Origin of the sequence: Desulfopila sp. IMCC35006 (genome assembly GCF_005116645.1) — a bacterium.
In the GTDB taxonomy this organism is placed as follows: Bacteria; Desulfobacterota; Desulfobulbia; order Desulfobulbales; family Desulfocapsaceae; genus Desulforhopalus_A.
In genome coordinates this window covers 230,687-283,163 of the sequence record NZ_SWCM01000007.1, presented here as the reverse complement: position 1 = coordinate 283,163, position 52,477 = coordinate 230,687, and the positions used below count along the sequence as shown (strand labels likewise).

Here is a 52,477-nt window from a genome sequence, read left to right as displayed (position 1 = left end):
AGAGCTTTTGTTTGGGGAGTGTTTGGAATTGGAGGAATTGCTGGGCAAGAGGAAAACCAATTGCTATCACATTTTAATAAAAGTCTGCATATCAAACGTTCTTTTAAATAGACCAGATAGCTATATTAAATATTGACAGCGATCAGTAGGCCATATTTCTGTTATTTATTGTAACGTATATTGCTCATACTTAGGTGTACGCTGATTGCCGAACATAACAGCCTGTCAATGACATCGATATCCGACTGCGATTATAGCATATGTGATTGTGGCAATGTTCGCCAATTGACGTACTTATTAATATATAGAAACCTCAAATCCCTCACCCTGCCGACAACTCAACTGAAAATGACTCAAAAAACCTTCTGGGTAAACCCCTATCAAACTTTCCACAAAACAATTGTTGCCTCTGTCGACGGCAATGATATCACTCTTCAATCAACCATATTTTTTGCTTTTTCTGGTGGCCAGGAAAGCGATCATGGCACCATTGGTGGAAAACAGGTTATCTCTGCTCGAAAAGAAGGCTTGGAAATTGTTTACACCCTTGCTGAGAACCATGGGTTAACAGTTGGGAAAACTGTAGATATAGAAATTGACTGGACCAGAAGATACCGACTGATGCGACTGCACTTTGCGGCGGAATTGATTCTCGAACTTTTTTATAAATCCCTTGATGGGGTTGACAAAGTTGGTGCCCACATCGCCGAAACAAAAGCTCGAATAGATTTTTCATGGCCTGAGAGCATCGCACCGATGCTCCCAGAATTCACCTTGAGGGCGAATCAAATAATTGAAGCCGATTTGGAGATCAAATGTGCTTTTGACGATGTGGTGACTGAGCGCCGCTACTGGGAGATTGATGGATTCTCGCGAGTTCTCTGCGGAGGAACGCACGTCAAACGAACTGGGGAAGTAGGTCAGATCAGGTTGAAACGAAACAACATCGGTCGAGGCAAGGAGCGAGTTGAGATTTTTCTTGCTTCTTGAACGGAACAGGACTCATTGATTTTTCTGATTGCCCCTCAAACCCAGACTGTCGGAGTGGAAGGGTGTGAACTGTTCGTTTTTCGGGTCTGGGCAGCAATCGAAATCCAGCTTTCTCAACCTTCACTGGATTTGTGAATCCGGGGCAGATATTTACAGATGACTATTATGAAGACAAAAACAAAAATAATACTTTATTTATCACTTCTTGCCTTAGTGGACATGGTTATCCCGATACCTTTTACTGCTCTGATGTTACTCTATGTTGTTTTTGAAAAACCTGCATGGTTTAGAAATTTAGTTACTCAAATTTATAATTCTTGATATACGTCAAGAATAATTTAAATATTTGGTTATCATATCGAACATTTATATTTTCGAGAAATTGAGAGAGTAACGATTTAAGATACGTTGAAGGTTCGGTCTTTAATGATCATGTTTTAATGTTAGTTTTATCCGGCTCCCCCAGTGTCAGGGAAGTTGCCGCATGAACTAAAACCCATTATAAAAGAGGGCGCTTTAGGAGAAAACTTTAACTGCAACCAAATGAGAAAAGAGAATTAAAACTATGCAACCCCAGATCGCGGCGAAATTATTATATACGTTTCCATTGTACTAAGACAAAGACAGGGGTTAAAAAGCATTGTTGAATGCGGTGTTGCTCTCAGCGGTCCAGGTTGCCCACGCCCGGCTAGCGTAAACATTTTGTTAATACAACATTATCCCATAAAGGAATACACATGATTTTGGATATACTTGAAAATGCACACCGTTACCTGGGCATCAACGATGGGTTTCCCAAGGCGTTTGAGTTTCTCTTGCGCCCTGAACTCAAGGAAATGGCGGTGGGAAGATATGAAATAGATGGTGAACGCGTCTTTGCAATGGTGTCTAAGGACATTGGTCTTAAAAAAGAGGATGCGCAGCTTGAAACGCATGAGAGATACATTGATATACAATTGATTTTGGCCGGTACCGATGACATAGGATGGAAGCCCAGGTCATTATGCAAACACCCCTCCGGGGAGTACGATCATGAATCTGACCTGCAGTTCTTCACGGACCAACCGAATACCTGGCTCGCAATCGAAAGTGGAGAGTTTGCTGTCTTCTTTCCAGAAGACGCACATATGCCCCTGATCTCCTCAGGTCAGATCCACAAAGTCGTGGTAAAGATTGCGGCGGTATAAGTGAGACCGTATTATTCCAGCCTGGTACAGCCAATCACTTGCCGCCTGTTTTTATATGAGTCCATCACTCCCCTTCGATCTCCCATTTGAGGTTTCGCCAATCCGCGCATCCCGGCTGGACATCAGCACAAACCTCATATCCCCATATAGCAGAGGGTTAGCGGCAATCAGATAATTCTCTATTCTCATATTTTCAAAAAGATATTGGCCGAATGGTCGCTTTAAGATGCCAACACTTCTGCATCCGACGTCATCCCTTGCCTCTTCTTTTGACCACACACAATATGCCTGCCCGTGAACGAGTGTTCCAGGTGCACGTTTTGTCTTGTTCTTTTTGTCAATTTCTGCTTCTTTTTGTAACCTTTGTTTGCATTATTGGCAGCAGATTTTCTACTTGGAGGCTTGTTCAGTTTTTTGGCACTGCTTCGTTTGTGAGTTGTAACGCCTTTAAAAACGTTTTAACATCTTGTAGCATCTCACCTTTTCACAGGATGGACCATGAAACTCAAACTACCAAAGATCTTGACCCGTAAATTTCTGGTAATTTCGGTGGCTGCCCTGCTGCTGTATGCCCTTGCCGGCTTCGTCGCCCTGCCAGCGCTGGTCCGCTGGTATGTCCCCAGATACGCACACCAGGACCTGCATTGCCAGGCGGACCTGCAGAAAATCCGCATCAACCCCTTTCTTTTGACCGTTGAAATTAATGGATTCAGCCTGAAACAGGCCGACGGATCGCCGCTGGTTGCCTTTGCAAGGCTTTTTGTCGACCTGGAGACGAGCAGCCTTTTTCGTTGGGCTGTCGTGCTGCGGGAATTCGCTCTCGACAAGCCGGAGATCCATCTGGCCGTTGAGCCCGACGGCACGATCAATTTCGAAAAGCTGGCCCCCGCATCGTCGACTCCACCGGAACCAGCAAAACCTGACGCCAGACTCCTGCGATTCATCCTGCAGGGAGCAGCCATCAACGAGGGGCGGATTGTCGCAGTCGACAACCGCCAGAGCACACCGGCGCAACTCAGTCTGGAAAAACTCAATCTGCAGATCAAAGATCTCTCTTCGCTTAAAGAGCATAACGGCTCCTATGCCATTTCCGCTGCGACAGAAAATGGCGAGTCCCTGCAGTGGGAAGGCGGGGTAACGCTTACCCCCTTGCGCTCGGAGGGCAGTTTGCGCCTTACCGGCATCCGGACCGCCAGTCTATGGCAGTTTGTTAAGGACAATACCAACCTGGAACAACCGACGGGTCAGATTACCATCACCACCGGATATCACCTGGATGGTGCTTCCAGTCCCATGCAGATGACGCTCGATGGGCTTCGGATCTCCCTGTCGGAGCTGTCCCTGCAGCTGCTTCACGCGGAGAAGGCCTTCCTGCAGCTAAAAAAGGTCGATCTGGATGCGCCGCATTTCGACCTGACGACCAGAAAATTGCAGATAGGCAAGCTGCTGGTCGAAGAGGGGGCGGTCGATGTTCGCATCAACGAAACCGGAGGCCTTAACCTGCAACGGATTGTCCGTGCCGCGGAACCGGCAAAGCAGAACCGGCAAGCACTCTCTGCCCCTGCTGCGCCACCGGCACAATCGGTTGCCGGCGCTGCCGAGAAAACGTCCTCTCCGCCACCCCCCAAGGTTGTTGTGTCTTCTGCCCCTGCCCCGGCAGATCCTCCTTTCAGGATGAACGTTGACGCCATCGAGGTCAAAGACGTCTCCCTTGCCCTGGACGACAAGAGTCGCAAGACCCCGATAGAGGCAGGAATTGGGGGCATTAACCTCAGTCTCAAGGCGCAGGTGGAAGCGGGGGCACAGGGCAACAAGGTGAGCCTGCAGGAAATATCCAGTGAGCTGCAAGCGGTCGCTATCCGGTCTGCCCTGGCCCCGGAGCCGTTGTTTACCACAGAGAAGCTGACGGTTGAAGGTGGAGAATGCGATCTGGACGCTCGTGCGCTCAAGGTTGCCCGGATAGCTCTGCACACCGGTCGTCTTGATGCCGGACGGGATGCGGATGGGACACTGAACTGGCTGCGGGCCCTGGAGACAAAAGGGGCAGCCGAAAAATCTCCGGGGGCGGCAAAACCTGCAACCGACGCCGGCCCCGCCTGGAAATTTCTGGTCAAGTCCTTTGAGCTGGACGGCTTCAGTTCGCGGTTTTCCGACCTGACAACCGCTTCAGACAAACCGGTTCTCAGTCTGCAGGGATTCAAGGCCAAACTGGCTGATATTGACGGCAAGTCCCCCATGGCGTTCACATTGGGTTTTCAGATGGAACAGGGGGGAACCGCGACAGTAAACGGCACGGTGAATCCTGCCATCCCGTCGGTAGAGGCGGATATCAACATAGCCGGTCTGGTGCTCACGTCCCTGCAACCCTATATCGAGCCCTATGTCACCCTGACCATAGAGTCAGCAGCGGTTTCAACGCGCGGTAAAATGCGGTATGGCGTGCCCGGAGCCGCATCCAGCATCGCCTATGCAGGTGACTTCAGCCTGAATGATTTAAGCCTTACCAACCCCGGTGTTAAAACCCCCTATCTGAGCTGGGACGCCGTGCAGCTCCCCAAGGCGACGCTGACCCTGCAACCCAACGGGCTTGAGATAGAGGATATCAAGATTGTAAAACCGGTCGGGGAGTTGATTATCGGGGAAGACAAAACCCTGAACCTGGCCAAGATTTTGAAAAAACAGCAGGGTGGCACAGCTCCTCCGCCAGCAGCCAAACCGGAACAGAACAATGACCAGGCCCCCTTCCCGTATAAAATTTCCCGGGTGCAGGTGGAAAAAGGCAACATGATCTTTGCCGACCTGAGCCTGCGGCCTCAATTCAAGACCCGTATCCATGACCTCAAGGGAACAATAACCGGCCTCTCGTCGACCGAAAACACGCAGGCCAAAATCAAGATGGCCGGACGCGTGGACAGATACGGGATGGCCAAAATCAGCGGGGTGATTCGGCCCAACGATTTTGGACGTTCATCCGATATTGCGATGGTCTTTCAAAACGTGGAAATGAAAAACCTCTCGCCCTATTCCGGCAAGTTCGCTGGCCGCCTGATCAAGTCCGGCAAGGTCTCCGCCGATTTCAAGTATGTGATTCATGATTACAAAATGGTAGGAGACAATAAAATACTCATTGATAACCTGATGCTGGGAGAACAGGTGGACGACCCGGACGCAGCCAACCTGCCCCTGGATCTGGCCATTGCACTTTTACAGGATGCAGATGGGCGCATCAATATCGGCCTTCCCGTAACCGGAGATCTGAAAGATCCCCAATTCAGTATCGGGCCCCTTGTCTGGAAGGCTTTTACAAACCTGATCACCAAGGCGGTTACCGCCCCGTTCCGGGCACTCGGAAGTCTCTTCGGGGGGGAGGACATAAACTTCGATGCGGTGGTATTTGACCCGGGGAGCGCCGAGCTCCTGCCACCGGAAAAAGAGAAACTCCTGAAACTTGCCGATGCCCTGAAAAGTCGGCCCCAGCTCAAGCTGGTTATCCAGGGACGCTACAGCCCTGATGCTGACGGCAGGGAATTAAAGGATCTGAGTATTCGCAGGCTTGTCGCCGCCAGACAGGGAGAAAAACTTGGACCCGATGAAGATCCCGGATCGCTCGATTTCACCAACTCCAGGACGCAGAATATTCTGGAGGACCTGTACCGGGAGCGCTTCGGAAAGGCGTCGCTGGGGGAACTGGAGAAAGGCATCGCGACAGGCTCGGTGAAACCGCGTACCCCCGCGACGAATCAGCAGAAAAAAGGCAACCAGAAGGGGGTATTCACAAAGATGGTTGACAACCTCGGGCTGTATAAGATTGTCCCCGGCGGAAAGAGCTCCGAGCAGGCCGCCCTCTGGGCAGGGGAACTCTCTATCCGGCTTGCTGAGAGCGAAAAAATTACCGACCAGACCTTCCTCCAGCTTGCCGGAAAACGTACCCAGGCTATTGCCGGGGAACTTGAAGGCAAAGCGAAGATCTCGAAAGAGCGCATAGGCGTCAAAGATCCCGAACCGCTTGCCGACAATGGGGCCCCGTCTGCTAAACTCTCACTGGACGCCATATAAAACATTCAGGGGGGGTATATTCCCGCGTCCCGGGCTAAGCACATCAGCCATCTGAAAACAGAACTCTGCCCGAAATTCTATAAACCTTTTAGGAAACCGTGGCCTGGCCCCGGTTGCTGCTTTTAAATAACAATCTTATTCAAATTTGGAGATTACATCATGTTGAAACTTGGAGAAAAAGGAGCCATCCCGCAGATTCAGGAAAACAGCTATGCGATTGCCCCACATATCCCCTGTGGTTTTGTGACCCCGGAACTGCTCAGAAAGATTGCCGATGTTTCTGAAAAATATAACGCCAAATCCATCAAAATTACCGGTGCCACACGTATCGCTATTGTTGGTCTCAAAGAAGAAGATATTGATGCGGCATGGGAAGAACTGGGTTTGGCAAAAGGTGCAGCCGTGGGATTGTGCGTGCGGAGTATTCGAACCTGCCCGGGAACAACCTTTTGTAAACTCGGCAAACAGGATGCTGTTGGAATTGGCATGAAAATGGATGAAAAATATCATGCCCTGCAGCTCCCCGGAAAATTCAAGATGGCGGTCTCTGGCTGCAAACTGAGCTGTGCAGAATCATGGGTGAGAGATATTGGTTTGATTGGCGATAGAGACGGCTGGATTGTGACAATTGGCGGCAATGTCGGATCGCAACCCCGAATCGGCAAGGAATTAATCAAAGGCCTGGATGACGAAGCCGCTCTCAAAGCCGTTGAGGATGTTGTGAACTATTACAAAGACAATGCAAAGGGCGGAGAACGCCTTGGAAAAATGATTGAAAGAGTTGGGTTAGAGCCTTTTGCAATGGCCGTTAAAAAGGACCGTTAAAGTATTTTATGTTCTTTGTTTACCACAATTTACCATCGAAGCAGTCCGGATGAATCATCCCTAACCGACTGCTTTTTTTAACAAAAAGACTTTTCGAACATATCCTGTTTTTTTTTCAAGAAGGCGAACCTGACGAATCTGCAGTTGTCCGAAATTTCCGGACAACTGCAGATGACGGCACCAGGTCCTGCATCCCCCGCTTTTTCTCTGCACAACCATCTTGACGGAGGCCCTGCCCTTCGACGTCTTTTCTTTTGTCCACCTCAGCCAGTAATTCACACAACTGATTTTTGAGAATCAATATGGTTTGGCAAATGGTTCTATTGTTGCTTACCCCTGGCAGACACGACAAGGTATCACATTGTAGTGTCTGCGAAATATTGCGTTATCGCAAATGCAAAAAATGCGGAGGATTGCTTGACAAGAGCTTCGGCATTGTGAGAAACTTTCTTAAATTGTCATCGACAATCATCAATTTTAGATAAAAAAATAATTTCTATTTACTATGGAGGAAATGATGAAAAACAAGTTTTTTGCGATTGCGGTTGCCACATTTTTATTATTCAGCGTTGCCAGTGTGGCGGGAGCAAGTGTAAAAATAGGTGTTCTCGCCAAAGATGGCCCAGCAGCGGCGTTAAAAGCATGGGGAGCCACCGGCGAATACCTCACCGAGAAGATCGGCCAGCCGGTGGAAATCGTTCCCCTGGCATTTGACAAGGTTTTTCCCGCGGTGGAAGCAGGAGATGTGCAGTTTTTCTTGGTGAATTCCTCTATGTTTATCACCGCCAAGACCAAATATGGTGCGGTTCCCGTTGCCACCATGATCAATTCCCGTCAGGGAAAATCTCTCAACTCCTTTGGTGGTGTTGTCTTTACCTCGGCGTATAACGACAAGATCAATTCATTTGCTGATTTGAAGGGGAAAAAATTTGCGGCCGTTTCGAAATCGTCATTCGGCGGCTGGCAGATGGCCTACAAAGAGTTTGTCGATGCCGGGATCGATCCTTTCAAGGATTTTGCCTCCATGGAATTTCTTGATAAACATGACAACGTTGTCTTTGCCGTGCAGAACGAACAGGTCGATGCCGGCACCGTACGCACCGACACCCTGGAACGAATGGCTGCCGCCGGCGCTATTTCCATGGCCGATTTCAAGATCATCGGCAAAAAAGACATCGCCGATTTCCCCTTCGTCTGTTCGACGGCCTTGTATCCCGAGTGGCCTCTCAGCAAGCTTGCTGCAACCGATGACGCACTCGCCGCAAAAGTCGTAGCGGCGCTCAAAGAACTCAAACCCGAAGATAAAGCGGCAAAAGCAGCAAAGGTTGTCGGCTGGAGCGATCCACTCGATTATGCAGGTGTTGAAGCCCTGCAACAGTCACTTAAAGTCGGCGCCTCCGCCAACTGATTGACCTTCTGCGAGGCAGGTACATCAAAAAGAACACAACACGCCTCTTTTTGATGTACCTGCCATATGAATATGCATCAATAGCCTAACAACACCACTTACGGGGTATATCGTGTTACAATCCACACTGCGAAATAATTTTCGAGCACAAATCATCGTTCCAGTGGCCATTGCACTGCTGGTTATGATCGTCAGCGCCATCTTCTTTACGGTTTTTACCCAGAAAAACAGCAGTAAAGCACTCAATGAACAGGTAAAGAGTTCTTTTACTGCCATTGAAACATCGATTGGCGATGACCTTGGACAGTTATCTCAGCAGTTTGACACTGACCTGCAACGAATGCAGGAGGAAGTTTCACAAGTGCTCGCCGCGTCATCCTCCAAAGCGCTGGAGAAGACATCCCAGGCGGTGCAGGAAAATATGCGGGTCTTGCGCCGGCAAAATGGAGACAACATAGCCCAGCTTATGGCCATAACCGCGGTAAACTCCTTTATCGCCAAAGATTTTGCCTCGCTGAACAGCTACGTTCGCAGTGCACACCAGAATAAGGATATTGTTTTTCTCTTCTACCTGGACAAGGACAAAAACCCGCTTACCCGCTTTCTCAACCGAACAAACGAAAAGCTCAAATCCTACCTGCCGGAGGGAAGACCCGATGTTGCAAAAATTATCGAGGCCGGGGAGCACGATCCCGACGTTCTGGTGCTTTCCCGGGATATCACTTCCGACGGAGAAATTATCGGCACCGTCACCCTTGGGATGGACATGACCCAGGCCAGACTGCAATCGGAAATGCTGACTGATCAGTTCGATGCTCTGGTTGACAGCAACGGTGAGCTTATTACCTCCATTCTCGGCAAGGAGGCGAAGACCTTAAACGACAACCTGAAGACTGTTGTAACCGGTATTGAAAAAAATATTTTTGAAAATTCCGCCAGGACGGTAGGCGACATCACCACAACCAGCAACGCGGTAAGCAATCGTACACGCAACATGTTCATCGTCGGCGCCATCATCGGGTTTGCCATGGTTCTTGGAATTCTGCTTCTCAATGCCCGTTCCATCCTGAAACTCCTTGGCGGGGAACCGACAGCCATGGTCGCACTTGCCAAGCGTATTGCTGACGGGGATCTCACAACAAAAAGCACGGTGAAAAACATTCCCGGCAGTCTCCAGGCAACCCTGCAGGAGATGAGCGAAAAATTGCGGCACATGATCGGCAATGTTGTCGAAGAAGTCCGCACCCTCCAGGCAACCTCAACAGAACTTGCTCTGGCATCCGAGGATATGACCGGCGGGGCTGAACATTCCTCCTCCAGAGCGGAAACGGTGGCCGCCGCAACGGAAGAAATGAGCGTCAATATGCGATCGGTGACAATGGCGAGTGAGCAGGCCGCCCAGAATGTCAATGTAGTCGCTATTGCCATGGACGAGATGACCGCCGCTGTGCAGGAAATTGCCCGCAACACATCCAAGGCCAGCACCATGACCAAAAACGCCGTAGAGTCTGCCAAAAACTCCTCGGACAAGGTCAATCATCTCGGCCTTGCGGCAAAGGAGATCAGCAAGGTTACTGAGGTTATAACCGAGATTTCCGAACAGACCAACCTGCTCGCGCTTAACGCCACCATTGAAGCCGCTCGAGCGGGCGAAGCGGGCAAGGGATTTGCCGTGGTAGCCAACGAGATCAAAGAACTTGCTAAACAGACGGCACAGGCAACAGGGGAGATTAAGGCGAAAATTGAGTCCATCCAATCCTCTACCGATGAAACCGTTGTGGAAATTTCAGAAATCAGCGGGGTTATCAACAGTGTCAATGAGCTTGTCACCACCATTGCCGCAGCAAGTGAAGAACAATCGGTTACCGCCGGCGATATATCCAAAAACATCAACGAAGCGGCAAGCGGTATCAGTGAGGTCAACGATAATGTCGCCCAGGCCTCGACTGTTGCCAATGAAATTGCCAGAGATATAGCCGAAATCAGCAAGGTAGCTGGAGAGGCCAAGGAAGGTTGTCTTCGATTACAGGGAAATTCCCGGGAACTTAAAGATGTCGCGGCGAGCATCAGTCGGGAAACCGGTCGCTTTGACCTCGGCAAACTGGAAAAAAAGAAATCAGGTTCACGAACTCTCGCAACGTCCCAGCCTTTGCTCCGCTGGTCTGCGTCACTTTCCGTCGGCATTGACTCCATTGATGTTCAGCACAAAAAACTGGTTGACCTGATCAATGAGCTGTACCTGCACATGAAATCAGGGTCGGCTAAGGAGTCTGTAGGCAAAACTCTCGGCCACCTGATCGACTATACGGCAAGCCACTTTAAAAGTGAAGAAAAGCTCTTTGCCACATACGACTACCCGGAGCAGTCAGTGCATAAAGAGGGACACAGCAAGCTTGTCGCGCAAGTACTCCAGTTCCAGGAACAGTTTAAAAAAGGTGAGCAAGACGTCTCTCTCGAGTTGATGGAGTTCCTCAAGGACTGGCTTGTCAATCATATAAAAAAAACCGACATGCAGTATAGTTCCTTCCTGGTCAGTAAAGGAGTTGTGTAATATACGCCGGTAGAAAAAATGAAAAAACAACCGATTTCCTCTCTGCTCCCCCCAAGGAAGATTGATCAAATCTGAAAGGCCATTTCTTTAACACCCTGAGGACCGACTTGTTTTAAAGTATCGATGTACATATTGCAAAATATGTACATCACTTATTTCCATTACTCAATCCTGGCCTGCTGCACATATCAGTATTTTCGAAAGTGAAAGAGTTCCGTTTGCATTGACCCAGGGGGACGCACGTTTGCGGATAAAGCATAAGCCTCAATTGTTTTTGGAAACTGCTGGTAGTGCGGCGGCCGTCATCGGCCTTGTCCGGCTTCTTGAGTCTTTTTTTCGAAGAGGAATAGAGTGCAGATGGCGTTATGGAATCGGTTTCGCGGGTAGCAATACGAACCTTGTGGCTCTTGACGAAAATGAAATGGGTTATCCTGTTCATATTTGTGCCATCTGGAGTACAGAAGCTCATTTACTCCCCATCCTGAAAAATTGTTTTACTAGGTATAAAACGCCGGGGCACCGAAATGGTTACATCGCCGCTGCGAACAGGCATTTTTTCGAATTCTGCTGTTTCGATAAATGCAAAATCAATACCTTTAACCATTTTTTGCTTCGATTCTACAAACGCCATAGGTCGCAGTAACACGACAAAAGGAGAACATTATGTCTGTCGCATCCGTCACTGTACCCGATTCTGCAAAAACCCTTGTTTAAACCCCACGCAAATGCTACTTCTTGTATATGAGGTTGGTCAGAATATCGTTTTTGCCAACTCTCCCGGTATGTGATTTCCTGGCCCCCACAGCCAACAGTGTAGACACTTCTGATTCAGCCGTGTCATGGGGAGGTACACCATGCCCATTTCTCAACGCATAAGCGCTCTTTTTCCAGCCGGAAAATTCATCTGGGTCGGTATCGGCACAGCGGCTCTATACTGGATTCTCGAGTCTTTTCTGCATGTGCTCTTTTTTGGTGGCAGTCGGTTTGTTGATGAACTGATAACCCCAGATGTTCATGAAATATGGAAGCGCATTCTGGTCATCAGCCTGCTCATTGCTTTCGGCATTTTTGCACAGCAGTACTTTATCCTGCGCAAGCGCTCGGAAAATGCGCTGAAAGAAAGCGAAGAAAAATATCGAACGATATTTGAACAGGCCTTAAATCCCATCTTTCTTTTCGACGACGGGGGTCGATTTGTCGATAGCAATCGATCGGCCCTGCTTTTTCTCGAGTGCACCCGGGAAGAATCGCTGAAAAAAACATTAACGGATATAACCGCCGGAAAATCGACAAAAGAATACTTTGACACTCCGTTGCTCATTGATGAACGGCGTATAGTCGAGATTGAGTACCCGGTAAAGGGGAGCACCAAAACCATGCTTCTCAATCTGGTGCCGCTCAATGGCAAAACGAGAAACTTCATTTACGGTATCGGTCAAGACATCTCCGAGCGCAAGCAGATGGAGCGCACGCTGCAAGAAGCCCACGCAGAGCTGGATCAAATCTTCCAGACAGCCTCTGTCGGCATGCGGGTTATTGATAAAGATTATAATGTGGTGAAAATCAATAAAACCTTTGCCATGATGGCTGGTGTAACGGAAGCGGATGCAGTTGCCAGAAAGTGTTATGAAATCTTCAGTGGACCGATGTGCCAGACCGCCGGCTGCCCCATCAACCAGATTATGTCCGGCCAATCCCACTTTGAAACCTATGTGGATAAAAAGCGATCGGATGGGCAAATTATACCGAGCATTCTGACCGCAACGCCTTTTATCGGTCCGGACGGAGCAATCGTCGGGATCGTCGAGTCTTTTCGTGATATCACCCAGCTCAAAGATGCACACGAAATTATTCATTCGGAGCGGGACAAGCTGCAATGCATACTCTCGCACCTGCTGGAAGGAGTCAGTATCGTGGCCCCGGATTATACCATCGAGTATCAGAACGAAATACTCATCGAAGACCTCGGCGACTGCAGAGGCAAACCCTGTTACACCGTTTTCATGGGAAAAAATTCCCCCTGCAGCCCCTGCCTCATGCAAAAGGCTATTGATACGGGAAGAAGTCAGCATATTGAATACGAGACAAGCGACGGCCGCATTTTTGAACAGGCCTACACCCGAATATTCGACATTGACGGCAAGGACAAGGCCGTCGCTCTGCTAAGGGACATTACCGCCAAGAAAACCAGTCTGGCCTCCGCCATGCATGCCGATCGGCTGGTAGCTGTTGGCGAACTTGCCGCCGGTGTGGCCCATGAGATAAACAACCCCATCAACAGCATTATCAACTATGCCCAGATTGTAAGCAACAAAACTGACAAAGGGGATATCGTCCATGATGTCGCAGGACGGGTCATAAAAGAAGGTAACCGTATTGCCCGGATTGTTGAGAGTTTGCTGACCTTTTCCAGGCGGCGGCATGAGGGGAAGACGGTCACTTGTGTCAGTGATATCCTGTCCGAAACCCTGACATTGACAACCGCTCAGATGCGTCAAGATAACATTATCTTAACGGTAAAAATGACTGACAACCTGCCGAATGTCATGGTGCAGGCCCATGAGATCGAACAGGTTTTTGTCAATATTATCAGCAACGCACGCTATGCCTTGATGCAGAAATACCCGCACCGGCACAATGACAAATTGCTTGAAATCACTACCGCACTGGCCACCGTCAAGGATGGCTGTTATGTACGAATCTCATTTCTCGACCACGGAACAGGTATTCCCGCAGCTATTATTGACAAGGTCAAAAACCCGTTTTTTTCAACCAAAAAGGAAGGCAAGAGCACGGGACTCGGCCTGAGCATCAGTCATGGGATAGTCGATAACCATGGTGGGAATCTGACTATTCTTAGTCAGGAGGGCTTGTTTACCCGCATCGACGTCGATTTGCCCGTCTGGAATGAAAACCGGCACCCCGGGGTGTGATTTATGAAAGATAAAATCCTGGTAGTTGACGACGAAGAGGGTATTCGATTTTCCTTCAATATCTTTCTTTCGGAAGACGGCTATCAGGTCAGCACCGCGGCCACCTATGGCGAGGCGATCGATTTGATCGAAAAAACAGCCTTCGACCTTATTTTTGCCGACATCGTCATGGATTGCCATACGGGAATCGACCTGCTCAAAGTGGCCAGACGCCTGCAGCCGAACACCCCGGTTGTCATGATTACCGGAGTTCCCAGCATCGAAACCGCCACTGAAGCGCTGCGCATCGGCGCCCTTGACTATATTATCAAACCGATTCGCCAGGACACCCTGCTGAGAGTGACTACAGTGGCCCTCAAACACCGGGCTATAGCCGCAGAAAAGGAGAGCTGCCGCCTCAATTTTGAGGCAATATTCAGGAGTGTAAAGGACGGCATCATCACCGTTGACAAGACTTTTAAAATAACCGAAATAAACGATGCAGCTACCCGGATCTGCGGCGTTTTGCGGGAACATGTGGTTGACCAGCCAATACCGGTACTGGCCGAACGTTGCGACGGTAGATGTGTTGACGCGGCCATGAAAGTTCTGGAGACAAAACAACAGCTGGAGATTCGCTTTATCGAATGCCATTTCGCTGAAAATCCACGGCAGGTGATCAGCCTGACGGCGTCCCCTTTACTGGACGCAGATAACGGACTCACCGGTGCGGTGATGGTGATTCGCGATGAAACGCGCCTGCATGAACTGGAGCGCAGCCTGGAAAAAAAGAGAGAATTTGACCATATCATCGGCAGCAGCGAGCGCATTCGCAAAGTTAAAGCCCTCATTCAGGAACTGGCTGATGTCCAGACCAACGTGCTTATAACCGGTGAAAGCGGTACCGGCAAGGAACTGGTGGTCGAAGCCCTGCATCGTATCGGCAACCGGCTGAATTCCCCGCTGGTCAAGGTCAATTGTGCCGCGCTCTCCGATACATTGCTGGAAAGTGAGCTGTTTGGCCACGTGCGCGGAGCTTTCACCGGCGCTATCAGGGATAGAATGGGACGGTTTGAGCGTGCCCATGGCGGCACCATTTTTCTCGATGAAATCGGCGACATTTCCCCGCGTATGCAGTTGCGGCTGTTGCGGGTGATTGAATCCGGAGAGTTTGAGCGCGTCGGGGATTCCAAGCCTGTGAAGGTAAATATCCGGGTGGTGGCGGCCACCAACCAGGATCTGAAACAAAAAGTTGCTGCCGGGGAATTCCGTGAAGATCTCTACTACCGCCTCAAAGTGGTCGAGATTCACTTGCCAAGCCTCAGGAATCGACGCAACGACATTCCCCTGCTGCTTGATCATTTTCTGAAAAAATTCAATCGTGTCTTCGCCAGGGACATCGGGGGTATTTCAACGGATGCATTCAATATTCTTATGCTGCACAGCTGGCCAGGCAATGTCCGTGAACTTGAAAATGCTCTTGAGCATGCATTTGTGCGGTGTCGGCAGGGTGTCATCACCGTCGAACACCTGCCGCCGGAGTTTGGCAAACTTGCCCTGCAGCTGAATTTCGGCAAAAGTGCTGACAGTGAGGAGCAGGAGAGCCGGCGTATCCGCAGGGCTCTCGTCAAAGCGAACTGGAATAAGACCAGGGCTGCTGAACTCCTCGGCATGAGCCGCCGGACCATCTACCGCAAAATAGACCAATTTAAAATCAACGAAAAGATGTAATTAACTGTGCCATGGCACAGAGTGTGACGGACAGTTAATGTGTCATGACACACTCTTTTATAATTGTAGTGTAACAAACCGTTCTGCAGCTCTATCGACCTTGTCTTGATTTCCTGACACAACCTCATTTCCTTCTCGTTCACCGATAAACCTCACCTTAAATAACTTCTGGAATGTTTTTTGAAGTACTTAGGTCAATAACCTACTCTGGAGCTCCGAGACAAAGTGCCAGTACCGGCACACCACTATTGGAAGAAACATGTATATAAGGAGGGGATATGAAAAGTGCGTTACCACAGAGCAGGTTACTCTCGAGCTCACCCTCAAGGTGCTGTCCCTGAAACCGGTTTGAGTGGAAAATCCCGGAATCGGATCACAAAACGACGAGCATAGCCGGCCATCAGTAACGCTCTTTCGTGTCAAGCCCCAACACTGCCGTAGCGGTTCCATAGCATGTATGGAAACCGCCGGACCCCCCATCAGGAAATCCGCTGCGGCGTAAAGGGAAATCTGGGGAAAGGAGTTTGATCATGAATAGGTTAGAGACTGTTTGCACAGCGGTTGCCTTGTTTGTTCTGCTCGCTTTCAGCAGTAGCGGCTTTGCGGCGAAGGGCGGTACCCCAGGACCACCGACTGGTGATGGTGGTGGTGGTGGCGGTAGTGGTGGCGCTCCGGACCTCGGGGACCTCATCGTCCTCTATCGCGACGCGTGGGGTCTCCCCATTCTCACCGATGTAGTCAATAATGAGGGTCTTTGCCAGCAGCCCCTGGCGGCTCCTGGTGAAAGGTTCCTAATCAACGGGACGCAGTGTACCCCTGCATTAATGACTGACTCATGCATCATTCCTGTCGATCCTGCGACCTGCGCGGTCGTTGTAGGTTATGAGACGTACACCCAGGAGGTCGACTTCGGTCGTACCAGCGTGATTCGTTCACCGGTATCGGTGATTGAGCAGAGCCTCGGGGAAGTGATCACCAAGCTGGCGACCGCCCAATGCACCACCCTGGATCCCGCCGGGCGGCTGGTCAACACCAGCAAGATAGATGGCGAGGTTTTTTCGGCCACCATTGACTCGCCGCTGGAGAACCTGGCCATCTACAGGCAGCTCATGCTGACGGGCTATCTGGGCGCCGACGCCACCGCGATTGTCCTGCCGGACGAGAATGTGCTCAACATGGCAGCGAGGGGGCTTGGCGCGGCCGCCGACAAGACAGGCAAGGTCACTGTGGACCAGGTAGTCTACTCCAACGAGATCATGGGCCTCACGGACGAGAACGTGCAGACCTACCTGCCGAAGATTTGCATGAACGTCAGGGAGGAGGTGCAGGGAACGGTCCAGCAAGTCCGCAAGTGCTTCCTGGATTACAGCGCCTATGGATATAACCGCGCAACGAACTTCGGGGAACTGCCTGCTCCGGCCTATATCCCCAAAATCACACCCAACGCAGGCTGGTTTGAGTACCTGGGGCTGTGGTCAGACGCTGGAGGAGCATACCCAGACCTGTTCTATATCGTTCAGGGTCCCATCCTTGATTCCGTCTTCTGCCTTAATAATTTGGGCGAGCCTGTTGTTCCCAAAGACGGGATTTGCACCTCTGCCAACCACATAGATTTGGGCTTCCTGGACGGCAATATTGGCGGCTTTACCCAGGCGGCCGACGACACCCGTGAGGTCATCCTGTTCACACACGACCGCCCGTTGCCATTCGGCTACGAGACCGCGGTGCCGATATGCGATGTTCCTGACATAGACGTCGTCTATGATCTCTCGATCAGCGAGCAGTCCGGTTTACAGGTCCCCAAGCAAATCGTGGATGGCTCGGAGGGCAGGGAGTTTACCGTGGCCGTAGCGAATGCCGGTCCAGATACCGCCTCGGGCACCGTCAGGGTGACCGCCGTCGCCGCAAATGGTGTCCCTATCGAAGGCTCCCCATGGACGTTTACGTTTACAGATCTCGCCGGTGGCTCGAGCAAATCATGGGTCACGTTCTTCTCCATTGAACTTGGGGCACGAACCACCATCGCCTGGACAGCGGAAGCCATTCCGGACTGTGAGAATTGTGACCTGAACCTGGGCAACAATACGGTCACTGCGACCAGTAGCGTCAGGGTAACCGGTAGTGGTGGGCGGTAGCGGCAAGCCATAACCGGCCAACGCTATCCTGCCACTAACCGGCGCAGCAACCCCGGGCCGCAACGGTCCGGGGAATGCCGAAACCATAACACATCAGGGGGGCGGGCAACCGCTCCCCTCCCCCCACGCTTTCTTTGTAGTCAGATTCTGCGCCATCCCTCGCAGATGGAGGAGAACCATGGACATGAAGCACCACTATCTACGTGCACTGTTTGTAATGGTGGGAGTCGCTGCAATCGTGGCGAATGCTGCGGCCGCCCCCAAGAACAAGGAAAAGGGCCGAACCGTGCCCACGTACGGCTGGGCTACGGTGGTCAACAATAACGACCTGATGCCGCCGCTCGAGGCAAGAAACTTCAACAGCTACAACCAGCCCTCGGTGAACCTGGACGGGCTGGTGGTCATCCGGGCTCGCAGCAAGGGTGGCGAAGGTGGAGGTGGCGACGGGCATGGGCCGACCCACGGCATCTACACCCGCGATATGGCTGTCGACAATAGTGAAATCGTCAGCATCCTCGACCGGACTAAAGAGGTCCCTCAGCCTAACAATGCGCATTACCCACCGACTAACGTGTCCCTGGCTACGTTCATCGAAACCCCTTCCTTCCCGCGCATCGACATGGACTCGGACACCATCGCCATCCGCGGCAACCATCAGCCGGTGTGGATATACACCCCCCCTGAAGGCGATGAGACCCGGGCCGGGACCACGGGGCTCTACACCAACCCCTTCGGCCCGATGATCACCGGCGCCGCCAAGCTCGGCGCGGTTCCTGAATTCTCCTTCTTCGAGGTTCCGGGACTCCCCAGCGGTACCCCCTTCGACGTATTTCCCGGGGCACCCTCGGTGACCCAGGGCAACACCATCGTGTTCAAGGGCAACTACACGGAGGACGGTATCGGCAGGACAGGGGTGTACTATCGTGAGCTGGTGGAAGAACCTATCCCCGCCGCTGACGGCACATTGCTAAGCCCGGCCGGTGGCACCTTACCCGTGGTGCTGATCGCCAACAACACAAGCACCCTGATTCCGGGCACCGACACGGTGTTCGGCTCCACCGCCCCGCCAAGTGCCGCGGGCCAGAGGGTCGTGTTCGCCGGCTTCGACAACGAGGATGCCCCGACCCTGGGCGGCATCTACCTGGCGGCACTGCAACCCCAGCCACCGCTTACTACACTCGTCAACATTGGCGAACGGGTGCCCGGCGAGTCCCGCGACGACACCTTCAACGGTCTCGGTGAGGGCGTTGCCTTCGACGGCCGTTTCGTGGGCTTCTGGGGCGCCTGGGGCAAGGAGACCAAGACCGTGCGCCTCTACTGCCCGACGGAAGGCAACCGGGACCGCATTGCCTATTGTAACCAAACGCTGGTCTGCGAAGGCACGGGCGTGATGCTGGGAGACGTAAACAGTGTCTGCGACGACACGACCGACCCGAACTATAGCTCCAACCCTGGCGAACGCATCTGCTATCAGGATAAAGAGGTGCCGGTCGATCAGGGCATTTTTGTCCACGACATCGACACGCGCAGTACGCGGATAGTGGCGAAGACCGGCGGGCAATTCAATGAGTTCCTGTTCTGGAACTATTCCGGCAAGACTCCCTGCGTGGGCGGCGGCCACTCAGATGAAGGCGCCGAAGACGACGGTGAACCGGCTCGCTGGCGCTCCTCGGCCTACGTCGCCGTTTCAGCCCGGGTGGGCGCGACCTTCCAGGCCGCCTTCAAGGCCAGGACTGGCGAGCTCGTCGACAGAGTCTATGCAGAACCGGTAGACGGCATCTACCTCAGGAAAGGGCCGGGACCTTGGCATGGACAGACCATCGAGCCCGTCCTCGACACCACCATGGACGGGCAGACACTCGATCCCGAGGCACCTGCTGGCTCGACCATCAACGAGCTGGGCCTCGAACGCGAAGGCCTGCGCGGCTACTGGCTGGCGGTCAGTGCGAAGATGGGGATTGAAGGAGGCCAGGAGGAAGACGATATGGCAGGAATCTACCTGATGGCATTACCATAAAACAGGCGATGGCAGGATTGCGCGGGGATAGGACGAAGTCGCAGGGCACCATAAGTGGGAAACTCCTCGCCCCGGAGGCGGTGTGGGATCATGCGCCGCTGCCGATTGCCTCGTTGGGACTGGAGCGTGATGGAGAAGAAATCAGGATCTCCAGGTTAAACTCATTCGGTGGAGGGTCTCTTTGATAGTTCTGTTGCAAATACGTGGACATATGCGGTTAGTTGACAAGAATATCCATAAACATAAACAGCAAGGAGGTGAAGGATGAAAGATCTGAACCAAGTCTCACGTCGCCAGTTTCTCGCATGGAGTGTCGGTGCCGCATCTCTTGCCGTCGGCGCCAGCACTGCTGTTATCACCACCCCTGGGAGTGCCAGGGCAGCAGAGGAAATCCGTCTCCCCTTACCTTACATTGATTTTGTAATTGACCCAGAGATGGTAAGGCAATGTGCCTTCAATCACTATTTCAACGGTGGCTGTATGCATGGCGCAGCCTCTGGTCTCATGCAGGCCTTCAAAGAAGTTTATGAGGGAGAGAACACCGGATGGGATCTTCTGCCTCTGGGCATGTACAAATATGGCTCGGGTGGGGTGGCTGGCTGGGGTACCCTGTGTGGTATTCTTAACGGCTGTATGGCGGTGCTCAATCTTATCGGTCTGCATGGCGAGCTCGGCGACCATCTGATGAGCTGGTATTCAACTACCTTGTTTCCGACAGCAAACTGTGATGGGTTTGTCGCCACAACCGGACAGGAGGCTATACCAGACGAAGATGTGCGTGCCCACACCGTTTCCGAATCTCCCCTTTGTCATATCTCTATCAGTAAATGGTGCAAGGCTGCAGGGGTAAGTGTTGCTGATACGAGCAAATCTGGAATCAGATACAAAGACGATCGGTGCAGTAAAATATGCGCCGATACTGCGGCAAAAACTGCTGAGTTGATAAACGAGTATGCCGACAATCACCAAATCTTAGAACCTTTTGCAACACCGGCCCAATATGTAGGTTGCCTGGATTGCCACAGTGGGCGCAAAGATCAGGTCGGAAAGATGGATTGTCTGGGGTGCCATGTCCCTGAACATGTTGTGAAAGTGGGCAGCGAGCATCCAGGGAAAGGGAAAAGAAGACTTTAGAATCAAAGAAATACCAAATAACCCCGGTAAACGAGAAATAAGCCAGAATTCTTTTTAATGCTCGCATGTCGGGGTTCTCTTTTCTATTCCCCTGTTTCCTGCCATTCACGATATGCTCTGTTAAGCTCTTGTTCCACCTCTTCTGAAAAGCATGCAAAATAGACTGTGGCAACCGCCGTATTTTCATTGAGGAAACCGCAGACCTCCCGCATGGCAATATTACAGGCTTCAGTCAGAGGAAAACCATATGCCCCACAGCTGATTGCCGGAAATGCGATTGTTTTTACCCCATGAGCAATACCACAGAGTAAACTCTGGCGATAACACGACGCCAGCAGGGATCTCTCCTTGCTGCCACCGCCTTGCCAGATGGGGCCGACAGTATGAATCACAAATTTTGCGGGAAGATTATATCCGCGGGTTATTTTTGCATCGCCGGTAGCGCAGCCACCGAGCTTTCGACACGCATCTAACAATTCAGGCCCAGCGGCTCTATGAATCGCCCCATCTACACCACCACCACCCAGCAGGCTTTTGTTTGCGGCATTGACAATTGCATCGACCTTTAATTGAGTGATATCAGTTTGTACAATCTGAATACGATCCATTGATCGTCCCCTTTAAGGAAATCTTGTCAAAAGTGTTTCAACAACCAGGTATTGATACTTTATCACTTTGCTACTAATTTTGCGAAAGGAGGCAAATGATGAACCAGCACCGTAGAAAGCTTCTTTTAAATGCCCCAGCTACACATAAAAATGGTGGTTGGGGCTGCAAGAATAAAGCCGATACCAAAATTACATCGCGAAATCAATCCTCCCGATAACTCGTAATCACTGCAGACAGCTTCTAGTGGACGTATTGTTTGGCATAAGCTGCGTCATCATACATGGACGTGCCATACAAATCTTTACCATAGGTACCGATAATTGCCTGCCCCTCGGGGGAACCTATGAAATCGATAAATTTAGAGGCGGCTGGCTGGCCCTTGGTTGCACCTTCCGGTTGACACAGGCCGTGATACGTATTGATCAGCACAGGATCACCTTTAAAGAGGATTTTCAGATCGGGCGTGTCTTTCTGACCTGCGACCCAGGTGGAGGAGTCTGTCATAAAATACCCTTTGCTGTCATTGGCTCTCTTCAGGGTCGCCATCATGAAATCTTTGGTGATGATGTACCAATTACCGGCAGGACTGACTCCGGCAGTTTTCCAGATACTCAGCTCTTTTTTATTGGTGCCCGAATTATCGCCACGGGAGAAAAATGCAGCTTTATGTGCGGCAATCCGGGAGTACGCATCAGCTGCCGAACGGGCACCAGCAATACCGGCAGGATCATCTTTGGGACCCACAATATAAAATTCATTCGATCCGATCAAGGTGCGTTTTATTGCCCATCCCTCGGCTACCGCCTTTTTCTCCGCGGCAGGAGCATGAACGAGCACCAGGTCGACCTTCTTCTCCTGCAAAAGCTTCAGTGATTTTCCCGAACCCGCTTTTTTCCAACACATCGTTGTCCCATTCGCCCGGTTAAACTCATCTGCCAATTTTTTCAGCAAGCCGAGTTCTCCGGGGCTCCCTGTAGCCAGGGTAAAAAGATTGTCGCCATTACCGTAGACTGCTTCACAGCCATCCCCTGCATGGGCTGCCAGCGCGACAAACAAAGTGACGAGCACCGCGCCCAGCATATTTCTAATTTTCATCTTATCTCCTTAATATTATATAACAATTCTATCGCCAGTACCGGCCGGGTAAATACAGTACAAAGTACATACTACGATTCGGATTGTTTTCAACAGTTAGCACCCTGCCGCCCAAAGAATGACAGAAAATTACCAAGAACACAGAGCGGGAAGAGTCCGTCTTGCGTGCAGCCGGGTAAGGCGCAGCAGTCCCCGCTCCCCGGCATCACACCGAAAATCCCGTTTGCATCCTCTCGGGATAGATTATTGCACTGGCGTAATACTTTTTCTACGTGCCTCGCATGATGCGCTTGATATTTTTGAGGTGGCATAAAGCCTTTATTTTGAATAGATATGATACTTGATTCCGATTGCCCCTCAAACTCAGCCTGCCGGAATGGAAGGGTGTGAGCTGTTCGTTTTGCAGAGCTCCTCCAACAACAGAGAGCAGCGAAAATGATCGATGTCTGCAAGGTTATATTTTTCCTCTTCCTGGTCAACGGTCTTCCGCCAATCGCCTCGGTTGTCTTTGGCGACCGGTACGGTCTGGCTATAGACGGGGGGAGTTTGTGGTTTGATGGTCGACCGATTTTCGGCAGGCACAAAACCATTCGAGGGATTATCGCCGGCGTGACAGGCGGCACGCTTGTCTTCTACCTGCTTGGAGTCAGCTGGTGGGTCGCCACCATTGCCGCTCTTCTCGCCATGATCGGGGACCTTGCTTCGAGTTTCATAAAGCGCAGATCGACCTTTGCCTCCGGGGAAGATGTTGTGGTTCTCGACCAGATCTTCGAAGCTCTCTTTCCCCTGCTCTTTCTCAACCAGTACCTTGAGCTGGATCTGCAGCAGAACGTTTCTATCCTCTTTCTCTTTATCGCCACAGCCTACTGGAGTTCTCGTTTCTGGATTCATCTTACCAGGCGCCCACTCCCGAAAAAATATCCACGTAGTATTCGTTCGAGTATTCGGATCCGCGAGTGGCGCGCCTGTCATGAGCCTCTGGCCAGATGGCAGACATGGTTCAATCTTACCAGTTTTCTATCACAGCAGGTTTTCCTGACCTGGTTCTTTAAGCTGACCGGTCTGTATTCCCGCGGAGCTAAAAACGCCCTCGATATTCGAATTGTTGAAAAAACTTTTTCGTTTAAGGAGCTGCCGGAATCGTTCGATGGATTCCGGGTGATGTTCCTGGTCGACTTGCACCTGGACGGCCTGGCTGGGCTGGAACGCAAGGCAGCCGGAATCGTAAATAAGCTGGATGTTGATCTTTGCTGCGTCGGCGGGGATTTCCGCATGAAAACATACGGCAAGAGCAAGGAATGCATAAAAAAATTGAAGAATTTCATGCAGTCGGTACAGGCTCGATCCGGAATTCTTGGCGTGCTTGGCAATCACGACTGCATTGAAATGCTGCCGGAATGTGAAGAGGCCGGAATCATAATGCTGGTCAATGATTCGTGGCCTGTTGAAAAAGATGGCGCCAGGATCTGGATCATGGGCGTTGACGATCCACACTACTATAGACTGCATGACGCAGAGCAGGCGGCACAAGGTATCTCTGCCGGGGATTTCTCAATTTTTCTTGCCCACTCCCCCGAGGCGTATACCGAGGCCGCAGCGATAAAGGCCAGCCTCTATCTTTGCGGCCACACCCACGGCGGCCAGATTTGCTGGGCGGATGGCGCGCCAATCCTGACCAACAGCAGAGCCCCGCGCTATACTGCGGTGGGAGAGTGGAAGTATCAGGAGATGCAGGGATATACCAGCCGCGGCCTGGGACCGTCCAGCATTCCGGTCCGCTTTAACTGCCCCGGCGAGATAACCATCATTACGCTGAAGAAAATGTACCTGTAAACCTGCCGACAGGAAAATGCACCTGAGCCGACCAGTGCTGATATGCCGCGACAATACCGGCTGCGGTACGCAAAACAGACACCGCAGCCGTACAAAAATCGAAGGTGCAGGTCTATTTTGCCGCCTCCAGAAATGCGCCCATCATTTCTTCCCCTTCAGCACCGAATTTTTCGACAATCAGTGCCTTCACGGCCGGGACTGCAGCTTTTTTAAATGCTTCCTTCTCTGCCGGGGTCAGCGTGTTGACTTTCATCGTTTTCGAGAGCTCGGGGAGTCCCCGGTCCGAGGCCTCAATCACGCGCCCCATGCCTCGGCCGGCAACGATTGCCGATTGAGCGGCCGAGCTGACGACCTCTTTTTCGCTGTCGGTCAGGCTGTCCCAGAATTTTTGGTTCATGGTCCAGACATACGGTGCGAACAGGTGTCCGCTGAGGGTGAGATATTTCTGAACTTCCTGGAATTTGGCAAAGGCAATGATCGGAACAGGGTTCATCTGGCCGTCGGCCACGCCGGTCTGCAAAGCGGTATACACCTCGGACCAGGAGATAGCGGCAGGCTGTCCCCCCATGGCGGTAATAATAGCTTTATGGGTATCAAGCCCCATGGTTCTGATTTTCAGACCTGCCATATCCGCCGGAGTGTGAATGGGTCGTTTCGAGTTGGTCAGCTGAAAGAAACCACCGGAATCACCAAAACCAAGCACATGAAGATCAGTCTTCTTTTCAATGTCGGCAGCCAGTTTTTTGCCAAATGGCCCGTCAAACACCTCGTAGGTCTTGCTTATATCGGGAAAGGCAAAAGGTACGTCCAACACCCCGATAAGGGGGTAAATTGACGCAAATCCGCCGACGGAATGGATGCCGCTTTCAATAACCCCGGCTTTTACCTGCTGCAGAACATCCTGGTCTTTGCCAAGCTGTCCGCTGGGGAAGGTCTGGACCATGACCGATCCATTGGTACCCGCTTCGACCAGACTTTTGAACACGGTGGCCATGGCCCCGGTAGGATTGTCAAAGGGATCATCCTTGTTCAAATGATGCAGTTTTATGGTTTTTGCCGCACTGGCTGTTCCTGCGAAAGTTACTGCCGCAAACACGGTCGCCAGCATAACAACCGACAACAATTTCATAGTTTTCATCTTAACCTCCTGGATTATGGCAACCATTTTGCCGTTATTTTAGGCCATCCATGACTCTCTGCCCCTCCCGGAAGGGAAAAGCATGCTGCACGAACAGTTGAGACACTACATAAGGAGTCTTGGGACGAACAGGGTCAAGTCTGCCCAGAACGCGACTACAAAAAGTATGGCTATTTCCACCAGTAAAAACGGAATCAAGGCATAGGAAATTTTCTCGATACTCTCTCCGGTAACCGACGACATCACGAACAGGCAGGCGCCGACCGGCGGAGTCATCAGGGAGATATTTAAAGTGAGTACGATCATAATACCGGCATGAACCGGATCCATACCGATGGTTGTGGTAAGCGGGCCCAACACCGGCGCCAGGATGATCAGTGCGGCGTTGATATCCATAAACATGCCCACAACGAGCAGCAGGGAGAGAATCAGGGCGATAATGACATTGGGGTTGCTCGACAGAAACAGAAAAAACGCCGCAATCTTCTGGGGAATCTGCATAAAAGTCATCCACCAGCTCAAAATGGAAGCGCTGGCGATGATCAGAAACACTATGCCGGTAATTCGTGCAGTCCGAATCAGCATTTCGACAATGTCACTAAAGCTCAGCGCCCGGTAGACGACCCCACCGATAAACAGGGCGTAAAACACGGCAATGGCTGCCGCTTCCGTTGGCGTAACAATACCGAAAAGTATCCCCCCCAGAATGATGCCGGGCATGAGAATGGCAAGAAAACTTGACTTAAACGCCCAGAATATGCGGATCAGGCTGAAGCGATCTTTGCTTTTGGGAAGATTCAACCGTTTACCCAAAAGAGCAATGACCGCCATGCACAAGACACAGATAAGCAGTCCGGGGACGATGCCTGCGGCGAAAAGTCCGGCAATGGAAACCCCCATGAGCGATCCGTAGATGACCATCAGATTGGATGGAGGAATGGTGGGACCGATGATGGATCCGGCAACCGTCACCGCACAGGCAAAGCGACGGGTATACCCTTGCTTTACCATGGCCGGAACCAGGGTGTTGCCAAAGGCAGCCGCGTCGGCGACAGCCGCACCGGTCATGCCGGCAAACAGCACCGAGGCGATCATATTGGAATGGGCAAGACCGCCGCGGAGATACCCCACCAGGGCATTGGCAAAATCTGCCAGTTTTTCAGTGATGCCGGAGCGGTTCATAATTTCGCCGGCAAGAATAAAAAAGGGCATGGCCATAAAGGTAAAGAGATCCAGTCCTTCAAAATACCGCTTCGGGGCCATCGTCAGGAAATTGTCACCGCCGATCTGGACCAGGCCGGCGATACCGGCAACCCCAAGCGTAACTCCAATGGGCAGACCAATGATGATAAAGAAAAAGAAAATCAGCAAGACCGTGATCATTGTATTTCCCCTATTGAGTTTGGCTCGTTGCAAAACCTGCCGGTTCCGAACTCCGGAACATTGCGGCAAAAATCTGAAACGCGGTCAGGACCGAGGATACCGGCACCGCTGCAAAGGGCACCACCATTGTCATGCCGAAAATTGTTGCGTATTGTCCAAGACCTGCTCTGGCCATGCCCATTCCGTACCAGGCCAGAAAGAGAAAGAAGCTCAGGCTCACCAGATCAAGGCTGATCGCCAGAATTCGCGCCCCCCGAGACGGCAGGAACCTCTTGACGATATCCAGCCCGATATGTTCCCGGTAAAACGCACCACAGGATACCGCGAGCAGAGCCGCCCAGATCATGACATATCGGGAGAGTTCTTCCGTCCAGGTAAATCCCAGATGGAGAAAGTACCGCTCAACCACGCCAAACCAGATCACCATAACCATGATGCCTACCAGCAGCGCACAGATGCGTTCCACCAGCCAATTTATCCGAAAGGCCGCAATCCACAACAATGATTGTTTGTCTTTTTGCATAGGAAACCTCACCGCGGGGAGACAACAGCACTGCTCATTCCCCGTTCATTATTTGTTACATGGACGGCTTACAATCAGCTCTATGGAGCATTTCAGGCTGTTTGGCTGATTTACCACCTGTTTTAGCCTAGTTTTTCGGCTGAAACTAGATTTTTTTGTGCTCAACATCGTTCTTTTCTCATTTCGTTCAATTTTCTTCCTGAAAATCTTCTCCGGCTTCATCGGCCGCCCAAAAACAGACTTGACGTCCTGAAAAATAGTAAGTAAATATTATTTACCAAACTTTACAACTCCATAATACATCGTTCAATTACCTTTATTTTACACCAACAATCATACTGTTAAGCGTATTAAATAAAGGGTAAATTTAATTAACTAAACCCAGATATGGAAAGACAAACTCCAGTCAGTCCACCGGGCAAATTGAAAATTATCAATGCCATGAGGACCCTGCTGGAAAACCGAACTTTCGAATCGCTCACCATTTCGGAAATCGCGGTCACCGCGGGAGTCACTGAGGGATTGATCTATAAATACTTCAAGGACAAACGCGATCTGCTCCATCACGTTCTCAAGGAGCATTACCAGCTCTTCCTGGTCCAGATCGAAAGGGACCTGCAGGGAATTGACGGCGCCCTGAATAAACTGAAGAAAATTATCTGGTCCTCCATTGAGCGATATGCCAACCACCGAGTGTTTGCCAGGATCATTCTGCTTGAAGTTCGAAACTCAGAAGAATATTTCCAGAGCGAAGCCTACGACCTGGTCCGACGGTTCAATCACATCATCATCGATATTATCAACGAGGGCATAGCTGCCGGGGAAATCCGGGAGGATCTCCCCGCAGGCTATATCCGCAATGCCATTTTTGGGACCATCGAACATTCCTGTTTGAATCGGGTCATTTTTAATGAAACAGTATCTACTAATGATGCGGCCAAACTGATAACCGATCTTCTTTTTCACGGGATCAAACGCTCATGCAATGGATCCCTGCCCTCTTTATAAGAAGTGAAAAGTAACAAATATATTGTCAATCGTTCTCTCAACTCCAACAAACGTATAAGGATCAAAACCATGAAAGACGTTGTCATCGTATCCGGATGCAGGACTGCTATCGGCGCTTTCGGCGGAACCCTCCGTGACTTGAACGGTGCCATTCTCGGCAGCATCACCATGAAAGAGGCCATTCGACGGGCGGGAATCGACCCGGCCCTGATCGACGATATTCGCTATGGCTGCTGCATGGAATCGGCCGACACCCTGAATGTGACCAGGGTCGCCTCGCTGCTTGCCGGAATCCCTGATACAGTTCCCTCCGTCACCATCAATCGCGTCTGTATTTCAGGCATGGAAGCGGCCATTTCAGGCATGGCGATGATCCAGGCAGGGATGGCCGATATCATCCTCGCCGGGGGTACCGAGCACATGTCCAGCGTCCCCTACTCGGTGCCGGGGGCACGCTGGGGCTGCCGTCTGCAGGACCAGTCTTTTGTCGATAATTTAATCCATGCCCTCCACTGCGGCTCCCATATCATTCCCCACCCCGAAGACGGTCCGGTCGATGCCACCAAACCACCGCTCAGCCTGTTCGTCGGCAAACCGTATATCATGGGACACACCGCTGAATTCATCGCCCAGCATCTCGGTATCACCAGGCAGGAAATGGATGAAGTCGCCCTGCGCAGCCATAATGCGGCGGAACGGGCCACCCTGGACGGGTCCTTTGCCGAAGAGATCGTCCCGGTCGAGGTGCCCCAGCGAAAAAAGGCACCGATTATCTTTGACAAAGACGAACATTTCCGACCCGGCATGACCATGGATATTCTCAACAAACTGCCAGCGGCGTTCGTACCGGAGATCGGCACCGTGACGGCAGGCAACGCAAGCGGTATCAACGATGGCTCGACAGGCATGGTCCTGATGTCAGCCGATAAAGCCAAAGAACTGGGGGTGCCCCCCATCGCCAGGATCCGAGCCGTGGCCAGAGGTGCCTGCCATCCGTCAGTCATGGGTCTGTCGCCGGTTCCGGCAGTCCGCAACCTGCTCAATTCTTCCGGCCTGAATATCAGGGATTTTGAGCTCGTCGAGGTCAACGAGGCTTTTGCCGCCCAGTACCTGGGATGTGAGAAGGAATTGGGGCTGAACCGGGAGATCACCAACGTTAACGGCTCGGGCATCGGCCTTGGCCATCCGGTGGGTTCAACCGGAGCCCGGATCATGGTCACCCTGATGCATGCCTTGAAAAAACGAAACAAGTCGCTGGGCCTGGCAACGCTCTGCGGCGGAGGAGGCGTGTCCATGGCATGTGCCATTGAAATGATGTAGGCGGGGCATCCCGTTCAGATCAAAAGAGAGCCCGAATCAACAGCTGTTGTTCATTTTTCTTTCTGGAGGGTAAGACCATGATGCAGGAACCGTTATCGGAACAGGACAAGCTTCGGTACAGTACCATCAACCAGGAAAATATCGATTTTATCACGAATCGGAACAATCGGATCAACAGGTGGGTGATCGCCGACATGATCCGCCGTACCCGCTATCACCACCCTGATAAAACAGCCCTGGTGTTCAATGAAATCCGCCTGAGCTATACCCAGCTCGAGGACCAGTGCAACCAGGCGGCAAACGCCCTCGCCGGCCTGGGCGTCAGAAAGTACGACCGGGTGGCAATCCTGGCCCACAATACCCACCATCACGTCCTGACCTGGCTGGGCTGTGCCAAGATCGGGGCTATTTACCTGGCGGTCAATTACCTGCTGAAAGACGACGACATCGCCTACTGCCTCAACCATTCTGAAAGTACCGTCTTTATTGTCGAGGACAGTCTTTACGAAAATGTCAGAGGGGTCCTGGACAAGGTGCCCGGGATACGGCACCTGATCTGGTCGAACCAGGGTGCCGGACAGCCCCCGGCACAGGGTTTTATCGACTTCAACAGCTGGTGTTTCCAGGCGGCGACCACAGAGCCCGATGTCATTCTGCGTATCGAGGACCCGGTGCAGATGACCTATACCAGCGGCACCGAATCTCTGCCCAAGGGAGTGATCATCAGCAACCAGTCCCTCATCGCCCAGTACATGGGCTGCATCATCGACGGCAGATACGACCACACCGATATCAACATCAACGCCCTGCCCATCTACCATTGCGCGCAACGGGACGTGTTCCTGAACCCGATTTTCTGGCTTGGCGGCACCAACATCCTCATGAGCCCGGATATCGGCAAAATCCTTGCCGCCATCGAGACCTGGAAGGCGACGATGTTTTTTGCCCCGCCGACAGTCTGGATCGGCATGCTCCGCCATCCTGATTTTACCCGGCACGATCTCTCCAGCCTGGTAAAATGCTACTACGGCGCATCGATCATGCCCCGGGAGATACTTAAGGAACTCCTCGAAAAATTTCCCAGAGCCGGTGTGTACAACTATTATGGCCAGACCGAGCTGGCTCCTTATCACACCATTTTGAAGGCCGAAGATGCCCTGCAGAAGATCGGCGCAGCCGGGATGGGCGGGCTGCATATGGAGTCCAGGATTGAAGACGAGGAGGGCAGCGAAATTTCTGACGTCAATGTGACCGGCGAGATCTGCGGACGCGGGCCCCATGCAATGACCATGTATTTCAAGGAACCGGACAAGACCGAGACCGCCATGCGCGGCGGGTGGTTTCATTCCGGCGATCTTGGCGTCCTTGACGAGGATCGGTACATCACGGTGGTGGACCGGATAAAGGATATGATCAAAACCGGCGGCGAAAATGTTGCTTCCCGGGAAGTCGAAGAGGCGGTTTACCTGCATCCTGCCGTGGAAGAGGTAGCCGTGGTTGGTGTAAACCATCCCCGGTGGGTGGAAGCAGTGACAGCGGTGATCAAGCTCAAAGCAGGGGCCACGGCAACGGAAGCCGAAATCATGGAGCACTGCAAAAGCATCCTGTCGCCCTTCAAAGTCCCGAAAAAGATCGTTTTTGTTGAGGCACTTCCAAAAACACCCACCGGAAAAATTCTCAAGCGTGAGATGCGGGAGTCGTACAAAGGAATTTTCCGATAATGGTCCCAAACAGGGTTAAGATGACACTTTACAAGGAATGATCATGGCAAGAAAAATGTATACCGGGGGCGAATTCCTGACAAACGAGATTGATAGCGAAAATGTTTTTACGCCGGAAGATTTTACCGATGAACATAAGCAGATCGGGGCAACCACCGAGCAGTTTGTCGCCAACGAAATTCGCCCGATCAACAGCGATATCGAGGCCAAAAATTTCGACCTGGTTCTTGCGAAATTGCGTGAATGCGCGGAACTCGGCCTGATGATGATCGATGCCCCGGAAGACTACGGCGGCCTCGAACTCGACAAGGCTACCAGTATGCTGGTCATGGAGAAAATGGCCTTTGGTTTAAATTTTGGCCTGACCTATATGGCCCATACTGGAATCGGCATGCTGCCGCTGATATATTACGGAACCACCGACCAGAAAGAGCGGTATCTGGGCAAACTGATCAGCGCGGAAATGATCGGGGCCTACTGCCTGACTGAGCCGGGCTCCGGTTCGGACGCCCTGGGGGCAAAAACGACGGCGACGCTGTCCGAAGACGGCAGATACTACATTCTCAACGGCACGAAACAATTCAGCACCAACGCCGGGTTCGCCAACCTGTACACTATTTTTGCCAAGGTCGACAAAATCCATTTTACCGCGTTTCTCGTCGAACGCACCTCGGCCGGTCTGGCACTCGGCCCGGAAGAGAAAAAGATGGGGCTGCACGGCTCTTCAACCCGCCAGGTCATCCTGGAGAACGTCAGAGTACCGGTGGAAAATGTGCTGGGGGCAATCGGTAAAGGCCACAAAATCGCGTTCAACGTCCTCAATGTCGGACGTTTCAAGTTGGGCGCACTCTGCGTGGGCCAGGAAAAATTTGCCCTTGCCGAGGGAGCGCGGTATGCCAATGAACGACACCAGTTCAGGGTGTCGATCAGCAGTTTTGGCGCCATCCGGGAAAAGCTGGCGGATGTCACCGCCATGACTTTCGCATCCGAATCTGTTGTCTATCGGCTGGCCGGGCTGATCGATGACCGGCTGGCGACCCTCGACAGGGACACGGATAACTATTATGTGGAATATCAGAAGGCCATCGAAGAATATGCAGCGGAATGTGCGCTGGTAAAGGTTTTCTGCTCCGAGTCGGCTGCCAGGGCAATTGATGCAATGCTGCAGGTTCATGGTGGTTACGGCTATATGGCGGACTATCCTATCGAACAGCTCTATCGCGACGAACGGGTACAGAGAATTTACGAAGGAACCAATGAAATCAACCGATTGCTGATCCCCGGACTGCTGTTGCGCCGAGGAATCGGTAGCAAATCGATGCCTCAAAGCCTTGCAGAAAGAGCCATGGGCGACTTCAAGGCCGAGAAACAGTTGCTGATTGGGATGAAACAGCTCTATCTGGTTTTTGCCGACGAGACATTGCGAAAGTTTGGTGACGGGGCAGCCGGGGAACAGGAAGTTCTTACGACCCTGGCCGACATGGTTATCCATATATTTGCCCTGGAAAGTGCAGTACTGCGGGTAGAAAAATCCTTCACCATAGTCGATCAAAAAAAGCAGGAGCTCAACCGGGCGGTGGTGACAGTATGTGCCTTCAGGGCAAAGCAGCATTTTGCCAGGGCAGCCGAAAAATGCGCCGCTTTTCTTGGCGACGAAACCCTGTTGCATTCCTTTGCCGCTGCGGCTACATATAATGCCGACACCCTGCTGGCCGCCAAACGATTACTGGCCGATGCTACCAGCCATGCAGAAAAATACATCTTTTGATGGCGTTGTCCCTTGAGGGCACTTCATCTTTTGGGCGTTTGATCATGTGACAATGAGTGCGACAGGCTCATTGTCACATGTTTTTTGGGGGGCAATATGAAAGTGGATATAACCTATAGTTGTGCAGGGATAAACTGGACCACCATTACGGCGATACTCAAGCAGGTCGGGATGGCCCATCACGCACCGGACGAACACAGAAAAGCCTTTGAGGCGAGCTTCACCACCGTGTTTGCCTGGAACAAAGGTCAACTGGTTGGCTTCGGGCGAGCGATTTCCGACGGGGTCTACCAGGCAGCCGTCTATGATGTCGCGGTGGTACCCGAATTTCAGGGCCAGGGGGTTGGTTCGGCCATCATGAAGCATCTCCTCAAAACCCTGCCGCAGTGCAATGTCATCCTCTATGCCTCACCGGGCAAGGAGGGATTTTATACCACCCTGTCGTTTAAGAAAATGAAGACCGGCATGGCTCTATTCAAAAATGGAGCAGCTATGACCGAGCGAGGATTTACCGATTAAATAGCAGCAGTCCCGGCTTGCACCATTACGGCATGCTATATAATTTCCTGATTGTATCCGGTATCTTTCCCTTGGGGACCAAACGGTTTTTGGCCCCCACCTCATAGAGCCCGAACCACTCTTCCGGGTCCTGCCGCTCGTGGCGGCTTGAATCGGTCGGATCCTCGCCGCTCTTCCACCACTCGTCCTGCAGCTCAAAAAAGGAGATGCCGCAAAACTTCTCCTTTCCTTTGGCGGTGCGGATGTCCTGCCAGATTGCCGAAAAGGCCTTCGGGACATCTTCCACCTTATGCCCGCCAAAACCAGGCACCCATGGTTTAGGCTCAAAAGGCGACGTGGACAAGCCCACCTGCGTCACAAATATTGGTTTGTCAGTTCCCGCGGCCAGTTCTTCCAGGTACCCCTGATAACTGGTGCCGGTGACGGAACCGGGGGGTGAGGTCCGGACCCCTCGTGCGTAGGTGTAAACGTTCAGGCAGACCAGATCGCCGAGATCGGGATTCAGGGCATTTTCCGTTGGCACTTCGAGATCCGGCCTGTCGGTTACGGGGCCGATGTGGGTCCAGCTGGTGTGGCAATAGAGATGCCGCCGACCATAGCGGCTTAATTCGTACTCCATAGCCCCGTCAATCAGCCGGGCCAGGGCTATTTCGGTTGGCGTCCGGTTGCTGACCTGGATATGTTTACCTTTATAACTGCGTACTTCGGGATGACGGGCATCGGTTCTGAGGACGGCATCGGCCTGCAGCTCATCGCCTACCGAAAAAAGGACCAGCCGATCGGGTCGGCCAACGGTGTAGACATGATCGATAGCCGCTTTGATATTTTCCATAGTCTTGGCGAGAAACGCTTCCGCCAGGAAATCTTCTTCATAGGCCCAGATCCAGATATCCTGTCCGTAAAGCAGATTGGTCTTATCAAGGGCGGCAAAGAATTTTGGCGGCATCATCATCGGAAAAACATGGAGATAGTTGACGGCCATATCCTCCATCAGTCCGAGGTGCTCCGTATAGCGGTCATCATCGCCGGGAGGAGCCCCATACAGGGGAGTTTCATTCGGAAGATAGGGCGAATAGCCGATCGCCCGGAAGAACACCGGCGTGTTTTTCTGCAAATCGACAACGTTGCTGCCTTGCGTTACAAATCGTTTGGGGGCCGGTGTCGTCGAAGCAATGGCGCTGGTTTTTGCCTTGCCTGAGCTTTTAGCAACAACAGTATCGGTGCCTGGCGGAATAACTGCCCAGAGAAATAAGACCAAAAGTATTCTGCAGAACATAGGGGTGTCTTTGGGAGAAGGGAGATTTTATCTTCAGACTATATATTTTTTTCAGCCATACCATAAAACTCTGCTTGCCCCAAGAGAAAGATGCACCCATAGTCTTGCTGCATACATTTTGGCGATCCGGTCTCTATTTCCGCTCACCCGGGCAAAATTATAGTACTTTTCATCGCTGTTATGGTAAAAATGGCAACTTATGGACACGCCTTTCCCAGGCGTGCTCCCTAAGAACAGTGACGGTGGAGTAGAAATGCTAAACAATGGGATTGTAGTTGTACGCGGCGGCGGCGATATAGCCACAGGGACGATTTGTCGGCTTCATCATTGCGGCTTTAAGCTGCTGGTTCTGGAAACGGAAAATCCAACGGCTATCCGCCGGACGGTCGCCATGTCTGAAGCAATCTACGAAGGCCGTCAGACGGTAGAAGGCGTCACCGCAGAACGCCTGGCAGACCTGGCAGGATGCGCTGCCTGCTGGACCGAAGGCAGGGTTCCTCTGCTGGTCGACCCTGCAGCCGACTGCCTGCCTCAAATACAGCCGATTGCCCTAATCGATGCGATCCTGGCAAAAAAAAATTGCGGTACGAGTAAAAATATGGCACCCATTACCATTGGCCTCGGTCCCGGGTTCTGCGGCGGCAAAGATGTCCACGCAGTCATCGAAACAGCGCGGGGACATAGCCTGGGCAGAATAATATATTCCGGATGTCCCCTTGCCAACAGCGGCATCCCCGGAAGGATCGGCGGTTATACTGCAGAGCGGGTTCTTTATGCTCCAGAGGCCGGAATAATCGAAGTAGTAAAGGACATTGGCAGCAGGGTTGAAAAAGGCGAACCGCTTGCATATATCGGCACTTCAGAGCTTTCTGCGCCGATCACCGGGCTTGTTCGCGGGATGATCCGTCATAAATCCCGCGTCGCAAAGGGTTTAAAAATAGGCGATATTGATCCACGCATTGATGAGGTGGAAAACTGTCACACCATCTCCGACAAAGCTCGCTGTATCAGCGGAGGGGTGCTGGAGGCTCTGCTTTTTTTGTCAAAGAGCGAAGACCTTCTGAATTTTGTCGGGAAACGCAGCAAAAGAATTCTGTAAACGAGAAAAATGGGGTAGTGTCTGTGCCTGAGAAATTATTTATACCATCCATGTGAACAAGAGAGTAACACGTACCGAGAGTAACACGTACCCTTTCCCTTATTGAGCAATGAAAAACGATTCTCCATATTTAATTGAATTACGAGGCATGACCAAGGCATTTCCCGGGGTACTGGCCAATGATTCAATTGACTTAAAGATACGCCCCGGTGAAATACATGCCTTGCTGGGCGAGAACGGCGCCGGGAAATCGACCCTGGTAAAAATGATTTACGGCATCCTCAAACCCGACGCCGGCACCATTTTATTCAATGGCCGGCAGGTAGAGATCGAGAGCCCGGCCCGCGCCCGTGAACTGGGTATTGCCATGGTGTTTCAACATTTCTCACTGTTCGATTCACTCTCCGTGGTGGAAAACATTTCTCTTGGCATGAACAAGGTTGTTGATCTGCAAAAACTGGCCAACGAAATCACCGAGGTATCCAAGCGATACGGCCTGCCCCTTGATCCCAAGCGACACGTGTACACCCTCTCCGTCGGCGAACGGCAGCGTATTGAAATAGTCCGCTGCCTGCTCCAGGAACCCCGATTGCTGGTGATGGATGAACCGACTTCGGTCTTGACGCCACAGGAAGTCAAAAAACTTTTTCTGACCCTGAACCGACTGGCGGAGGAAGGCCTGGGGATCCTCTATATCAGTCATAAACTCGATGAAATAAAAGAACTCTGTCACCAGGCAACCATTCTCCGTCTTGGCAAACGAATTGGCATTGTGGATGTTGATGACGAAAGTACCTCATCCCTGGCGAACATGATGATGGGTGATGAGCTTGAAAAAAACGACCGGCACCATACGCCTGTCACCGGCGCCATACGCTTGCAGGTTAACCGGCTCAACATGCCGGCAAAGGACAGCACCTCCATATCGTTATCCAATATAAACCTTGATGTTCGAGCCGGCGAAATCGTCGGCATTGCCGGAGTTGCCGGCAACGGGCAGGACGAATTGCTGAAAGCGCTTAACGGTGAAAGATGCGCCCCGGAAGCCGCAAGTATTATCATCGACAACCAGCCTGCCGGAAAACTCGGCCCCAACCCGCGGCGCCGGGCCGGGCTTGCGAGCGTACCGGAAAAAAGACTGGGCCATGGGGCAATCCCGGATATGGACCTGGTCGACAATGCCTTTATGACCGGGTTTTACCGGATGGGCCTGCTTGCCAAAGGGATTATCAATTATCCGAAAACACGAATTTTTGCGCAAAAGGTCATAACAGATTTCTCGGTCAAAACGTCCGGCTCCAGTGTGCCGGCAGAAAGTCTATCCGGCGGCAATCTACAGAAATTCATTATCGGCAGGGAGTTGAGCCAGCACCCGGAAATTCTTATCGTTTCCCAGCCTACCTGGGGCGTCGATGCCGGTGCCGCCCAGACAATCCATCGATCTTTACGGCAATTGGCAACTCAGGGTGCTGCAATCTTGGTTATTTCGCAGGATCTGGACGAATTAATGGCAATGTCCGACCGAATCGGAGCGATTTGCGGCGGTCGACTATCGCCTCTTTACCCAACAGCAAAGATGACGGTTGAAAAAGTCGGCCTGCTTATGGCTGGTGTTGCACTGGAAGAAGGAGCCGCCGATGTGGCCTCGGTTAGTTAAGCGACAGATACCGTCCAGGTTGATGGTATATTTATCGCCGGTTTTCGCCCTGCTCCTGTCGCTGCTGGCCGGGGTCGTCCTGTTTATTATCATGCGGGTCTCCCCCCTTGCAGCACTGCATGCTTTTTTTATCGAACCGCTTTCATCCATTTATGGACTGGCGGAATTGGGGGTGAAAGCGACCCCGCTGATTCTGATCGGGGTGGCCTTATCGCTGGGATTCAAGGCCGGAGTATGGAATATCGGCGCCGAGGGACAGCTGACCATTGGCGGCCTGTGCGGCGGGATGGTCGCGCTGTATTTTTATGACCAGGAAGGCTTTTACATCATCCCGTTAATGCTGCTGGCCGGGGTGCTGGGTGGAATTGTCTGGGCGGCCATCGTGGCCTTCTTGCGGGTCCGGTTCAACGCCAATGAAATTCTGACCAGCCTGATGCTGAGCTATGTAGCCGGGTTATTGCTGAATGTGCTGATGCATGGCCCTTTACGGGATCCGGACGGTTTTAATTTCCCGGAATCGAGGCAGTTCAGCGATTCGGCCCTCTTGCCGACACTTTTTGACGGCACCCGATTGCATATCGGCTTTCTCATTGCGCTTCTGGTTGTCGCCCTGGGCTGGATCATCCTGTCCAAAACCCTGATGGGCTATCAAATTAAAGTTGCCGGTTCGGCACCGGCCGCCGCCGAACATGCCGGATTCAGCACCTCGAAAATCGTCTGGACGACTCTTCTTCTGGGCGGAGGCATCGCAGGTTTGGCCGGAACCATCGAGGTTGCCGGCCCTATCGGCCAATTGTTGCCCAACATTTCCCCCGGCTATGGTTTTACCGCAATTATCGTCGCGTACGTCGGCCGCCTGCACCCGCTGGGCGCTCTCTTTGCCGGTTTGTTGCTGGCTCTTACCTACCTGGGCGGGGAGACTGCCCAGATCCAGCTCAATTTACCGGTGGCTGTAACCGGAGTCTTTCAAGGCCTGCTGCTGTTTTTCCTGCTGGCCAGCGATGTTCTTATTCACTATCGTATTCGTTTTGGCAAACCTGAACTGGCTGTGGAGAAAAGCTGATGGACTTGTTTATTCCGGCACTATTGACCATTATTACCGCGGCGACCCCTCTTCTCTTTGCGGCCCTTGGCGAAATGGTCACGGAAAAATCCGGGGTGTTGAACCTGGGCGTTGAAGGCATGATGGTGATGGGCGCGATAGTTGGCTTCGTCGCCGAATATTATTCCGGCAGCGCAACGATGGCGATCGTAGCCAGTATCCTGGCCGGGGCAGCCATGGCGGCAATTTTTGCATTGCTTGTCCTTGAATTTCATGCCAGTCAGGTGCCAACCGGCCTGGCATTGACCATTTTCGGCATAGGTTTGAGCGCCCTGGTCGGGCAAAGCATGATCGGCATAGCCTATGAAGGACTCCCGAAGATTTCCATCCCTGTGCTCTCATCAATCCCGGTTATCGGCCCCTTGCTGTTCCAGCAGGATTTCTTGGTATACCTGTCAATCGTCATGGTCGCGGCCATCCATTACTTTTTGAATAAGACCCGGGCGGGTCTTATCCTGCGTGCGGTCGGTGATTCCCATGATGCTGCCCACGCCATGGGCTATTCGGTGGTCAAGATCAGATTTATGGCGATACTGTTTGGCGGGGCGATGGCCGGGCTGAGCGGCGCCTACCTGTCGCTGGCCTATTCGCCCATGTGGATAGAACAGATGACTGCCGGTCGGGGCTGGATCGCCCTGGCCCTGGTGGTATTTGCCTGTTGGCGGACCTTGCGTGTCCTGCTTGGCGCCTACCTGTTCGGCGGCATTTCAATTTTACAGTTGCATGCCCAGGCACTGGGGATCGGCATACCATCCCAGGTCATGTCGATGCTGCCGTATCTGGCAACTATTTTTGTCCTGGTGATCATCTCCAGAGACGTGTCAAAGATTAAATTAAATGCCCCGGCCAGCCTGGGCAGAGCGTTTCATCCAAGTCGATAATTTTTTAGTCATTCTACCCCCATTCAAAAAAGGAGAAAAAAATGCTGAAGAAGACATTATTGTCATTAATTCTGGCCGCGGGTGTTGCGGTGGCCGGCAATGCTGCGGCGGTAACGAAGGTAGCTTTTGTGTATGTTGGCCCGATAGGCGACCATGGCTATAGTTATCAGCATGATCAGGGCCGTTTAGCAGTTGAAAAAGAGTTTGGTGATAAGGTTAAAACCTCCTATGTGGAGAGTGTCCCGGAAGGCGCGGATGCAGAACGCGTCATCCGTCAGCTGGCGGCATCCGGCAACGATATCATTTTCACCACTTCCTTTGGCTTTATGAACCCGACTCTTAAAGTGGCGAAGAGTTTCCCCAAGGTAAAGTTCGAACATGCCACGGGATATAAGCGGGCGAAAAACGTCAGCACCTATTCGGCCCGATTCTATGAAGGACGGACTGTACTCGGCACAATTGCCGGCAAGATGACCAAATCCAACGTGGTCGGATATATCGCCTCTTTTCCTATCCCGGAGGTCATTCGCGGCATCGATGCCTTCACCCTGGCGCTGCGCAAGGTAAATCCGCAGGCAATTGTCAAGGTTGTCTGGGTAAACTCCTGGTTTGATCCGGGTAAAGAAGGTGATGCCGCCAAGACCCTTATTGACCAGGGGGCAGATATCATCACCCAGCACACCGACTCTCCGGCGCCACTGCAGGTTGCCGAAAGCCGCGGCGTTTATGGATTCGGCCAGGCCTCTGATATGAAATCATACGCCCCAAAAGCCCAGCTCACCGCGATTGTCGATGACTGGAACTACTATTACATTGAACGTGTTAAAGCGGTAATGGATGGCACCTGGAAATCCACTGATTCCTGGTATGGCCTCAAGCAGGGCATGGTCGAAATGGCCCCGTATGGCGACGCCGTTCCGGCTGATGTACGAAAACTGGCGGACGAGGTGAAGCAGTCAATTATCGATGGGAAATTGCATCCGTTCCAGGGTCCGATCAAGGATCAGAAAGGCAAACTGGTCGTTAAGGCCGGCGAAGTGGTCTCCGACAAGGAGTTGCTGGGGCTGAACTGGTATGTTGAGGGCGTTGAAGGCAGCATTCCCAAATAGTTTTCATCCTGAAACTAATAATATCAGCAAGACAATCCTGCTCTCGCCAACAGATAGGTGGGAGCAGGAGAAACAGGTGCAGGATGGCCAAGAATCGAAAAATGATGAAATCCTTTATTGCCGGTTTACCAAAAGCTGAATTGCATCTCCATATTGAGGGAACCTTAGAGCCGGAGTTGATGTTTCAGCTGGCTGAGCGCAACGGCATTACCCTGCCCTATAAAGATATTTCCGCCTTGCGTGCAGCATATCAGTTCAGCCGGCTGCAGGATTTCCTGGATATCTACTATCAGGGCATGGACGTGCTGCGCACCCAGCAGGATTTTTTTGACCTGACCTGGGCCTACCTGCAAAAAATCAAGCAGCAGTCCGTTCGTCATATCGAAATATTTTTCGATCCCCAAGGTCATGTTGCACGAGGCATTGCCTTTACGACTGCCTTGAATGGCATTCATCCAGCACTCTTGCAGGGGAAGCGGGAATTCGACATCAGTTTTGGGTTGATCATGTGTTTTCTGCGTCACCTGGATGAGAACGATGCCATGGCCACCCTTGAGATGGCTCTTGCCCATAAGGATAAAATCATCGGTGTCGGGCTCGATTCTTCGGAAAAAGGCAATCCGCCGGCAAAATTTCAACGGGTCTTTGCCAGGGCGCGCCAGGAGGGTTTTCGGCTCGTCGCCCATGCCGGCGAAGAAGGCCCGCCTGAATATGTCTACGAGGCCCTCGATCTTCTCAAGGTGGACCGGATCGACCACGGCAACGCGTCGATGCAGGATCCGGCCTTAATCAAACGGCTGGTTGCGGAACAAATCCCTCTAACTGTCTGTCCGTTATCGAATACCAGGCTCTGTGTCGTCGATACCATGCAGCAGCATCCCCTGCCGCAAATGCTGCAAGCCGGGATGAAAGTGACAATCAACTCCGACGATCCCGCTTATTTTGGCGGGTATATCAATGAAAACTACGCGGCGGTCAGTGATATCCTCGGAAATGATAAAAAATTACTGGCACAATTAGCCCGCAACAGTTTCAGTGCCGCCTTTCTTGAAGAGGCACAGCGTGCCAGCCTGATTACCGAGGTAGATATCTACCTGCAGCAACACAACAATTGCTCACGGTAACCAGTAGTCCGCCAGCTCACCTCACCGCTTCCTCTATAGGTATGCCATCATTACTCAAAGGAGTGAACCCATGATGCAAAGACGTCTGCCCGCTGAATGGGAACCGCAGGACGCAGTGCTGCTCGGCTGGCCTCACAGTGGAACCGACTGGGCCGATATGCTTGATCGGGTTTTACCGGTATTTATCCGTATCGCGGTGGAAATCAGCCGCTTTGAGAGGGTGATCATCCCCGCCCCCGACCCCGATTCGGTCCGTTCACAACTGACGGAAGCCGGTGCCCGAATGGACCGGGTGCGCGTTTATGCCCTGTCGACCAACGACACCTGGGCTCGCGATTTCGGCCCCATCACGGTCTATCAGAACGGTGCACCTCTGCTCCTCGATTACGGCTTCAACGGGTGGGGGTTGAAGTTCCGCGCCTGCGATGACAATCAGGCCACCGCCCGGCTGCAGGCGGCCGGTGCATTCGGCAGCTGCCTTCGCGAGGTGCAGGGCCTGGTACTGGAGGGAGGAAGCCTGGAAACCGACGGCAGCGGCACGCTGCTGACCACCAGCGCCTGCCTGCTGGAGGCCAACCGCAATCCGCACCTCGACCGCCCCGGCCTGGAACAACAGCTGAGGCAGCAACTCGGTATCGACCGTGTACTCTGGCTTGCGCACGGCTATCTGGCCGGTGACGATACCGACAGTCATATCGACACCCTGGCCCGGCTGGCTCCCGGCGACCGTATTATCTACCAGTCCTGCGATGATCCGCAGGACGAGCATCACAGAGAGCTGACCGCCATGGCGGCAGAACTCGCTGCCCTGCGTACCCGCGACGGCCAAGCTTTTGAGCTGTTACCGCTTCCCTGGCCGGAGCCCTGTTACGCCGACGATGGCCATCGGCTGCCGGCGACCTATGCCAATTTTCTCATCCTCAACGGTGCCGTGCTGGTGCCGGTCTACAACAGTCTCCAGGACGAACCGGCACTGGCGATTATCGGCCGCGCTTTCTCTGACCGCGAAATTATTGCCATCCCCTGCCGTCCGCTGATTGAGCAGCATGGCTCACTGCACTGCGTCACCATGCAGATACCTCAAGGAGTACTGGAATGAAGGACCTTACCGTTGGTCTGGTGCAGCATGCCGCCGCCGACACCCGTGAACTGACCATTGCCCGCAGCGCTGCCGGCATTCGTGACGCCGCCAGCAGGGGCGCAAAGCTCGTGGTGCTGCAGGAGCTGCACTGCGGCTGCTATTTCTGCCAGACTGAAGACACTGAGGTGTTCGATCTGGCGGAAGCGATACCCGGTCCCGGCACCGCTGTTTTTGCCGCCCTGGCAAAAGAGCTGGGCATCGTACTGGTGACATCCCTGTTCGAGCGGCGGGCCGCCGGCCTCTACCACAACACCGCAGTGGTACTGGAAGCGGATGGCAGCATCGCCGGCATCTATCGCAAGATGCACATCCCCGACGACCCCGGTTATTACGAAAAGTTCTACTTCACCCCCGGCGACCTCGGATTTAATCCCATCGACACCAGTGTCGGCCGGCTGGGCGTTCTGGTTTGCTGGGATCAGTGGTATCCGGAAGGGGCGAGACTGATGGCTCTGGCCGGGGCGGAACTGCTGATTTACCCCACCGCTATCGGCTGGGATCCGCTGGATGCACCGGAAGAGCAGCAGCGCCAGCGTGACGCCTGGATCACGGTGCAGCGAGGCCACGCCGTGGCCAATGGCCTGCCGTTGGTGGCAGTCAACCGGGTCGGTGTCGAAGCAGCCCCTGGCGACGCCGGCAACCAGCATTTCTGGGGCAGCAGCTTCGCTGCCGGCCCGCAGGGCGAGATCCTCGCGCAGGCTGATACGGATCGGGAACAGACGCTGGTGGTCACCATCGATTGCGCGCGCAGCGAACAGGTACGGCGGATCTGGCCTTTTTTGCGCGATCGCCGCATCGATGCCTACGCCGACCTGATGAAGCGCTATCGGGATTGACACTTTAGAATATCTGCAGAGACGACGCATTTGAGTGATCCATGCATGATGACACCCCCGATACGTACCTCTGCCAGGTGAACGAAACAGTGTCCTGCGGGGCCTGTTGCGGGTTGTATAATTTGCCGAATCTGTCCCGGAAAAAACTTGAAACCATCCTGGCACAGCGGACCGAGACCTTTGCGTCGGTCCCCCGAACGGAAGATGGTATCTTTACATTCAAAAGAAGCAACAAGGGGCCACACAGGCTATCAAGGCCGTTTCCAGGGTTTCACCACTGTCCTTTTCTGGGGTTCATCGGCGAGAGGAAAAGGTGCGTTGGCTGCCTCCTCCACCCCGCCGCACCCGGTAACAACGGCGTGGACTATCGGTCCCTGAGCTGGTACGGTGAACTGGCTTGCCGCACCTATTTGTGCCCTGCCACGCAGAAACTGTCTGCCGTTTACAAATCGATACTGACACAGACCCTTGACAACTGGTATGTTTTCGGACTGATTGTGACGGAGCATGCCCTGGTGACGGCCTATTTCAAGGAAATGGAAATCCGCCTTGGACGGCCGGTCGCCGTGGACGATTACCGTCAGAATATCGGGGCAACGGTGGCTTTCAGGGAATTTGCGGAACTGAAGATCCAATGGCCTTATCGCCGCCCGGAATCGCCCGGCCCCTGCAACTTTTTTTTTGAAAACGGTCTGTATCCGCGGCCGGCTGTCCTTCGTAACACACTGGATATCCGGCCATCCTCCTATGAGACGATTCTGCAGGAGCTGGACTCCGGTTTTTCATCCGCAAAAGAGATGGCCATGGCAGAGCAGTTGCTGGACGATCTGTTTTTAAAAACAGAGAAGGCGATAGTTCAATGTAAAATCAATACGGGAGGTGTAATATGAGACTGGTTATACTTTCTCATGAAAGCGGTATCTCTTTGGTCGATACCTCGACACTACCGGTCGCCTGAGCTACGGCCTGTTTTTACTGTCCAATACCACCAACACATTGACATGGCACAATCAAACGCCCCACGCATGCATTCAGCGGAACACATACTGAACCAGGCAATGGTCAGGAAATTCGACTGCGGCCGTTGCTTCAGCGCCCACGTGAACGAAAAGAAGTCAAAGTGTGACTACCACTTTGTTAGAGCCCTGACAAATGACGAAACGAAGGAAGTGGAGGCGGCGGTCAACGAGGCAGTTTCTGCGTGCCTGGATGTAACCGAAGAGATGGTTTCCCGTGAGAATGCCAAGCATACCTTTAATCTCACCCGACTTCCTGAAGGCGCCGAAACCATTCGCATCGTGCACATCGGTGACTATGATTCCTGTCCCTGTATCGGTGAACATGTTGACAACACATCGGAAATAGGCGAGTTTCGGATAATTTCCCAGGATTGCAACGCTGGGGTTCTTCGGATACGCTACAAGCTTGGTGCCCCCAAATAGCCAGCGTAATCAGGCTTCGTGATTTAGGAATCGATTACAGCTCAGCTGAAGGACTTTCCCGAAGAAGGAGGGACCACTATTTGAATCTGCCGAAAGAAGTTGATCAACCTGAGGAAACACCATGACAATACTCGCCATTCTACCGATATTCTGCAGCACCCTGTTGATTGCAGCACACTTCTATCGTTCAGGCTCTCTGCTCTTGACGGCGGGAAGTTTGCTTATGCTGTCACTGGTCTTGGTCAGAAAGCGATGGGTTCCCCGACTGCTCACCATATTTCTGTTTCTGGCGGCGGCAGAATGGATACGCACAATGCTGGTCTTTATCGGACAATATCAAGAGGCGGGTCGTTCCTGGACACGGCTGGCAATAATTCTCACCAGCGTCAGTCTCTTCACCGCACTTTCGGCCCTGGTATTCAAGACGAAAGTGCTGAAGAACAAATATCGCGCCGCCGGTACTACAGGATCCCCAACAGCATCTTAGTCGCCACAACATAGAGCAGCAGAGAAAAGATCCGCTTCAGAGGATCCACCGGCAAACTGTGCGCCAGCTTAACCCCCAGAGGGGCGGTCAGCACGCTCACCGCGGCAATGCCCAATAAGGCGGGCAGATAAACATAGCCCAGCGAATACTGGGGCAGCCCGGCCACATTCCAGCCATTGAAGATATAGCCGACGGTTCCGGCAATGGCTATGGGCAGGCCGATTGCCGCCGAAGTACCGATGGCATGGTGCACCTTGATGTTACACCAGAGCATAAACGGCACCGACAGGGTCCCACCGCCAATACCAACCAGACTGGATACCACACCGATACCGTTGCCTACCCCGAACATCCCCACCTTGCCCGGCAGATCACGTCCGCCTTTCGGCTTTTTGTTGAGTAACAGCTGGGTTGCCACAAAATAGAGAAAGATAACAAAAAAAACTTTGAGAAAATTTGTCGACATTGCCGAGGCGAAACAGGACCCGAGAAAGGTCCCGGTAAGGATGCCGACAACGATTTTTTTCACCACATCCCACCGTACCGCACCGCGCTTATGATGGGCCATAAAACTGGAAACCGAGGTGAACATGATGCTTGCCATAGAGGTGGCCAGAGCCAGATGCATGGTCAGTTCATGGGGGATATGGTTCAGAGCAAAAACGTAAACCAGCATGGGGACAATTACCAGCCCTCCACCGATCCCGAGCAATCCGGCAAGAATCCCGGCGATGGCACCAACACCGCAATAGGTCAGAAATGTAATCAGCATATATCTCTCTTTTTATAAGTCCATAGTTGTAATACAAAAAAAAGCCATATTATCTCTCATGTTCAATATTTGCAAGAAGCAGGTAGACCCCACCTTCAATAACTCCTAAAGAGGAGCGGTCCTCACCTGTTTTAGAGTGACATTCACGCAATAGGTCATTAGTGTTTGTCAGAGTTTCTATTTTGTACACTCTCCCAATACACCAGCGGCAAACAGCAAACAGGCAGAATCGTTGAGCAAGAGCACATCCACCACATATACAAAGAGCGAATCCAGGCGGGTGCCGTTCTCGCAACTGCGCGAATTGCTGCTGCCCACCTTTCGTCAACACCGCTTACGCCTGGCGGCAGGATTTGCCGCACTTATTCTGGTCGACCTGCTCCAGCTGACGATCCCCCGGTTTATAAAGCACGGCGTTGACGGCCTGACGGCCATGACCATCACTCCGGTGGGACTCCTGCACCTGGCCGGGCTGATCCTGTTGTTTGCCGGCATGGTCGTGGTCTTGCGCTTTGCCTGGCGCTACCTGATCATCGGCTTTTCCCGCCTCCTTGAGCGCACTATCCGCAACCGGATCTTTGCCCATATTGTAAAGATGGATGCCCCGTTTTTTGAAAAATACACGACCGGCGATCTCATGGCCCATTCGAGCAACGATCTCGGCGCGGTCCAGATGGCCTGCGGCATGGGCATGGTTGCCGCAGTCGACGCCCTGGTCATGTCCCTTGCGGCAATAGGCTTCATGATAGCCATCCATCCGATGCTCACCCTGCTCGCCCTGCTGCCGATGCCGATCCTGGCGGTCACCACCCGTATCCTCTCAGGCAAACTGCATAAGCGCTTTGCCACCGTGCAGGAACAGTTCTCCTCCATGACCGAATTTTCCCGCTCAACGCTTATCTCCATTGGCTTAATCAAGGCCTATACCATGGAAGATTTCCAGACGGACCGGTTCGGCAAGCTCGGCAGGAAATACGTGCGCAGCAACCTGCGAGTTGCCGCCATCCAGGGTTTAATCAGCCCGCTGGCGACCCTGATCGGCAGCCTCGGCCTGCTGATGGTGCTTTATTTTGGCGGTCGCCTGGTGATTAACAACACGATAACCCTGGGCGATTTTGTCGCCTTTATCACCTATCTGTATATGTTGATCTGGCCGATGATGGCCATCGGCTGGGTCGCCAACCTGGTGCAGCGCGGCCTGACCTCACTCGGCCGCATCCACGACCTGGTCACCAGCCGGACGACCCTGCCGGATCCGGTGTTGCCGGTGCCGCCGGCAATGCTCAAACACCCCGGCTACGAACTGAAGAACATGAGCTTTCGTTATTCTTCCTCAACCGCTCCTGCCGTTGATAACCTCACCCTTTCTTTCGGACCGGGAATTCACGGGGTCACCGGGCGGACCGGTTCGGGCAAGTCGACTCTTTGTAAAATTCTGGCCCGGCTGTACCCGGTTGCTGACGGACAGCTTTTTTTTGGGGGTACGGATGTCAACCAGCTCCCCCTGCAGTTTATTCGCGCCCATATCGGTTATGTCGGCCAGGAACCAGTTCTCTTTTCCGATACCATCGCGGCAAATATTGCGCTTGGCAGAGCAGATGCCAGCCGGGAGGAAGTCATCCAGGCAGCAGTAAATGCGGCAATTCACGAAGACATTGTCGGCTTAAAAGACGGCTACGACACCATGACCGGCGAGCGGGGCGTCAAACTTTCCGGCGGACAGCGGCAAAGGCTGGCGCTGGCCAGGGCCTTGCTCTGCGACCGACCGGTCCTGATTATCGACGATGGATTATCGGCGGTGGATGTCGCCACCGAGCACGAGGTTTTTGCCGGTCTCAAACGCCATTTTGCCGGAAAAACCGTCCTGATTGTGTCGAACCGCATCAAACTGCTGTCGATGACCGATAGAATTATCATCCTGGCCGATGGTGCAGTGCAAAGTGAAGGCAGCCACGAGCAGCTGCTGCAGGAAAACTCTCTGTACCAGTCAATGTATGCCAAGCAGATGACCCAGGACGCCCTGAAGGAGCCGGAATCGCCATGATGAACTACGGCTACAGTGAAAAGGGGCAGGAAGGGTCCCTGAGTGATTTTCATCTCTGGCGGAAGATATTACAATTTTCCGCACCGTATTGGCTCAGTCTCTTCTTTGCGGTGATCATCTCCATTCTCATCACCTGGGCCACCCTCACCCTCCCCCATCTGGTCCAGACGGCAATCGATCACTACATAACGGCAACCACGGTCGCCACCGATGCACGAATCGCCGGGCTTACCAGGACTGCGATACATTATGGAGTTCTCATCTTCGCCATATTCTTTGCCTCCTTCTGCCAGGTACTGGTACTCGAATGGGTGGGGCAATCGGTTATGCATACGGTTCGTCAGCGCCTATTCCACCATCTTCTGCACCTTGATCTGCCGTTTTTCAACAGCAACCCGACAGGCAGACTGGTCACCCGTCTGACCAACGACATCCAGAATATGAACGAGATGTTCACCTCGGTCATTGTCACCCTGTTTAACGATCTTCTGCAGCTGACCGGCATCCTTGTTCTGCTGTTCTGGATGAACCCGCGGCTGGCCGGGGTCATGACCATTTTCATCCCTCTGGCGATCATTATCACCATTTTCTTTGCCCGCCTGGCCAGGGAACAATTCCGGGCGATTCGCATCCAGCTGGCCAAAATCAACAGTTTTCTGGCGGAAAACCTGTCCGGAATGTCTATCATTCAACTTTTCGGCAGACAGGAGTCAAACAGACAAACCTTTGAACATTTGAGTGAGGGGTTTTTACAGAGAACACTGAGCCAGATCAAACTTTTCGGCACCTTCATGCCGCTCACCGAATTCATGAGTTCTGCGGCCATCGCCCTGATTCTCTGGTACGGCGGCGGCGAAGTGTTGCAGAAACGGCTGACGCTCGGCGAACTCGTGGCCTTTATCTCGTATATGCGGCTGTTTTTTCAGCCGCTGCGGGAGCTGGCCCAGAAATATTCCGTGGTCCAGTCGGCAATGGCCTCCGCTGAAAGAATTTTCCAGCTGCTTGATACCAAAAGCGAGATTGTCGAGCTGGAACAGCCGGTACAATTGCCGAAGATACAAGGAAGTCTGCTGTTCAAGAATATTCATTTTGGCTATCAGGCGGACAATCCGATCCTGCATGACGTCTCGCTTGCCCTCTATCCGGGTCAGACCGTGGCCCTCGTCGGCACTACCGGATCCGGGAAAACAACGCTTGTCAATCTGCTGCTGCGGTTCTACGACCCCCAGGCGGGAACCATCCGCATTGATGATACCGATATCGCCTGCCTCGAGCTGCGCAAGCTGCGCACTATAGTCGGCGTCATCCTGCAGGACGTATTTATTCTGCAGGATACCCTCTTTGCCAATATCGTCATGGATACCGGATGCTCACGGGAAAAAACAGAAGCAATTCTCAATCAGACCGGCATGAACCGGTTTGTCGACAAACTGCCGGCAGGCCTGGATACGATTATCGGGGAGGGAGGACTGGAGCTTTCTACGGGCGAGAAACAATTGCTCTCATTCGCCAGGGTTCTCTGCCGGAATCCGGCCATTCTGGTTCTTGATGAAGCAACCGCTGCCATCGACACCGAGTCTGAGAACATCCTGGAGCAGGCCATAGCCGACAGCTTCAAAGGCCGAACTTCGCTGGTTATCGCCCACCGGTTGTCAACCATCAGGCGGGCGGACCATATCGTGGTCATGGCCCACGGCAAAATCGTCGAACAGGGCAGTCATGAAGAACTGCTGCAGCGCAACGGCCACTATGCGCTGCTTGTGGCAATGGATCTGCAGAACGACCAGAGTTCCCATGCAGCGCATGGGAACGAGGTGGTTGACTCGTAAAAACCTACAACGCAGGAGATCGAGCTTTTTACGACGTCATCAATTATGATACGCCGAGATACGCCTTCTGCACTTCCTCATTATTCCGAAGATTCGCCGCGGTATCGGTTGCGGTAATCTCTCCGGTCTGCAGGACATAGCCCCGGTGGGCTATGGACAGGGCCATCAGCGCGTTCTGCTCAACGAGCAGAATAGTGGTACCCCTTGTGGCATTCAGGTCTTTGATGATATCAAAGATCAGCTCAACCAGAATCGGCGCAAGGCCCATGGACGGCTCATCGAGCATCAGCAGATGCGGATCCATCATCAGGCCCCGGGCAATAGCCAGCATCTGCTGTTCCCCGCCGGACAGGGTCCCGCCGAATTGATCGATACGCTCTTTCAACCTCGGGAACAGGCTAAAGCCATACTCCATCCGCTCTTCAATGACCCTTGAATCAGTTACCGTAAAAGCGCCCATCTCCAGGTTTTCCTTCACCGTCAGCGTGGGAAAAATGCCGCGTCCCTCAGGGACATGGACCATTCCGGCAGTAACGATCTCATGGGGTTCTTTTTTAGAAATATCTTTTCCTTCAAAAGAAATCATCCCTTTTTTAGGATGCATCATACCAGAGATGGTCCGCAGGATTGTGCTTTTACCGGCACCGTTGGAGCCGATAAGAGTGACAATTTCTCCTTCGTTCACCTCGACCGAAATCCCCTTGAGTGCATGGATCTGTCCGTAATAACTATGAATATTGTCTACTTCCAACAAACTCATTGCATTTTCTCCTCATGCTGTCCGGCGACTGCTCCCCGGCCAAGATAGGCCTCGATTACTCGAGTATTGGCGCGGATTTGCTGCGGAGTACCTTCAGCAATCTTCTCACCATAATCCATGACACAGATATCTTCGGAAATATTCATGACCACCCGCATATCGTGTTCGATAAGCAGGATAGTAATGCCCAGGTCCGTTTTAATATGACGGAATAACCGGATAATATCTTCCGTTTCCTGGGGATTCATGCCGGCGGCCGGCTCATCCAGCAGCAGCAGGAGCGGTTCCGCGGCCAGAGCTCGGGCGATTTCCAGCCTTCGTTGCGCACCGTAGGGCAGGTTTTTAGCCAATTCATTCTCAACCCTTTTCAGGCCGACATACTGCATCAGCCGTGCCGCCTTTTTCTCTGCCTCCGCTTCCTCTTTCTTGAAACCAGGCAATCGGAAGAGCGTCTGGATGGGCGACTGTTTGAAGTGAATATGCATGCCGACGAGGATGTTTTCGATGACCGTCATATCAGGAAACAGACGAATGTTCTGAAAAGTTCGGGCAATACCGCAAGCGGCAATCTGATCCGGCCTGAGCCCGACCAGCGATTTACCATTGAATTTAATGGTTCCGCCATCGGGCTTATAAATTCCGGTCAGGGTGTTGAAAAACGTCGTTTTCCCTGCGCCGTTCGGACCTATGATCGAAACGATCCGCCCTTTTTCAAGCGAAAAGGTGACATCGCTGATGGCTTTCAGGCCACCAAACACCTTGGTCATGTTGTTAATTTCAAGTAAAGCCATTATGTCACCCTCTCCCTAATTTTCTTCCAGATCGATTTTCCGTTTTCTCCGGGCTGCAGGAATCAATCCAGCTGGTCGAAAGATCATCATCAAGACCAGGATAAGTCCAAAAAGCAAGCGTTGATATTTTGCCGGATCAAGTTGATTTGACAGGTCTTTCCAGGCAAAATTTATAATCGGAATCACCGCATCACTTTGACGCAGCTCATTGAGATACAGAGAAAATCCCTGCAGTACCTGGAGGTTGAGAATGGTAACCGTCGC

The 52,477-nt window shown here is 52.5% G+C and carries 41 protein-coding genes (1 of these 41 only partly in view); 30 read left to right on the top strand and 11 right to left on the bottom strand.

Annotation, left to right across the window (positions count from 1 at the left end; genetic code table 11):
* Positions 1-348: 348 nt before the first annotated feature.
* The 6 genes from FCL47_RS14150 (at position 349) to FCL47_RS14120 (ending at position 11,017) form a co-directional block, all read left to right on the top strand.
* Positions 349-990, top strand: a complete 642-nt coding sequence (locus FCL47_RS14150; RefSeq protein WP_136814153.1) for an alanyl-tRNA editing protein — start codon at positions 349-351, stop codon at positions 988-990.
* A gap of 737 nt (positions 991-1,727) precedes the next feature.
* A complete protein-coding gene (locus FCL47_RS14145; protein ID WP_136814152.1) occupies positions 1,728-2,177 on the top strand; it encodes a YhcH/YjgK/YiaL family protein in 450 nt (149 codons plus the stop codon).
* Positions 2,178-2,675: 498 nt separating this feature from the next.
* Positions 2,676-6,233, top strand: coding sequence for a DUF748 domain-containing protein (locus tag FCL47_RS14140; RefSeq protein ID WP_136814151.1), 3,558 nt, complete (start codon positions 2,676-2,678; stop codon positions 6,231-6,233).
* 159 nt (positions 6,234-6,392) lie between these two features.
* Entirely contained in the window at positions 6,393-7,058 is a 666-nt protein-coding gene (locus FCL47_RS14135; RefSeq protein WP_136814150.1) for an NAD(P)/FAD-dependent oxidoreductase, read from the top strand.
* Positions 7,059-7,572: 514 nt separating this feature from the next.
* Complete coding sequence (locus tag FCL47_RS14125; protein WP_167496494.1) at positions 7,573-8,466, top strand: phosphate/phosphite/phosphonate ABC transporter substrate-binding protein; 894 nt, start codon at positions 7,573-7,575, stop codon at positions 8,464-8,466.
* A 112-nt stretch (positions 8,467-8,578) separates the two neighbouring features.
* A complete protein-coding gene (locus FCL47_RS14120) occupies positions 8,579-11,017 on the top strand; it encodes a bacteriohemerythrin (RefSeq protein WP_136814148.1) in 2,439 nt (812 codons plus the stop codon).
* Between the two features lie 469 nt (positions 11,018-11,486).
* On the opposite strand, the gene FCL47_RS25335 is transcribed toward FCL47_RS14120, so the two are convergent.
* Positions 11,487-11,621 (bottom strand): hypothetical protein, encoded by a 135-nt coding sequence (locus FCL47_RS25335; protein WP_255580696.1) that lies wholly within the window; start codon positions 11,619-11,621, stop codon positions 11,487-11,489.
* A gap of 250 nt (positions 11,622-11,871) precedes the next feature.
* Between FCL47_RS25335 and FCL47_RS14115 the strand changes: the two genes are divergently transcribed.
* The 5 genes from FCL47_RS14115 (at position 11,872) to FCL47_RS14095 (ending at position 20,946) form a co-directional block, all read left to right on the top strand.
* The gene (locus tag FCL47_RS14115; RefSeq protein WP_167496492.1) at positions 11,872-13,950 is read left to right on the top strand and encodes a PAS domain S-box protein; all 2,079 of its coding nucleotides are present in this window, start codon (positions 11,872-11,874) and stop codon (positions 13,948-13,950) included.
* 3 nt (positions 13,951-13,953) lie between these two features.
* The gene (locus tag FCL47_RS14110; RefSeq protein ID WP_136814146.1) at positions 13,954-15,660 is read left to right on the top strand and encodes a sigma-54 dependent transcriptional regulator; all 1,707 of its coding nucleotides are present in this window, start codon (positions 13,954-13,956) and stop codon (positions 15,658-15,660) included.
* A gap of 530 nt (positions 15,661-16,190) precedes the next feature.
* A complete protein-coding gene (locus FCL47_RS14105) occupies positions 16,191-17,795 on the top strand; it encodes a hypothetical protein (RefSeq protein WP_136814145.1) in 1,605 nt (534 codons plus the stop codon).
* A gap of 178 nt (positions 17,796-17,973) precedes the next feature.
* Positions 17,974-19,812: a hypothetical protein gene (locus FCL47_RS14100; RefSeq protein WP_136814144.1), complete on the top strand. Its 1,839-nt coding sequence runs from the start codon at positions 17,974-17,976 to the stop codon at positions 19,810-19,812.
* A 264-nt stretch (positions 19,813-20,076) separates the two neighbouring features.
* Positions 20,077-20,946: a C-GCAxxG-C-C family (seleno)protein gene (locus FCL47_RS14095; RefSeq protein WP_136814143.1), complete on the top strand. Its 870-nt coding sequence runs from the start codon at positions 20,077-20,079 to the stop codon at positions 20,944-20,946.
* Positions 20,947-21,029: 83 nt separating this feature from the next.
* Here the strand turns inward: FCL47_RS14095 and FCL47_RS14090 are convergent, their stop codons facing one another.
* Positions 21,030-21,554, bottom strand: coding sequence for an O-acetyl-ADP-ribose deacetylase (locus FCL47_RS14090; protein WP_136814142.1), 525 nt, complete (start codon positions 21,552-21,554; stop codon positions 21,030-21,032).
* A gap of 241 nt (positions 21,555-21,795) precedes the next feature.
* Positions 21,796-22,650, bottom strand: a complete 855-nt coding sequence (locus FCL47_RS14085; protein WP_136814141.1) for a substrate-binding domain-containing protein — start codon at positions 22,648-22,650, stop codon at positions 21,796-21,798.
* A gap of 435 nt (positions 22,651-23,085) precedes the next feature.
* On the opposite strand from FCL47_RS14085, the gene FCL47_RS14080 reads away from it, so the two are divergent.
* Entirely contained in the window at positions 23,086-24,483 is a 1,398-nt protein-coding gene (locus FCL47_RS14080) for a CDP-archaeol synthase (RefSeq protein WP_136814140.1), read from the top strand.
* 112 nt (positions 24,484-24,595) lie between these two features.
* Here FCL47_RS14080 and FCL47_RS14075 read toward each other — a convergent pair whose 3' ends face one another.
* The 3 genes from FCL47_RS14075 to FCL47_RS14065 all read right to left on the bottom strand — a co-directional run bounded on the left by FCL47_RS14075 (position 24,596) and on the right by FCL47_RS14065 (position 27,527).
* Positions 24,596-25,621, bottom strand: coding sequence for a DctP family TRAP transporter solute-binding subunit (locus tag FCL47_RS14075; protein ID WP_205747324.1), 1,026 nt, complete (start codon positions 25,619-25,621; stop codon positions 24,596-24,598).
* A gap of 105 nt (positions 25,622-25,726) precedes the next feature.
* Positions 25,727-27,004, bottom strand: a complete 1,278-nt coding sequence (locus FCL47_RS14070; RefSeq protein ID WP_205747323.1) for a TRAP transporter large permease — start codon at positions 27,002-27,004, stop codon at positions 25,727-25,729.
* 10 nt (positions 27,005-27,014) lie between these two features.
* On the bottom strand, positions 27,015-27,527 hold the full coding sequence (locus FCL47_RS14065) for a TRAP transporter small permease (RefSeq protein ID WP_136814139.1): 513 nt from the start codon (positions 27,525-27,527) through the stop codon (positions 27,015-27,017).
* A 387-nt stretch (positions 27,528-27,914) separates the two neighbouring features.
* Between FCL47_RS14065 and FCL47_RS14060 the strand changes: the two genes are divergently transcribed.
* The 5 genes from FCL47_RS14060 to FCL47_RS14040 all read left to right on the top strand — a co-directional run bounded on the left by FCL47_RS14060 (position 27,915) and on the right by FCL47_RS14040 (position 33,863).
* Positions 27,915-28,535, top strand: coding sequence for a TetR/AcrR family transcriptional regulator (locus FCL47_RS14060; RefSeq protein WP_136814138.1), 621 nt, complete (start codon positions 27,915-27,917; stop codon positions 28,533-28,535).
* 69 nt (positions 28,536-28,604) lie between these two features.
* On the top strand, positions 28,605-29,855 hold the full coding sequence (locus FCL47_RS14055) for an acetyl-CoA C-acyltransferase (RefSeq protein ID WP_136814137.1): 1,251 nt from the start codon (positions 28,605-28,607) through the stop codon (positions 29,853-29,855).
* Positions 29,856-29,935: 80 nt separating this feature from the next.
* Positions 29,936-31,576: an acyl-CoA synthetase gene (locus FCL47_RS14050; RefSeq protein ID WP_167496496.1), complete on the top strand. Its 1,641-nt coding sequence runs from the start codon at positions 29,936-29,938 to the stop codon at positions 31,574-31,576.
* Positions 31,577-31,619: 43 nt separating this feature from the next.
* Positions 31,620-33,344 (top strand): acyl-CoA dehydrogenase family protein, encoded by a 1,725-nt coding sequence (locus tag FCL47_RS14045; RefSeq protein WP_136814135.1) that lies wholly within the window; start codon positions 31,620-31,622, stop codon positions 33,342-33,344.
* 96 nt (positions 33,345-33,440) lie between these two features.
* Positions 33,441-33,863 (top strand): GNAT family N-acetyltransferase, encoded by a 423-nt coding sequence (locus FCL47_RS14040; RefSeq protein ID WP_136814134.1) that lies wholly within the window; start codon positions 33,441-33,443, stop codon positions 33,861-33,863.
* Positions 33,864-33,888: 25 nt separating this feature from the next.
* On the opposite strand, the gene FCL47_RS14035 is transcribed toward FCL47_RS14040, so the two are convergent.
* Positions 33,889-35,139, bottom strand: a complete 1,251-nt coding sequence (locus tag FCL47_RS14035) for a hypothetical protein (protein ID WP_136814133.1) — start codon at positions 35,137-35,139, stop codon at positions 33,889-33,891.
* Between the two features lie 253 nt (positions 35,140-35,392).
* On the opposite strand from FCL47_RS14035, the gene yqeB reads away from it, so the two are divergent.
* The 11 genes from yqeB (at position 35,393) to FCL47_RS13980 (ending at position 46,017) form a co-directional block, all read left to right on the top strand.
* Positions 35,393-36,238, top strand: coding sequence for a selenium-dependent molybdenum cofactor biosynthesis protein YqeB (yqeB, locus tag FCL47_RS14030; protein ID WP_136814132.1), 846 nt, complete (start codon positions 35,393-35,395; stop codon positions 36,236-36,238).
* A 148-nt stretch (positions 36,239-36,386) separates the two neighbouring features.
* Positions 36,387-37,895, top strand: coding sequence for an ABC transporter ATP-binding protein (locus FCL47_RS14025; RefSeq protein WP_205747322.1), 1,509 nt, complete (start codon positions 36,387-36,389; stop codon positions 37,893-37,895).
* Positions 37,876-38,958, top strand: coding sequence for an ABC transporter permease (locus tag FCL47_RS14020; protein ID WP_205747321.1), 1,083 nt, complete (start codon positions 37,876-37,878; stop codon positions 38,956-38,958). The genes FCL47_RS14025 and FCL47_RS14020 overlap by 20 nt, the downstream gene beginning before the upstream one ends.
* Positions 38,958-39,878, top strand: a complete 921-nt coding sequence (locus tag FCL47_RS14015) for an ABC transporter permease (RefSeq protein ID WP_205747320.1) — start codon at positions 38,958-38,960, stop codon at positions 39,876-39,878. Before FCL47_RS14020 ends, FCL47_RS14015 begins: the two co-directional genes overlap by 1 nt.
* A 41-nt stretch (positions 39,879-39,919) precedes the next feature.
* Complete coding sequence (locus FCL47_RS14010) at positions 39,920-40,987, top strand: BMP family ABC transporter substrate-binding protein (RefSeq protein WP_136814130.1); 1,068 nt, start codon at positions 39,920-39,922, stop codon at positions 40,985-40,987.
* A 104-nt stretch (positions 40,988-41,091) separates the two neighbouring features.
* Positions 41,092-42,111, top strand: coding sequence for an adenosine deaminase (locus tag FCL47_RS14005; RefSeq protein WP_136814170.1), 1,020 nt, complete (start codon positions 41,092-41,094; stop codon positions 42,109-42,111).
* A 73-nt stretch (positions 42,112-42,184) separates the two neighbouring features.
* A complete protein-coding gene (locus tag FCL47_RS14000; protein WP_136814169.1) occupies positions 42,185-43,210 on the top strand; it encodes an agmatine/peptidylarginine deiminase in 1,026 nt (341 codons plus the stop codon).
* Complete coding sequence (locus FCL47_RS13995) at positions 43,207-44,088, top strand: carbon-nitrogen hydrolase (RefSeq protein WP_136814129.1); 882 nt, start codon at positions 43,207-43,209, stop codon at positions 44,086-44,088. Before FCL47_RS14000 ends, FCL47_RS13995 begins: the two co-directional genes overlap by 4 nt.
* 41 nt (positions 44,089-44,129) lie before the next feature.
* The gene (locus FCL47_RS13990; RefSeq protein WP_136814128.1) at positions 44,130-44,978 is read left to right on the top strand and encodes a hypothetical protein; all 849 of its coding nucleotides are present in this window, start codon (positions 44,130-44,132) and stop codon (positions 44,976-44,978) included.
* A gap of 111 nt (positions 44,979-45,089) precedes the next feature.
* Positions 45,090-45,530, top strand: a complete 441-nt coding sequence (locus FCL47_RS13985) for a hypothetical protein (protein WP_136814127.1) — start codon at positions 45,090-45,092, stop codon at positions 45,528-45,530.
* A gap of 121 nt (positions 45,531-45,651) precedes the next feature.
* Positions 45,652-46,017: a hypothetical protein gene (locus FCL47_RS13980; RefSeq protein WP_136814126.1), complete on the top strand. Its 366-nt coding sequence runs from the start codon at positions 45,652-45,654 to the stop codon at positions 46,015-46,017.
* Here FCL47_RS13980 and FCL47_RS13975 read toward each other — a convergent pair.
* Positions 45,992-46,789 carry a sulfite exporter TauE/SafE family protein gene (locus FCL47_RS13975; RefSeq protein WP_136814125.1) on the bottom strand — a complete coding sequence of 266 codons (798 nt, stop codon included), beginning with the start codon at positions 46,787-46,789 and terminating at the stop codon, positions 45,992-45,994. The two genes, FCL47_RS13980 and FCL47_RS13975, sit on opposite strands and share 26 nt — an antisense overlap.
* A gap of 232 nt (positions 46,790-47,021) precedes the next feature.
* Between FCL47_RS13975 and FCL47_RS13970 the strand changes: the two genes are divergently transcribed.
* Both FCL47_RS13970 and FCL47_RS13965 read left to right on the top strand, forming a co-directional pair.
* Positions 47,022-48,833 carry an ABC transporter ATP-binding protein gene (locus FCL47_RS13970; protein WP_136814124.1) on the top strand — a complete coding sequence of 604 codons (1,812 nt, stop codon included), beginning with the start codon at positions 47,022-47,024 and terminating at the stop codon, positions 48,831-48,833.
* Positions 48,830-50,662 (top strand): ABC transporter ATP-binding protein, encoded by a 1,833-nt coding sequence (locus FCL47_RS13965; protein WP_136814123.1) that lies wholly within the window; start codon positions 48,830-48,832, stop codon positions 50,660-50,662. The genes FCL47_RS13970 and FCL47_RS13965 overlap by 4 nt, the downstream gene beginning before the upstream one ends.
* 43 nt (positions 50,663-50,705) lie before the next feature.
* Here FCL47_RS13965 and FCL47_RS13960 read toward each other — a convergent pair whose 3' ends face one another.
* The 3 genes in view from FCL47_RS13960 to FCL47_RS13950 are tightly spaced (at most 15 nt apart) and all read right to left on the bottom strand, a layout consistent with a single transcriptional unit that may run on beyond the window.
* The gene (locus FCL47_RS13960; protein WP_136814122.1) at positions 50,706-51,422 is read right to left on the bottom strand and encodes an ABC transporter ATP-binding protein; all 717 of its coding nucleotides are present in this window, start codon (positions 51,420-51,422) and stop codon (positions 50,706-50,708) included.
* A complete protein-coding gene (locus FCL47_RS13955; protein ID WP_136814121.1) occupies positions 51,419-52,213 on the bottom strand; it encodes an ABC transporter ATP-binding protein in 795 nt (264 codons plus the stop codon). The genes FCL47_RS13960 and FCL47_RS13955 overlap by 4 nt, the downstream gene beginning before the upstream one ends.
* A gap of 15 nt (positions 52,214-52,228) precedes the next feature.
* Positions 52,229-52,477 carry the final stretch of a branched-chain amino acid ABC transporter permease gene (locus FCL47_RS13950; protein ID WP_136814120.1) on the bottom strand. Its footprint extends 1,089 nt past the window's final position, so 249 of the gene's 1,338 nt are visible here — the last part of the coding sequence; its start codon lies off the right edge, out of view; the stop codon is at positions 52,229-52,231.

What these genes read in the sequence shown, in the direction of transcription:
- FCL47_RS14125 (WP_167496494.1), top strand. Translation starts at nt 7,573, where the DNA reads ATGATGAAAAACAAGTTTTTTGCGATTGCGGTTGCCACATTTTTATTA.
- FCL47_RS14000 (WP_136814169.1), top strand. Translation starts at nt 42,185, where the DNA reads ATGCAAAGACGTCTGCCCGCTGAATGGGAACCGCAGGACGCAGTGCTG.
- FCL47_RS14035 (WP_136814133.1), bottom strand. Translation starts at nt 35,139, where the DNA reads ATGTTCTGCAGAATACTTTTGGTCTTATTTCTCTGGGCAGTTATTCCG.
- FCL47_RS14080 (WP_136814140.1), top strand. Translation starts at nt 23,086, where the DNA reads ATGATCGATGTCTGCAAGGTTATATTTTTCCTCTTCCTGGTCAACGGT.
- FCL47_RS14015 (WP_205747320.1), top strand. Translation starts at nt 38,958, where the DNA reads ATGGACTTGTTTATTCCGGCACTATTGACCATTATTACCGCGGCGACC.
- FCL47_RS14025 (WP_205747322.1), top strand. Translation starts at nt 36,387, where the DNA reads ATGACCAAGGCATTTCCCGGGGTACTGGCCAATGATTCAATTGACTTA.
- FCL47_RS14010 (WP_136814130.1), top strand. Translation starts at nt 39,920, where the DNA reads ATGCTGAAGAAGACATTATTGTCATTAATTCTGGCCGCGGGTGTTGCG.
- yqeB (WP_136814132.1), top strand. Translation starts at nt 35,393, where the DNA reads ATGCTAAACAATGGGATTGTAGTTGTACGCGGCGGCGGCGATATAGCC.
- FCL47_RS14005 (WP_136814170.1), top strand. Translation starts at nt 41,092, where the DNA reads ATGAAATCCTTTATTGCCGGTTTACCAAAAGCTGAATTGCATCTCCAT.
- FCL47_RS14090 (WP_136814142.1), bottom strand. Translation starts at nt 21,554, where the DNA reads ATGGATCGTATTCAGATTGTACAAACTGATATCACTCAATTAAAGGTC.
- FCL47_RS14105 (WP_136814145.1), top strand. Translation starts at nt 16,191, where the DNA reads ATGAATAGGTTAGAGACTGTTTGCACAGCGGTTGCCTTGTTTGTTCTG.
- FCL47_RS14070 (WP_205747323.1), bottom strand. Translation starts at nt 27,004, where the DNA reads ATGATCACGGTCTTGCTGATTTTCTTTTTCTTTATCATCATTGGTCTG.
- FCL47_RS14110 (WP_136814146.1), top strand. Translation starts at nt 13,954, where the DNA reads ATGAAAGATAAAATCCTGGTAGTTGACGACGAAGAGGGTATTCGATTT.
- FCL47_RS13990 (WP_136814128.1), top strand. Translation starts at nt 44,130, where the DNA reads ATGCATGATGACACCCCCGATACGTACCTCTGCCAGGTGAACGAAACA.
- FCL47_RS13985 (WP_136814127.1), top strand. Translation starts at nt 45,090, where the DNA reads ATGGCACAATCAAACGCCCCACGCATGCATTCAGCGGAACACATACTG.
- FCL47_RS13965 (WP_136814123.1), top strand. Translation starts at nt 48,830, where the DNA reads ATGATGAACTACGGCTACAGTGAAAAGGGGCAGGAAGGGTCCCTGAGT.
- FCL47_RS14060 (WP_136814138.1), top strand. Translation starts at nt 27,915, where the DNA reads ATGGAAAGACAAACTCCAGTCAGTCCACCGGGCAAATTGAAAATTATC.
- FCL47_RS14135 (WP_136814150.1), top strand. Translation starts at nt 6,393, where the DNA reads ATGTTGAAACTTGGAGAAAAAGGAGCCATCCCGCAGATTCAGGAAAAC.
- FCL47_RS14100 (WP_136814144.1), top strand. Translation starts at nt 17,974, where the DNA reads ATGGACATGAAGCACCACTATCTACGTGCACTGTTTGTAATGGTGGGA.
- FCL47_RS14075 (WP_205747324.1), bottom strand. Translation starts at nt 25,621, where the DNA reads ATGAAAACTATGAAATTGTTGTCGGTTGTTATGCTGGCGACCGTGTTT.
- FCL47_RS13960 (WP_136814122.1), bottom strand. Translation starts at nt 51,422, where the DNA reads ATGAGTTTGTTGGAAGTAGACAATATTCATAGTTATTACGGACAGATC.
- FCL47_RS14055 (WP_136814137.1), top strand. Translation starts at nt 28,605, where the DNA reads ATGAAAGACGTTGTCATCGTATCCGGATGCAGGACTGCTATCGGCGCT.
- FCL47_RS14045 (WP_136814135.1), top strand. Translation starts at nt 31,620, where the DNA reads ATGGCAAGAAAAATGTATACCGGGGGCGAATTCCTGACAAACGAGATT.
- FCL47_RS14020 (WP_205747321.1), top strand. Translation starts at nt 37,876, where the DNA reads ATGTGGCCTCGGTTAGTTAAGCGACAGATACCGTCCAGGTTGATGGTA.
- FCL47_RS14040 (WP_136814134.1), top strand. Translation starts at nt 33,441, where the DNA reads ATGAAAGTGGATATAACCTATAGTTGTGCAGGGATAAACTGGACCACC.
- FCL47_RS14150 (WP_136814153.1), top strand. Translation starts at nt 349, where the DNA reads ATGACTCAAAAAACCTTCTGGGTAAACCCCTATCAAACTTTCCACAAA.
- FCL47_RS13955 (WP_136814121.1), bottom strand. Translation starts at nt 52,213, where the DNA reads ATGGCTTTACTTGAAATTAACAACATGACCAAGGTGTTTGGTGGCCTG.
- FCL47_RS14115 (WP_167496492.1), top strand. Translation starts at nt 11,872, where the DNA reads ATGCCCATTTCTCAACGCATAAGCGCTCTTTTTCCAGCCGGAAAATTC.
- FCL47_RS14065 (WP_136814139.1), bottom strand. Translation starts at nt 27,527, where the DNA reads ATGCAAAAAGACAAACAATCATTGTTGTGGATTGCGGCCTTTCGGATA.
- FCL47_RS14050 (WP_167496496.1), top strand. Translation starts at nt 29,936, where the DNA reads ATGCAGGAACCGTTATCGGAACAGGACAAGCTTCGGTACAGTACCATC.
- FCL47_RS13980 (WP_136814126.1), top strand. Translation starts at nt 45,652, where the DNA reads ATGACAATACTCGCCATTCTACCGATATTCTGCAGCACCCTGTTGATT.
- FCL47_RS25335 (WP_255580696.1), bottom strand. Translation starts at nt 11,621, where the DNA reads ATGGTTAAAGGTATTGATTTTGCATTTATCGAAACAGCAGAATTCGAA.
- FCL47_RS14145 (WP_136814152.1), top strand. Translation starts at nt 1,728, where the DNA reads ATGATTTTGGATATACTTGAAAATGCACACCGTTACCTGGGCATCAAC.
- FCL47_RS14140 (WP_136814151.1), top strand. Translation starts at nt 2,676, where the DNA reads ATGAAACTCAAACTACCAAAGATCTTGACCCGTAAATTTCTGGTAATT.
- FCL47_RS14085 (WP_136814141.1), bottom strand. Translation starts at nt 22,650, where the DNA reads ATGAAAATTAGAAATATGCTGGGCGCGGTGCTCGTCACTTTGTTTGTC.
- FCL47_RS13995 (WP_136814129.1), top strand. Translation starts at nt 43,207, where the DNA reads ATGAAGGACCTTACCGTTGGTCTGGTGCAGCATGCCGCCGCCGACACC.
- FCL47_RS14095 (WP_136814143.1), top strand. Translation starts at nt 20,077, where the DNA reads ATGAAAGATCTGAACCAAGTCTCACGTCGCCAGTTTCTCGCATGGAGT.
- FCL47_RS13975 (WP_136814125.1), bottom strand. Translation starts at nt 46,789, where the DNA reads ATGCTGATTACATTTCTGACCTATTGCGGTGTTGGTGCCATCGCCGGG.